The organism is Pseudoxanthomonas sp. z9, from assembly GCF_006542425.1.
Taxonomy (GTDB): Bacteria; Pseudomonadota; Gammaproteobacteria; order Xanthomonadales; family Xanthomonadaceae; genus Pseudoxanthomonas_A.
Window position 1 is genome coordinate 288,358 of record NZ_VFID01000003.1, and the last position, 57,671, is coordinate 346,028.

Here is a 57,671-nt window from a genome sequence, read left to right on the forward strand (position 1 = left end):
GCTTCCAGTTCGTCCAGCTCACGCAGCAGGCGGTCGTACTCGGCGTCCGGAATATTGGGTTCGTCGAGGACGTGGTAGCGGTAGTTGGCATCGTCGAGCAGGCGACGCAGCTCGATGGCGCGGTCGGCGGGTGTGGGTGCGGTCATGGCGGGATTGTAGGACGGAGGGCCGCAAAGCCGGCGTGTTCTTATCGGGCGTGTTCTTATCCGGCGTGTTCTTATCCGGCGTGTTCTTATCGGGCCTGCTCTGATCCGAGGTGTTCTGATCCGACGTGTTCTGATCCGGGCGATTCGGGAGATATGACCGCCGCGTTGGGGGCGGCGCGGCGGAAGCAGCCTGGCGGGCGGATGCAGGACCCGGCCAGGGCGGCCCCGTCACAGGTCCCGGGCGGCCCGGCTTACCAGCGCGGCGGCTTGGTCAGCGGCGGCGCTTCGTGCTGGCGGTCGTAGGCGCGCAGCTCTTCGCGGATGTGCTGGATGCGCTGGCGGCCCAGGGTGTTGCGGCTGTCGTCCAGGACCACGCCGTTGAGCAGTTCGGCCATGCGCTCGACGTTGGGCAGCAGCTTCTCCCAGGCTTCCAGTGCGCTCACCGGCGCCGGCAGGGTCAGGAAGAAGGCGATGGCCGGGGTTTCCATCTCGCGGATGTTGGCCATGTCGAAACTGCCCGGCTGCATGATGTTGGCCATGCTGAAAATCGGACCGCGCTCGGGGTGGCCTTCGATCAGCCGGTGGAACACGTTCATGTGGCCGAAGATCAGGCCGGTCTTCTCCGCCGCCACCACGATGTCCTCGCCGCGCAGCACCTGGCCGGCGCGGGCCGCCACGTACAGCGAGACGATCTTGTCGAAGTCCTGGGTGGCGCGCTTGCCCAGGTGGCTGTCGGCGGCGGTCGGGGTGCCGCCGGCCAGGCCGAGTTCGGGCTGGCTGACGTCGTCACCGGAGTAATCGCGATCGGTCTCGTAGGCCGTCTCGTCGGTGGCCAGGCTGGGTTCGACGCGCGCGTTGTCGCGTTCCGTCGGTTCCAGCCGCCGGCCCTGGCTGGGCTTCTTGGGACGGCCGAAGAAGATGATCGCCGCAATCAGGATTGCGCCGGCGATCAGGATGCCGATTCGAAGCATTGCCATGTCGGACACGTCGGATTCTCCGCCAGGGTTTGATCAGGGGTTCAGGCCGCGCCGGCCAGGCGCGCGGCTTCTTCCAGGTCCACCGACACCAGTCGGCTCACACCGGGCTCGCGCATGGTAACGCCACTGAGCTGGTGCGCGGCTTCCATCGTCGCCTTGTTGTGGCTGACGAACAGGAACTGCACTTTCTCGCTCATCTCCTTCACCATGTTGGTGAACCGGCCGACATTGGCTTCGTCCAGCGGCGCGTCCACCTCGTCCAGCAGACAGAATGGCGCCGGATTGAGCTGGAAAATCGCGAACACCAGCGCTACCGCGGTCATCGCCTTCTCGCCGCCGGAAAGCAGCGAGATGTTGGAAACGCGCTTGCCGGGCGGACGCGCCATGATCGCCACGCCGGTGTCCAGCAGATCCTCGCCGGTCAGTTCCAGGTAGGCGTGGCCGCCGCCGAACAGGCGCGGATACAGCGCCTGCACGCCGGCATTGACCCGATCGAAGGTGTCCTTGAAGCGGCCACGGGTCTCGCGGTCGATCTTGCGGATGGCCTCCTCCAGCGTTTCCAGCGCGGTGGTCAGGTCGACGTGCTGCGCTTCCAGGTACTCGGCGCGCTGGGAGGCCTCGCCGTACTCGTGGATCGCGGCCAGGTTGACCGGTTCCAGCCGGCGCATGCGCGAGTCGATCTGGGTGACGGCCTGCTCCCATTCGCGCGCGTCGGCCACTTCCGGCAGGGTGTTGATGACGTCCTCGACGACGAAGCCGGCGGCAACAATCCCCTGCGACAACTGTTCGGACTTCAGCGCCAGCGCCTGCTGGTCCAGCTTGCGCTGGGAGATCCGCTCGCGCTGGGCCAGTGCCGCCTCGTCGCGCTGGTGGCGGGTCTGCTCGTACTGGCGCAGTTCGTTGTCGATGCCTTCCAGCACCGAGCGCGCCTCGGCCAGCCGGCGATCGGCGTTGACCCGTTCTTCCAGCGCCGCCTGGCGCTGGGCGTCCAGTTCCTGCACCGGCGAGTCGCCCTCGCTCAGCTGCAGGGTCAGTTCCTCCAGCCGCGAATCGAGCTGGCCGCGCTGGCCGCCCATCCGATCCAGCGCCTGGCTCAGGGAGATGATCTGGGTGCGCTGCGATTCCAGGGTCAGCGCCAGCGCATGGGTGGCGTCGCGCGATGCGCGCGCCGCCTCGCGGGCCAGATCGCGCGCTTCCACCAGTTGCCGGCGCTCGGATTCCAGGCCCTGCCGGGCCGATTCCAGATCGCCCATCGCGGTGACCGCTTCCTCCAGCCGCAGGCGCGCCTCGCGGGCCTGCTCGCGGCTGCCGTCCAGGGTTTCCACCAGTTGGGCGATTTCCTGGTCAATCTTGTCGATGCGGTGGCGGGTGGATTCCACCCGTCCCTGCTGGCTCTGCAACTGGCCGGCCAGTTCGGACACGCCGCGATGCGCCAGGTACAGGGCGCGTTGCGCGTCCTCGCGCTGCTGCTCGGCGGCCAGCAACTGGTCGCGCAGGTTGGCCAGGCGTTCTTCGAGTTCGGCCTCGCGGGTCTGCAGCGCTTCGATTTCGGCGCGCAGGCCCTGGATTTCACGCTCGCGCAGCAATGCACCCTGCTTGGCCGCGCCGGAACGCAGCACCCGCACCCAGCCGGCGCCGAGGCGCTCGCCGCTGCGGGTGATCACCGAATCGCCGTCGCCCAGCTGCGACTGCAGGCGGCGCGCTTCGGCCAGATCCTCGGCCACGTGCAGGCGCGCCAGCAGACGGCGCACCGCCGCCGGTCCCTGCACCCGCGCCGCCAGCGAGGTCGGCGCGACGTTGAAGTCGGCCTGTGCGTCGGACACCAGCGCGATGCGGCCTTCGCCGAGTTCGCCCAGGGCGTCCACCAGCGATTCCGGCGCATCCACCAGCACGCCTTCGATGAGTTGTCCGAGCGCGCCCTCGACGGCGTTTTCCCAGCCCGGCTCGACGGTCAGGCGCTCGCCCACGCGCGCCGCCGAATCCAGCCCGCGCGCCTTGAGCCAGCTCATCGCCGCGCCCTGCTCCTGGCCCAGTGCGGCGTGCTGCAATGTCTCCAGCGAGGACAGCCGGCCACGGGCTTCCTGCGCGCGCTTGCGCACTTCCGACAGTTCGGTCTGCGAAGCACGCTGCTGCTCCTGCACGCCCGCCGCCGACTGCTTGCGCGACTCGACCTGCTCGGTCAGCGACTCCAGCGATTCCTTCTGGGTGTCGTGCTGGATCTGCAATTGCTCGAAGGCTTCGGCCAGCGCGTCCAGATCCAGTCCGGCGCGCTCGGCGGCCAGATTCTCCCGGCGGCGTTCGGTTTCCAGCGCCTGGCGATCCAGGTAATCGACGCGGGTGCGCTCGACCTCGCCGGCGCGCGCGGCCTCGGCCGATTCGCGCGAATGGGTTTCCCAACGCTGCTGCCAGTCCGACAACCGCGTCTCGGCGTCGCGCAGGGCGTCCTGCTTGAACAGGTCCTCTTCCTGCAACTGCGCCAGCCGGGGTTCGGCCTCGTCCACGCTCTCGCGCAGCACGTTGAGCTTGGTCTCGTCACCACTGATGTGCTGGCCCAGTTCCTGCAACGCGTTGTGGGCCTCGTCGCGCGCCTTCTTCAGGCGTTCGGCCAGATCACGCTGGTGCTGCATCTGCTGTTCCAGCCGGGCCAGCGTGCTGCCGACCTGGTAGACCTCGCCCTGGGCCTTGTTGAGGCCCTCGGCGGCTTCCTCGCGGCGCAGGCGATCGGTTTCGATGTTGCGCTCGGCTTCACGCTGCTCGGCGATCAACTGCTGCAGGCGGGTCTCTTCCTGCGACAGCTTCTCGCGCAGCCCCTGCAACTGCACGTCCAGCCCGCGGAACTCCAGCGCCTTCCATTCGGCATCCTTGACCCGGCGCTCTTCCTGCAGGGCCTGGTACTGCTCGGCCTGCTTGGCCTGGCGCTTGAGGTGTTCCAGCTGCTTGCCGATTTCCTCGCGCAGATCATTGAGGCGATCCAGGTTTTCGCGGGTATGGCGGATGCGGGTCTCGGTTTCCTTGCGGCGTTCCTTGTACTTGGAGATGCCGGCGGCTTCCTCCAGGTAGACGCGCAGATCCTCGGGCCGGGCCTCGATGATCTGGCTGATCATGCCCTGCTCGATGATCGAGTAGCTGCGCGGTCCCAGGCCGGTACCGAGGAACAGGTCGGTGATGTCGCGGCGGCGGCACTTGGTGCCGTTGAGGTAGTAGTTGCTCTGGCCGTCGCGGCTGACCTGGCGCTTGACCGAGATTTCGTTGAACGCGGCGAATTCGCCGGCGATGGTGTGATCGCTGTTGTCGAAGATCAGTTCGACGGTCGCCTGCGACACCGGCTTGCGCGCCGAGCTGCCGGAAAAGATCACGTCGGTCAGCGAATCGCCGCGCAGGCGGCTGGCGGAGCTTTCGCCCATCACCCAGCGGACCGCATCGATGATGTTGGATTTGCCGCAACCATTGGGACCGACCACGCCGGTCATGTTGGTGGGCAGGTGCAACGTGGTCGGATCGACGAAGGACTTGAAACCGGACAGCTTGATGGTCGAAAGGCGCATGCGGCGATGGTTTTCCGGGCATCGCGACCGGCCGGCCGGTGCGCTGCCAAATTGTTGGACTGGATGAGGTTGAGTCGCCAAATAATTGATTTATATGGCAATCCAATACTGCTCTTGCGGCATTGACCGATGAGTATAACGGGCGCCGGCCCGGCGCGGGACCGCCCGCCCCCGGCTACTCCAGGCCCAGCTCCAGCCGCGCGCCGCTCTCGTGCGCCGCCGGTCCCTTGGCGGCGTCGATGAATACCCGGGTGGGATCCACCTCGCCGCCCGCCAGCAGCGCCTCCTGCACGGCGTTGGCGCGTGAACGCCCCAGCGCGGCCAGTTCGTCCGCGCCGGGCCGGTATCGGGGCAGCAGCGCCTGGCGCAGCCAGGCCACCTCGGCCGACTGGCGAGCGGCCTTGCGTGCCTTGCGATCGGGGTCCTCCTGCCCGGCCTCCTCGGCCGCCTCCGGGATCTCCGGCTTGTGTCCCAGTTGCTGTCGATAGAGGGACTCCAGCAGATCCCGCTGTTCCCCGGGCTCCAGCGACGCAATCGCGACCGGCTCGCCCTTGCGCCCGCCCAGCATGGCCGCGTCCAGCCGCTGCCCGGCCATCGTCTCGGCCTCGCCTTCCAGGGCGGTGCCGGCCGGAATGTCCAGCCGCAGGGCCGGACGCTCCGCCAGCGCCTTGGCCAGCGCGCCCAGGCTGTTGCGCGCGGGTTCGCCCAGTTCGCTGGAGCCGGCGGCGAAATCGACGTAGCGCGCCTGCTCGGCGCCCTTGAACAGCGAACCGATGAAATCGAACGGCGCGGTCACCGCCTTGACCAGGATGTTCTTCAGGATCTGCCAGACGATCGGCCACATCCGGAAAGTCGGATCGTCCAGCGACCCGTTCACCGGCAAATCCAGATCAATCACGCCCCGGCGGTTCTTCAACAGCGAGGTCGCCAGCCGGATCGGCAGCGAGACCTTTTCCTGGCTGTCGGTCGCCTCGCCCCATTCCAGCTGATCCAGCACGACATGGTGGGCCGCCTGCAGTTTGCGATGGTCGATCTGGTAATGCAGTTCGGTGCTGAGCTTGCCCTTGGCGATGGCATAGCCGGCGAAGCGGCCGGAGTACGGATTGAAGATGGGCAGGTCGATGTTGCGGAAACTCATTTTCAGATCGGTGCGCTCGTCGTAGGCGAACGGATTGAGGGTTCCCGAGATTTCCACCGGCGAGAAACGGTTGACCACTTGCCCGTGCAGATCCACGCGGGCCTGCGCCGAGGGCGCGGTGGACAGCCCGCGGATATGGCCACGTAGGGCGGCGATGTCGGCGCGGAAACCGGGATCCATGGAGGTGTCGGCGAACGCCATGGTGCCGTTTTCCAGTTGCAGATCGTCCAGCCTGATCGCCATCGCCGGTCCCGACGAGGACGGCGCCGCCGATGCGGCGGCCGGCGCCGGGCTGGCGAACAGCCGGCTGAGATTGACGCTGCGATCCGGCTCCACCGCCACGATGGCGAACGGCTTGCGCAAGACCACTCGCGCAATCCGCAGGCGATCCGGTGCCTGCGCATAGCGCAGGCCGCCGATGTCCATCCGCTCCCAGGCCACCACCTGCCGCTTGCCCGCCCGCTCCAGCAACGAGAAGCCGTCGATGCGCCCCTCGCCATTGAAGGCAAGGGCCGCGCCGCCCTTTCCATCCCCCGGCAAGGTCAATTCGCCGTTCGCGCCGAGGGTGCCCGAGCGCAGTTCCAGGGCGGGGAAATCCGGCAGGTAGGCCAGCACGTCGCGCAACGGCAGGCCCGCCAGGTCCAGTCGCAGGCGCCCGGCCACGGTGGCGGGCACCACTTCGCCCCGCACGGACAGCCGGGTCTTGCCGTTGATGGTGGCCGACGCCTCGACAGGCAGTGGCTTGTCCAGATCCAGACTGACCCCGCGGGTGCTGGCGGTTAGCGCCTGCAGGCGGAAACGGCTTGCCGGCCGGACGGCGCGGTCCTGCACGTCGACCTCGGCGCCCTCCACCGCCACTTCGCCCAGGCTGAACCGCCAGGCGGGCCCCGGCGCGGGGTCGGCGGGCGCGGAAGCGGCGTCCGGCGTTGGCGGGAACAATCGCATCAGGCTGATCGCGCCGTCGGCCTCGCGGGTCAGCGCGGTCCGCAAGCCGCCCACCCGCAGGCGATCGGCGGCGACCTCGCGCTTGCCGAGCGAGAAACGAGCGCCGGCCAGCGCGATCTCGCCCAGGGTGGCGGCGTTCCCGGTTTCGCCGCGCACGCGCACGCCCACGCCGCTGGCCTGCGCGCGGGACAGCGTCGCCTCGAGCAGCGTGCCCGCCGAGGTGCCGGCGGCGAAGCGATAGCGGCCGGCCACATCGAAGCGGCCGCCATGCAGTTCGAACGGCAGCGCCTCGCTGAGGAAGGCATAGGCGGTGTCGACCTGGATATTGGCCGCGCTGAGGTCGCCGTCGGAGGCGAACGGCCGCAACGACAGCCGCCCGCGCCAGTCGAAGCGTTCGCCCTGATCGCCACTGGCGGCCAGATGGAATCCACCGCCCTTGCCGTTGCCCTGCGCGGTGCGGAAATCGCGCAGTTCGAACCGGATCGGCGCCAATCGCTTGCTCGGTTGCAGGCGCCGGCTGCGGTCGGCGAAATCGATCGCGCCATCGGCCACGACGAGATGCGTAATCAGCACGTCCGGTGGCGGGCTGTCGTCCTTGGAAGGGGGAACCAGGTCGGCCAGGTTGAGCGAGCCGTCGGCGCGCACCAGTGCCTGCGCGTAGGGCCCGTCCAGGGTCACCTCGCGGAAGGTCCAGGCCCCCTTCCACAGGGACGAGATCTGGAAATCGATGACCGCGCGGCGCAGTGCCACCAGCGGCTTCTGCCCCGCCGTCGCCGCAGGTTCACGTATCGCCAGCGCGGTGGCCTCGGCGCGGAAGGTGAAGGGGTTGAACCGCAGCTCGCCCAGGCTCAACGCTTTGCCCAGTTCCTCGCGGACGTAGTCGGTGGCCTCGGCGCGGGCGAAGCGCGGCAGCCACCAGAAGCCCGCCAGCGCGTAAAGCCCCACCGCCAGCAACGGCAGGACGATGAGCCAAAGCAGTCGACGACGGATCCAGCCCAGCATGACCTGCTCCTTGGTGGCGTCGGCTCCTTCGCGGCGAACACCGGGCGGAGCGGGACGATGGGGCCGACCGCCGGCCAATCGTCGGGGCACTCACCTTAGCGCGCCCGATGACCGGCATGCCAGCACTGCGCGGACCCATGCCCGGCACGGGCCTGTTAGGATCCGGGAGTTTGTTCGCTGCACCCCTTCCCTCATCACTGGTCACACCGCCGTGTCTCTCTTTGCATCCGTCGAACTGGTTCCAGGTGATCCGATCCTGGGCATGACCGAGGCCTACAACGCCGATCCCCGCCCCGGCAAGGTCAATCTGGGCGTTGGTATCTACTACGACGAACAGGGCCGCATTCCCCTGCTCGATTCGGTCCGCGAGATCGAACAGGCCCTGGCCGCGGAAGCCAAACCGCGCGGCTACCTGCCCATCGACGGCCTGCCGGGCTACAACCTGGCGACCCAGAAACTGCTGTTCGGCGCCGGTTCCGCCGCGCTGGAGGCCGGCCGCGTGGTCACCGCGCAGACCATCGGCGGCAGTGGCGCCCTGCGCATCGGCGCCGACTTCCTGAAGCGCGCGCTGCCGCAGGCGAAGATCGCCATCAGCAGCCCGAGCTGGGAAAACCACCGCGTGGTGTTCGGCACCGCCGGTTTCGAGGTCAGCGATTACCGCTACTACGACCCGGCCACCCATGGCCTGGATTTCGCCGGCATGCTGGCCGACCTGGGCGCGCTGGAGCCGGGCACGGTGGTCCTGCTGCACGCCTGCTGCCACAACCCGACCGGCGTCGACCTGACCGCCGCGCAGTGGGCGCAGGTGGTGGAACTGGTGAAGGAACGCGGCCTGCTGCCCTTCATCGACATCGCCTACCAGGGATTCGACCAGGGCACCGACGCCGACGCCACCGCCATCCGCCTGTTCGCCGATTCCGGCATCCCGGCGTTCGTGGTGGCCAGTTCGTATTCCAAATCGTTCTCGCTGTACGGCGAGCGCGTGGGTGCGCTGTCGATCGTCTCGGCCGACCGCGACGAGGCCAAGCGCGTGCAGTCGCACATCAAGCGCACCATCCGTTCCAACTACTCCAGTCCGGCCACCCACGGCGGCGCGCTGGTGTCCGGCGTGCTCGGCAGCGACGAACTGCGCGCGCGCTGGGAGAAGGAACTGGGCGGCATGCGCGAGCGCATCCACACCCTGCGCGCCGGGCTGGTGTCGCGGCTGGCGGCGCTGGGCGCGCCGGAATTCGGCTTCATCCAGCAGCAGGCCGGCATGTTCTCGTACTCCGGCCTGAGCAAGGCCCAGGTCGACCGCCTGCGCGAGGAGTACGCGATCTACGCCATCGGCACCGGCCGCATCTGCGTGGCCGCGCTCAACAGCCAGAACATCGACAAGGTGGCCGAGGCGGTCTACGCGGTGAGCCGCGGCTGAGTCCGCCGCGTTCCACTGCGGTCCATCTGGAACCCCCGGCATTGCCGGGGGTTTTCTTTTGGGCTCCATGCAAAAAGCAAATCCCCCGCCACCCGCTCACGCGGGTGGCCGCCCCCTTTGATCAGCCATTCGGCTGTTGGGAAGCGCTGCAAAGGGGGCATCCCACGCTCCGCCACACCCATCGCATCGGTATCGTCCGCACTGAGTCCCGCCGCCTGCGACGTCGCCTTTCCTCCCCCTTTGCAAAAAGGGGGACCGAGGGGGATTTGCCTTTTGCTTTATCCGGAAGCCCTCAACCCCCGTCCAGATACCCCGCGATCGCATCGATATCGTTCGCGCTGAGCCCCGCCGCCTGCGACGTCGCCGTTCCTCCCCCTTTGCAAAAAGGGGGACCGAGGGGGATTTGCCTTTTGCTTTATCCGGAAGCCCTCAACCCCCGTCCAGATACCCCGCACTCGCATCGATATCGTTCGCGCTGAGTCCCGCCGCTTGCAACGTCGCCATTCCTCCCCCTTTGCAAAGGGGGACCGAGGGGGATTTGCCTCTTGCTTTGTCCGGAAGCCCTCAATCCCCGTCCAGATACCCCGCGATCGCATCGATATCGTTCGCACTGAGTCCCGCCGCCGGCGACCTCGCCGTTCCTCCCCCTTTGCAAAAGGGGGACCGAGGGGGATTTGCCTTTTGCTTTGTCCGGAAGCCCTCAATCCCCGTCCAGATACCCCGCGATCGCATCGATATCGTTCGCACTGAGTCCCGCCGCTTGCGACCTCGCCGTTCCTCCCCCTTTGCAAAAGGGGGACCGAGGGGGATTTGCCTTTTGCTTTGTCCGGAAGCCCTCAATCCCCGTCCAGATACCCCGCGATCGCATCGATATCGTTCGCACTGAGTCCCGCCGCTTGCGCGCGCATCGCGCCGTGGGTGAGCGTGTCGACGATGTAGGCGCGGCTGCGGCTTTCCAGCATCGCGCGCGGGGGAATGTTGCCCTGCGGATGGTCGTGGCAAACCGCGCAGCGCTGCTTGAACAGGGCTTCTCCATCCAGTCCCGAGTCGGCCGCCACCGGGGCTTGCGGAACACTTGCCGCCGTATCGTCGACCATTCTTGGCTGCGCGCGTACGGGTGCGCCTGGACCAAACGCCTGGATCCGATCCGTCCCGACCACCACCACACCCTGGGCGAACACCGGTTCGTTGTACTTGCCAGAGGTACGCAACTGGCCCGGCGCACTCTTCCACAGCAACTCCAGCGTATGGCCCTCCAGCGCGTACAGGACCGGCGCGGGTGCGTCGGTACCGGCCAATGGCGCGGAACGGCGGGCGTTTTCGTCGAGGACCCAGACGATCGGATCCCGTGCGCCGTCGCTGCTGATCACCGGAGAGCCTGGATTGATGAAGACAAGTTCCATCTGCCGGCGCGCGATCGCCAGGTGCGCGGGCTGTCCGGGCGCGGTGACCACGCGCAGCTTGACCAGTGACGGCGGGACGGCGTCCGGCGCACCTTCCGCACGCCGCGTGTTACCGGTCATGTAGACGTGGACCGCGCCATGTTCATCCTGGTGATACGCGGGCACGGAACGCCCGCGTGCCTGATCCATCGCCGCGTCCTGCTCCGAGTACGGACCGAACACGTTGAGTGGCCCGCGGCCACCGAACTGCGGTTGTAGCGACGGCGCCAGCAGCGAGCCATCGCTGGCCGCATCCGTGCCGCAGACCGGACGCCGATCCAGTTTCCCGGGCAGATGATCGCGATCCAGCAGGTACGCATTGCCCTGCTTGCCGCCGACCACCATCAGGCGCGTCGTCGCGGTCTGCGCGGGATCCAGATCGGCCAGCAGGCTGGCGCCGCCCGATCCCAGATCGATATCCATTTTCGCGCTGCCGCAGTGGTTGAACGGCGTGTACGTTCCCCGCAGTCGCAGGCCATCAGCGGCGGAGTCGGACAGCTTCAATACCGATTGGGTCCAGTCGTGCGGCTGGTCTCGATAACCATCGAAACCGCTGCCGGTGACCACGAACACATCGCCTGCCGCGTCGACCGCCGGTCCGCCCGCGCCCCAGATGCCACCGCTGCCACGATGCGGCATCGCCACGGCGGCGAAGGCGCTGGCCACGCGCGGACGCAACGTATCGACCGCGACCAGCCAGCCGGTTTCGGTCTCGCCGAAGGTCACGTACAGGCGCGAACCGTCCGGACTCAGGTTGAGCGCGCCGCGCTGCACGCGGAAATCGAAGCGCCGTTTCGGCGGCACGGGAACCGGGCCGGCATTGGCGTTGACCGCGTTGAAACGCGCCTCGTCCAGGCGTACCGGCCAGCCCTCGATGACCTTGCCGCTGCCGATGTCCAGCGCGTACGCCTGCCAGCGCTCCTTCGGATCGCAACTGGTGACGTAAATCCGTCCCCGTGCGGTGTCGATCACCGGCGTGCTCAATACGCCGGTCGGCACCGCATCCAGCGGTGCGGGTTGCAGATGGCAGGGCGGCGCCAGCCGCGTGCGCCACAGGATGCGCCCGGGGGCCACGTCGCCCGCCTTGCCGGCATTGATCGCGTACACATAACCATGATTGCTGGCGGCGAAGACGACCTTGAACGTCTGGCCGCGGTGCTGGCCGTCGCTCATGCGGACCTGTTCCAGGTACAACGGCGAGGCGTACAGGCGCGGCGGCTGGCCTTCATGGGCGTCCAGCGGCGGCGATTCCCACAGCAGGTCGAACGAGGGGTCTTCCAGTTGTGCCCGTGTGGGACCGGTTCCCTGGCGATGCCAGCCACTGCGCTGACGATCCGCATGGAACGTAGTGACATCCCGCACCGATGCGGTGACCGCGCCGGAGGTAAGGGCCGCCGCAGGCGATGCCGGCGCGACGCGTACAGGCAATTGCGCGCCGTCGTCGGGAACCTCGATATCGGCGGTCCACAGGATCGCGTTCAACAGCACCCGCCGCAGCATCGGCTGCTCCAGCGCCTCCAGGAAATGCGCACCGCTGTAGCCGAAGGAACGGCCGCCGTCCGGGCGTTCGTAGGCCCAGCCCACGGTGACCGTTTCGGCGCGGTCCTCCACCACGGCCGCGCCATCGCGGTACTGCGCGTGCAGGGTGCTGCGCAGTACCGGCCGCACGCCGCTCGCGGCAAAGCGCAGGGTCGGATAGAACTCGTCGCGGTAGGTGAACGCGTTCACGCCTCGGGTGATCGGATGCGCGGCATCGGCGGGCGACACCGTCGCGGTTTCGGTGGTGCGATCGAACATGCCCACGCGTTCGGCGCCCAACCAGGCGCGCAGATCCAGCGACGCGTCGCCGGCCGGCACGGTGGAGGCCTGGTGCAATGCGACCAGCCCGACGCCCTGCCCGACCAGCTCGCGCAACTGTTCGCGATGCGCGGGATCAAGCAGCGGATGCCGGTCCAGTCCATCGAAATACAGCACCACGGTCGAGGCGCCCCGCAATGCGGCGGAGTCCGCCGGCCAGCCCTGTTCGAACACGATGATCTGCGCACCACGCCCCTGCGGCGATTCGCCCAGCATCGCCGCCAGCCGGCGCACGCCATCGGCGTAAGCATGCCGTCCGGGCCCCTCGCTGCCGCTGCCGCCGATCAGCACGATCCTGCGGCCCGCGCCCGGTCCGTCACAGGCGCCGGCCAGCAACACCAGCAGCGCAAGGCCGACGCGCAGCGCGGCGTGGAATCGCGCACGCGCCCCTCTCCCGTTTCTCTTCCGCACTGGCCCCTCTCCCGTGACGGATATCCGCAAACCCTGCGCACGAGGCTAGGACGGGCGATAGCCGAGTGGAATCCGCCACGGCTACGTTCTGAGGCTAGATTTTGTTGCCTGCGGCGGGCGGCGGGCGACGGCAGGACCGGGCCAGGAACCCACCCCGCCCTTCACCACAGGCGGCGGCCGCTTTCCGCGTCGAAGAAATGCAGGTGCGCCGGATCCACCGCCAGGCGCAGGCCGGCGCCCGCGCGCGGCAGTTGCCTTGGCGGTAGCCGCGACACCAGTGCGAGGGGACCGAGGGTCATGTTCACGAACACCTCGCTGCCGACCGGCTCCACCACTTCCACCAGCGCCTCGAAGCCGGCCTCGTCCGGCGTGACCGGTTGCAGGTGTTCCGGGCGCACGCCCATCGCCACCGTCTTGCCCAGCCAGTCCTCGCCCACCCGCGCGTCGCCGAGCGGAATCGACAGGCCCGCATCGACCACCAGCCGCAGTCCTTCCGCGCGCTCCAGCCGTCCCTGCAACACGTTCATCGCCGGGCTGCCGAGGAAGCCGGCCACGAACAGGTTGGCCGGATGCTCGTACAGCGCCATCGGCGTGTCGATCTGCTGGACCTGGCCATCCTTGAGCACCACGATGCGCTGGCCGAGGGTCATCGCCTCGACCTGATCGTGGGTCACGTAGATCATGGTCGCGCCGAGTTGGCGATGCAGCCGCGCGATCTCGGTGCGCATCGAATGGCGCAGCTTGGCATCCAGGTTCGACAGCGGTTCGTCGAGCAGGAACACCGCCGGCTCGCGCACCAGCGCCCGCCCCAGCGCGACCCGCTGGCGCTGCCCGCCGGACATTTCGCGCGGCAGCTTGTCCAGCATCTGGCCCAGGCCCAGGGTGTCGGCGGCGGCATTGACCCGCTGTTCGATCAGCGCGCGCGGATGCCCGCGCAGTTTCAGCCCGAAGGCCAGGTTCTCGGCCACCGTCATGTGCGGATACAGCGCGTAGTTCTGGAACACCATGGCGATGTCGCGATCCTTGGGCGCGACCTCGTTGACCACCCGGTCGCCGATCGACAGCGTGCCGCCGGAGATTTCCTCCAGCCCGGCGATCATCCGCAGCAGGGTCGACTTGCCGCAGCCGGACGGGCCTACCAGCACCATCAGTTCGCCGTCGGCGACCTCGAAACTCGCCCCGTGCACCGCCACCTGGCCGTTGCCGTAGACCTTGCGGACGTTGTCCAGCCGCACACTCGCCATCTGCTCTCCCGGGCGGCTCCCGCCACCGTGTTGTCGGACCTGCCGCCGGGCCCCTCCCGGTGCAGCGGCATGCATACGAATGCACGCCGTCACTCAATGACCACCTTCCCATTTCCCAACCCGGGAAGTTGGGTTATTCTGCCATGTAATCGTTTTCACAACGCAATCACCCCCACTTTTCTCCAATTTGACGACACTGCCGGAGGGGCCATGTCGAAGTCTTACCGTTTCCCCGAGAACTTCATCTGGGGCAGCGCCACCGCCGCCTACCAGATCGAGGGTTCCCCGCTGGCCGACGGCGCCGGCCCCAGCATCTGGCAGCGCTTCGCCCACACCCCGGGCCGCATGCTCAACAACGACACCGGCGACGTGGCCTGCGACCACTACAACCGCTGGCGCGAGGACATCGGCCTGATGAAGGAGCTGGGCATGCAGGCCTACCGCTTCAGCGTGTCCTGGAGCCGGGTGATGCCCGAGGGCCGCGGCCGGATCAACCAGAAGGGCCTGGACTTCTACGAGCGGCTGGTCGACACCCTGCTGGAGAACGGCATCCAGCCGACCGCGACCCTGTTCCACTGGGATCTGCCGGCGGCGCTGGACGATCGCGGCGGCTGGCTGAACCCGGACATCGCCGACTGGTTCGCCGAATACAGCGAAGTGATGTTCAAGCGTCTGGACGGCCGCATCAAGCGCTGGGCCACGCTCAACGAACCCTGGGTGGTCACCGACGGCGGCTACCTGCACGGCGCGCTCGCGCCCGGCCACCGCAACCGCTTCGAGGCGCCAATCGCCTCGCACCACCTGCTGCGCTCGCACGGCAAGTCGGTGCAGGCCTACCGCGCCATCGGCAAGCACGAGATCGGCCTGGTGGTGAACATCGAGCCCAAATATCCGGCCAGCGACAGCCCCGAGGACCTGGCCGCGACCCGCCGCGCCGAGGCCTACATGAACCGGCAGTACCTGGACCCGGTGTTCTTCGGCACCTATCCGGAAGAACTGCGCGAAATCTTCGGCGAGGCCTGGCCGGAATGGCCGCAGGCGGACATGGACCTGATCCGCCAGCCGCTGGACTTCATCGGCGTCAACTACTACACCCGCAACGTGTCCCGCCACGACGAGTCGAACTGGCCGCTCAAGGTCTCGCCGGTCCGGCAGACGCAGCATACGTATACGGAAACCGGCTGGGAGGTCTTCCCGCAGGGCCTGACCGATACACTCACCTGGGTCAAGGACCGCTACGGGAATCCCAAGGTGTTCATCACCGAGAACGGCGCCGCCTTCTTCGATCCGCCCAAGGCCGAGCGCGGCCGCGTGCGCGATCCGCTGCGCCTGAGCTATCTGCGCCAGCACCTGCGCGCGGTGCATGCGGCCATCGAGGCCGGCTGCGACATCGGCGGCTACTACGTCTGGTCGCTGCTGGACAACCTGGAATGGTCACTGGGCTATTCCAAGCGCTTCGGCATCATCCACGTGGACTTCGACAGCCAGACCCGTACACCGAAGGACAGTGCACGCTATTATGCGAAGGTCGTGGCCAGCCATGGCGACGCACTGACCAACGAGGACGACTGAGGCGAATGCGGCGGACTACTTTTTGCGGCCACGACCCCTTCAAGAGTAATCACCCCGCATGAGCACCGATAACCGGGTCCTGCTCGCCGACATCGGCGGCACCAATGCACGCTTCGCGCTGGCCGACGCCAGCGCCGCCGCGCCGCTGCTGGAAGACAGCGTGCGCGGCTTCGCGGTGGCGGATTTCCCGTCGCTGGCCGATGCCGCCCAGCACTATCTGGACGAGGTCGGCGCCGAACAGTCCGGTCTGGACATCCGCAACGGCGTATTCGCCGTGGCCGGCCGCGTCGACGGCGACGAGGCGCGCATCACCAACCATCCGTGGGTCATTTCGCTGTCGCGCACCCGCGACGCGCTGGGCTTCGACGACCTGCGCCTGGTCAACGATTTCGCCGCCCAGGCGATGGCGCTGCCGCTGCTGGGCAGCCAGGACGTGGTCGCGATTGGTATTCCCGACTGGACGCCGGATCCGCAGCCGGTCAACCGCAACTACGCGGTGATCGGCCCCGGTACCGGACTGGGCGTGGGCGGCCTGATCATCCGCGACGGCCGCAATTTTCCGCTCGAAACCGAAGGCGGCCACGTCAGCTTCGCGCCGGGCACGCCGCAGGAAATCGAAGTCCTGCAACGCCTGTCGGCGCAGTTCGGCCGCGTCTCGATCGAGCGCCTGATCTGCGGCCCCGGCCTGGTCAACCTGCATCGCGCGCTCAGCGAGATCGCGGGCGAGGATCCGGGCAACCTGCAGCCGGCCGACGTGACCGCGCGCGCGGCCACCGGCGACGCGCGCAGCAACAACACCATCGACGTGTTCTGCGCCGTGTTCGGCGCGGTCGCCGGCGATCTGGTGCTGACCCTCGGCGCGTGGGACGGCGTGTTCCTGACCGGCGGGCTGGTGCCGAAACTGCTGACCTCGCTGCAGCACTCCGGCTTCCGCCAGCGCTTCGAACACAAGGGGCGTTTCTCCGCCAACATGGCGCGCGTACCGACCCTGGCCATCGTCCATCCACGCCCGGGCCTGCTCGGCGCCGCGGCAATCGCGATGGAAGCCTACGGCACCTCTCGCTGATCGCGCCGACCACCCGCATGGCGGGCTGGTCTGGCTTTGGTCACTTTCATTGCCGGCGCAAAAGGTAGAAAGTTGAGGGGTTCTCCGTTGTCCGCCACGCATCGGCGGCGACGTCGGCCTGGAACCCGCGTGCAGGCCGGACACATGCTTGCCCTGCCCCGGCAAGGCGCAGTCCGGCACGCGCCGCTGCGTGGACACCGACGACGCCCTGCCCACGGCCAGCGGCGCACACTCGTCCTTTCGCAGTCCAGCCGACGCCAATGAGCCTGCATCCGCGCATCCAAGAAGTCACCGAACGTATCCGCCAACGCAGCCTGCCCTTGCGGCGCGCGTACCTGGCCGGCATCGACGCGGCCAACGCCGCCGGACCGCAACGCAGCCGCTTGAGCTGCGGCAACCTGGCGCATGCCTTCGCCGCCTGCGGGCCGACCGACAAGGATCGCCTGCGCGCCGACGTCACCCCGAACCTCGGCATCGTCAATGCCTACAACGACATGCTGTCGGCGCACCAGCCGTTCGAAACCTATCCGGAACTGATCCGCGACGTCGCGCGTTCGCTTGGTGCCACCGCGCAGGTCGCCGGCGGCGTGCCGGCGATGTGCGACGGCGTTACCCAGGGTCGTCCCGGCATGGAGCTGTCGCTGTTCTCGCGCGACGTGATCGCACAGGCCACCGCGATATCGCTGAGCCACGACATGTTCGACGCCGCGCTGTACCTGGGCGTGTGCGACAAGATCGTGCCAGGCCTGCTGATCGGCGCGCTCGCGTTCGGCCACCTGCCGGCGGTGTTCGTGCCCGCCGGGCCGATGACGCCGGGCATTCCCAACAAGAAGAAAGCCGAGGTGCGCGAACGCTACGCCGCCGGCGAGGCCAGCCGCGAGGAACTGCTGGAAGCCGAGTCGGCCAGCTACCACGCGCCGGGCACCTGCACTTTCTACGGCACCGCCAATTCCAACCAGGTATTGCTGGAAGCGATGGGCATGCAGCTGCCGGGTACCTCGTTCGTCAATCCGGACCAGCCGCTGCGCGATGTGCTGACCCGCGCCGCCGCCGAACACGCCCTGCGCATCACCGCGCTCGGCGACGACTATCGGCCCATCGGCCACCTGATCGACGAACGCGCCATCGTCAACGCGATGGCCGCGCTGATGGCCACCGGCGGCTCCACCAACCACACCATCCACTGGGTGGCGGTGGCGCGCGCGGCGGGCATCGTCCTCACCTGGGACGACATCGATCTGATCTCGCGCACCGTGCCGTTGCTTGCCCGCGTGTATCCCAACGGCGAGGCCGACGTGAACCGCTTCGCCGCTGCCGGCGGCACCCAGTTCGTGTTCCGCGAACTGCTCGACGCCGGAATGATGCACGACCTGCCCACCATCGTTCCCGGCGGCATGCGCGCGTTCTGCGAGGAACCGCGCCTGCAGGACGGCCGGTTGGCCTACGCGCCCGGCATCGCCGAAAGTGCCGACCCCGAGGTGGTACGGCCAGTCGCCAGCGCCTTCGAATCGCAGGGCGGCCTGCGCCTGCTGCGCGGCAACCTCGGCCGTTCGCTGATCAAGACCTCGGCGGTCAAGCCCGAGTACCGCTTCATCGAGGCGCCGGCGGTGGTGGTCGATGATCCGCGCGCGCTCAACAAGCTGCACGCCGCCGGCGTGCTGCCGCACGACTTCGTCGCGGTGGTGCGCTACCAGGGACCGCGCGCCAACGGCATGCCGGAACTGCACTCGCTGGCGCCGCTGCTGGGCCTGCTGCAGAACCAGGGCCGGCGCGTGGCGCTGGTCACCGACGGCCGCCTGTCCGGCGCCTCTGGCAAGATTCCCGCCGCCATCCACCTGACCCCGGAAGCCGCCCGCGGCGGCCCGCTGGCGAAACTGCGCGAAGGCGATCTCGTCCGCCTGGACGCGGAGGCCGGCGTGCTGGAAGCGCTGGTGCCGGCGGAGGAATGGAACGCGCGCGAACTGGCGCCGAACACCTCGCCCGCCGCGCTGGACATCGGCCGCAACCTGTTCGCGGTCAGCCGCGACGTGGTGACGCCGGCCGACCAGGGCGCGCTGTCGATTTCCTGCGGGCCGCCCTACCACAACGGCACCTGGGAATACGATTCGGAATACGAACTCGGCGATGCCGAGCACGCCGCCGAAGCCCCGCACGAAGCCAAGGACGCCTGAGCGTCACTCCGCACTCCCGCGGCAACGCCTCCACCCGAATACGCCATGACCATCGAAGCCCGCCAACAGAAAGCCGAACAACTCCTCCGCGCCGCCGGCATCCTGCCGGTCGTCACCGTGCACACGCTGGACGAGGCACGCCGGGTTTCCGAGGCACTGCTGGCCGGCGGTCTGCCGGCCATCGAACTGACCCTGCGCACGCCGGTGGCGATGGAAGCGCTGGTGATGCTAAAGCGCGAACTGCCGGACATCGTGATCGGCGCCGGCACCGTGCTGACCGTCGAACAGATGCAGCGCTCCATCGATGCGGGCGCGGACTTCCTGGTGACCCCGGGCACCACCGCCGAGATGGCCGACGCGCTGGCTGATGCGGCGGTACCGGTGGTACCGGGTGCGGCCACGCCGACCGAACTGCTGTCGCTGATGGCCCGCGGCTTCCGGGTGTGCAAGCTGTTCCCCGCCTCCGCTGTTGGCGGCCTAGCGATGCTCAAGGGCCTGGCCGGCCCGCTGTCGGAACTGAAGCTGTGCCCCACCGGCGGCATCGGCGAGGACACCGCCGCCGACTACCTGTCGCAACCGAACGTGGTCTGTATCGGCGGCTCCTGGATGGTGCCCAAGAACTGGCTGGAAGCCGGCGAGTGGGACAAGGTCCGCGAAAGCTCGGCCAAGGCCGCCGCCATCGTCCGCCGCGTGCGCGGCTGATTCCCCGCTTCCCTCTCCGTGTGGGAGCGACGTAAGTCGCGAGACCGCGCAGCTCGCGTGCCCGGTGCATACGCCTGCCATGAAACGACACGGTCGCGACTCACGTCGCTCCCACAGTCCTACAACGGCTCCCCTTCCCGATACAGCCGCAGGCCAAATCGCGCGCGCCACCAGCCACGCGCGAGCAGCAGGTGCCAGCCGACCAGCAGCAGGCCCAGTTGCCATTCCAGCGCGTTCTCGACGCGGTCGCGCAATGAATCGTCAGCAACCAGTGCACTCGCCACGACATTGCCCACGCCGAGCCCGAGCATGGCCACGCACAGCACGGCCATCGCCTTCAACAACGCCGGCGACATACGTCGCAGCGCCCTCGCCCACCGCATCAGCAGCAACTGGGCGAGAAATCCGAAACCGAAATACACGGTCACGCCATAGCGCCGCAGGAATCCATAGACCTCGCCTTCGGTGCCGAGGAAGGTCGCATAGATCGCCAGCGCGGACGCGGAAAACAATCCCAGTACCAGCATCCACCACCTGGATGCCCTGCCTTCATCATCCCGCAACCAACGTCCGGCCACCCACCAGCTCGCGCCATGCAGGACCGCGCAGGGAATCACCAGCAGCCGGAACAGATGGTTGCCCAATCCGTGCCGCGCCGCCCGGCTGATCGACGTGCAACCCTCCCAGTAAGGCACGCAGGCCGGCACATATCCGGCCTGGATCGACAGCCACAACGCCAGATGCGTGGCGACCAACAACAGCAATGCCGCCGCCAGCGGCAGCGGCCAGAGCGGGATGAAACCGCGTTCGCGCATCGACATGCCGACACTCTACCGCCTCGTCCCCCATTTGCAGGAGCGACGTCAGTCGCGACCGCCCTCCTTAAGAACCTGCCCGGACCAGCCATCCCGAATCGCGACTGACGTCGCTCCCACAAGGGCAAGGGGGCGATCCTCCGATTGTGGGAGCGACGTAAGTCGCGATGCCTTCCGAGCCAGGGCGGTATCCCACAACTGGACATCCAGGTCGCGACTGACGTCGCTCCTACACCGGATCGTGGGCAATGAATCCGTCAGCCCTTCACGCTACCCAGCAACAGTCCCTGGATGTAGTAGCGCTGCAGCAGCAGGAACAGCAGCAACACCGGCAGCACGGTGATCACCGCGCCGGCCATCATCATTTCCACGTCCATGATGTGTTCGCGCGAGAGCGAGGCCAGCGCCACCGGGAGCGTGTAATGCGCCTGGTCAGTCAGCACGATCAGCGGCCACATGAAATCGTTCCAGGCCGCCATGAAGGTGAAGATGGCCAGCGTCACCAGTACCGGCTTGAGCATCGGCAGCACGACCTGGAAGAAGATCCGCAGTTCGCTGGCGCCATCGATGCGCGCGGCTTCCAGCAGTTCGTCCGGGATGCTGCGCGCATACTGGCGCACCAGGAAGATGCCGAATACCGTCGCCAGCGCCGGCACGATCACGCCACCGAAGCTGTTGACGAGCCCCAGTTGCTTCATCAGCAGGAACAGTGGCAGCATCGCCACCTGCGCGGGGATCACCAGCGCGGCCAGCAGCAGTTGGAAGATCCGGTCGCGACCGGTGAAGCGCAGCTTGGCGAAGGCGTAACCGGCCATGGTGTTGACCAGCAGCGAACCCACGGTGATCGCGCCCGACACCAGCAGGCTGTTGGCGAAGTTGTGCGCCATGCCGGTGCGCGCGAACAGCTCGCGGTAGTTCGCCAGGGTCGCGCCCGAGGGCAGCAGCGGCGGCGGGAACCGGCTAGCCTCGCCGGCCGGCATGAACGAGACCGATACCATCCACAGCAGCGGCGCCAGGCTGATCAGCGCCAGCACCAGCAGCGCGCCATTGACCAGCCAGCCCTGCCAGCGGGAGGCACCGACTTCACGCGCGACCGCATGACGACTCATACCAGATCCTTCCTGTGCCCCACGCGCAGCATCACGGTGGTCACCGCCAGGATGATCAGGAACAGCAGGAACGCCACCGCCGAGGCGCGGCCCAGCCGCCACCACTTGAAGCCTTCCTCGAACATGAAATACAGGACGCTCACCGTGCTCTGCAGCGGATCGCCGCGGGTCATCACGTAGGGTTCGGCGAACAGTTGGAAGTAGCCGGACACCGTGATCACGCCGACCACCAGCAACACCGGTCCCAGCATCGGCAGGGTGATGTGCAGGAACTGCCGCCACTTGGAGGCGCCATCGATGCGCGCGGCCTCGTAGAGATCCTGCGGGATCGCCTGCAGGCCGGCCAGGAAGATGACCATGTTGTAGCCGAAGTTCTTCCACACCGCGAACAGCATGATGGTCGGCATCGCCCAGCGCGGATCGCCCAGCCAGTCGATCGGCGCGATACCCAAGTGGCCCAGCGCCCAGTTCACCAGCCCGTAGCTGGTGTGGAACAGGTAACGCCAGATCACCGCGACCGCCACCAGCGTGGTCACCACCGGCGCGAACAGCGCGGTGCGGAACAACGCCTTGAAGCGCGCGACCGGCGCGTTGAGCAGTATCGCGGCGCCCAGCGAAACCGCGATCGACAACGGCACGCCGACGACCACGAAGTACGTCGTGTTCCACAGCGACTTCCAGAACATCGGCGAACGCAGCAGTTCCCCGTAGTTGCCCAGGCCGACAAAACGCAGGTTGTCGGCATCGGCCAGCGCGTACAGATCGAAATCGGTCAGGCTCAGCAGCAGCGCCGAGAACACCGGCAGGCCGAAGAACACCGCCAACACGATGAGCGCCGGCCCGGCGAACACCCAGCCGGCCACCGAAGTCCGCCGCATCATGGTTGTGCCCCCTGCGTGGCGGGATGCTCGCGCTCGTACATCCAGCGACGCTTCTCCAGGATGGCATCCACGCGCGCGTCCAGATCCTGCACCGCCCGCTCCTGGCTCTGCCCGCCCCGCACCACCTGTTCGGTCACCACCCGCATTTCCTGGGCGATGCGTTCCCATTCCAGCACCTTGGGCGTGGGTTCGACCCGCTCCAGCTGATCCCGGAAGGCACGCGCGTACTCGTCATTGGCCAGCGCCGGGTGTTGCCAGGTGCTGCGGCGCGGCGGCAGATCGCCGATCAGCGCATGGAAGCGCTGCTGGATTTCAGGCCGCGACAGGAATTCGATCAGCTTCCACGCCGCCGCCTTGCGCTCGGAGCTGCGGAAGATCACCAGGCTGGTGCCACCGGCGATGCCTGCACCCAGGCCATCCGGCCCCGGCAACGGCATCGTGCCCCACTGATCGCGAAGATGGGCGGGCTGGCGCTTCTTGAACTCGCGGATGTTCCAGGGACCGGACAGATAAAAGGCATAGAAGCCGTTGAAAAACTCGTCCCAGACGTTGGAGATCTGGGTCTCGGACATCTTCGGCGCCCAGCCCTGCTCGAACATGTTGGCGTAGAAACCCAGCGCACGACGGAAGCCAGGACTGCGGAAATTGCCGCGGTTGTCGTGATCGCGCAACAACGGGTCCGGCATCTGCAAGGCCAGTGAAACCTGCTGCTCGAATTCGTTGACCGGCATCAGGATGGCGTAACGATCCGGACCGGCGTTGCGCTTGATGGCCGCCATCGCCCGTTCCCATTCGGCCCAGGTGACCGGCGGCTTGTCGAAGCCGGCCTGCCGCAACAAATCCTTGCGGTAGTACAGCAGGCGGGTGTCCACGTACCACGGCACGCCCAGCAATTGCCGCTCGACCACGGCGGTGTCCCAGATGCCGGGAAAATAGTCGGCCTGCTCCACCACTCCCGAGCCGTCGACATAGGCTTGCAGCGGCTCCAGCGTGCCCAACGCGGCGAATTCCGGCAGCCAGGTATTGCCCAGCTGGCACAGGTCCGGCAGGCCGTCGGCGGCAAATGCGGTCAGCAGCTTCTCGTGCGCGGCGGTCCAGGGAATGTTCTGCACATCGACGTCGATGCCCGGGTTCTCGCGTTCGAACTCGGTCACCAGTTCGGCGACCACTTCGGCCTCGCGGCCCATCGCCCAGAAGGTCACCTTTTCGCGACCGTCCTCGCGCGCGCAGCCCGCAGACAGCAGCACACCCGTCAGCGCGAGCAGGAACAGACAGCAGCGCACCAGGCAGCCCCCACCACCCGAGGGATGCCTGATGCGTGCCGGAGAGAACCTTGCCATGCGGACAGCTTACTTATTGCGGGGTCTGGTTGCGCGCCGGCGCCTCGGATTGCTGCTCGGCGGCCTGCGCCGCCCGCGATTCGGCCGTGCCCAGGGCACGCGCGGCGGCGGCTTCCGGGTCGGCGTTGGCCGGCACCTGGATGGGCGCGCCCTCGGGCGTCATCCAGCCCCCTTCGAATCCGGCGCGCGCCAGTCCCTTGCGTATGTACGGATTCTTCTTCATCACTTCCCAGACGAACCCGTTCCGGTAGTTGGCGATCATGGTCAGGATCGGCCCCTGGTCGATGCCGATGTAGTCGCTGGCCACCCAGCCCTGTCCCGGCACGATGCGCCCGGCCTTCAGCGGGATGTCGAAGTCGAAGCTGGGATTGAACGCATCCAGGAAGCCATAGCTGGAATACAGGTGCTCGCCGTAGCGCTTGTGCATCTGCTCGGTCGCCGGGATCACGATCTCCGGGGCGAACGGCAGCGAGGCGATCGCCGCGGTCGGCGCGATGGTGCCGTCGTCGAAGTTCTCGCGGAAGCCGACGCCACGCGCCGAGTAGTGGCGGAACTGGCGCTGTTCGCCACGGTATTCCTGCAGGGTCTGCTGCGGACCGTCGCTGGCGGTCAGACCCCACACGTTCTCGCCGTAGTCGCGCCACTTCATCGGGTTTTCCATGGCGTAGCTGCGCTGGGCGTAGGTGGCGCGGCGGCTGTTCTCGAAATAGTCGATGCCGCGCTCGCGCATGTAGGCGTCCTGGATGCCGCGGAAATCGATCCAGACGTGGCTGTACTGGTGGCCGAAATGCGGACCGAAAGTCAGGTATTCCTGTCCCTGGTAGACGCCCCACGACTCGCCGTAGGTACGCGTCCACACTTCCCAGGCTTCCGGACCAACCGGATGGGTCGGCGACCCCAGCGCCAGCACGTACAGCATCATGGCCTCGTTGTAGCCCTTCCAGTCGTGCGGGATCGTCCCGCTCTCGGGGAACCAGCCCATCGACACCAGCGGCTTGTTCTTCTGCAACCAGGTCCAGTCCACCCGCTTGTACAGCGCGTCGGCCAAATCGCGGATTTCCTTCTCGCGCGGATCATCGCGGTCGTAATACGACTGCGCGAACAGCACGCCCATCATCAGCAGTGTGGTGTCCACGCTCGACAGCTCCACCCAGCTGGCGTAGCGGTGGCCGGTCTGCATGTCCAGGAAATGGTAATAGAAGCCCTTGTAGCCGCCCTTGCCTTCCGGCTGCGGCCCCTGCGGCAACTCGCGGAAGAACTTCAGCGTGGTCAGGGTGCGGTCCACCGCCTGGGTGCGGCTGACCCAGCCGTTCTCGATGCCGATCGGGTAGGCGGTCAGGGCGAAGCCGACCGAGGCGATGCTCGCGAACGGGCGCGACGGAAAGCGATCCGGCGTCAGCCCGTTGAGTTCATTGGTGGTGTCCCAGAAGAACTGGAACGTGCGCCGTTCGATGTCGCGGAACAGCGGCGGCAGTTCCGGTTTCTCAGGTTTCTTCACCGTTGCCGGCGCCGGCTTCGCGGCCGGCGCCTTGGGCGCTTCGGCCGGCGCAGGTGCGCGGTTGCAGGCCGCCAGCAGCACCACCAGCAGGCCCGCCAGCCATGTCCCATTCCGGTATCCCCTGGCCCCGGTACGGCCCTTCTCGCCTGTAAACGTTTTCATCTCGAGTCGTTTCTTTTCCTTCAAGGGTGTCCGCAAAACCGCGGATCAACGCGTGGAGAAAGGAAACCGGCGCATCAGAACGATACCGGTTCGGCTTTGCAATGGCGGTCGATGAACCGCTCGTGCTCGGGCATGGCGTCGACGCAGGCACTGATCGTCCCGGCCACGCTGTCCATCAACCGCTTCAGATCCGCATCGGGTACCCGGTCCACCAGCGGATGCCAGCCGCGCGGCGCGATGCCCTGCCCGATCATCACCTGCACCCAGCTGATCTCGGCGAACATCTCGCTGGCGTTGCGGAAGAACCGCCCGCTGTCGCGGAACAGGTCCAGGTTGGCGGTCAGGCTTTCCGGTATCGACATGTCGCGGCACTGGCGCCAGAACGGCGAATCGTCGCGCTCGGTGGCGTTGTAGTGCAGCACCAGGAAGTCGCGGATGCGCTCGAACTCGAACGCCAGCTGGTCGTTGTAGCGTTGCGCCAGCACCTCGTTGAAACCCTCGCGCGGGAACAGCTCCAGCAATTTGGAGATGCCGGACTGGATCAGGTGGATGCTGGTGGACTCCAGCGGTTCCATGAAGCCGCTGGCCAGACCGAGCGCGACCACGTTGCGGTTCCAGCATTTCTTGCGGCGGCCGGTGGTGAAACGCAGCGGGCGCGGGTCCGCCAGTGCCCGTCCGTCCAGATTGGCCAGCAGCGTGGCGGCCGCCTCGTCGTCGCTGATGTGCGCGCTGGAATAGACGTAGCCGTTGCCGGTGCGATGCTGCAACGGAATCCGCCACTGCCAGCCGGCGCTGCGCGCGGTCGAACGGGTGAACGGCGTCGGCGGTCCCACCTTCTCGCACGGCACCGCGAGCGCGCGATCGCAGGGCAGCCAATGGGTGTAATCGATGTAGCCGGTGTGCAGCGCTTCCTCGATCAGCAGGCCACGGAAGCCGGAGCAGTCGATGAACAGTTCACCAGCCACCTCTTCGCCCGAACGCAGGCGCAGGGAACCAACGTATCCATTGTCGGGATCCAGGATGACCTGATCGACGATGCCTTCGACCCGCTTCACGCCGAGGCGCTCGGAATAGGCGCGCAGGTACTTTGCGTAGAGACCGGCGTCGAAGTGATAGGCGTACGCGATGTTGGCCAGCGGTGAATCCGCCGGTACGTCGCTGGCGCCGGTCATGAACCGGCCACGTCGCGCGGCCAGGCTGTTGAGCGTATAGGCATCCAGCGACTGGGCCATGCCGGCCTTGTGTGCCTTGAACCAGTACTGCTGGAACGGCAGCAGACCGTAGGGATGGCCGATTTCCTGGCCAAAGCCATGGATATAGGTGTGGCCGTTCCGGTACCAGTCGACGAATTCGATGCCGAGCTTGAACGTTCCCTGGGTACTGCGGACGAAGTCGGCCTCGTCGATGCGCAGCAACTGGTTGAATGCCTTGATGTGCGGGACGGTCGCCTCGCCCACCCCGACGATGCCGATCTGGTCGGATTCCACCAGGGTGATGGCGTAATCCGGTCCCAGCACGCGGCCGAACGCGGAGGCGGCCATCCAGCCGGCGGTACCGCCGCCGACGATCACGATGTTGCGCAGGGACTGTGGATTCATGTTGCGGGTTCGTTGAAACAGGAGGGCCTGCGTGTCCCGCCGCTTCCGTTTTCCGGAAGCGGCGGGCATGACGCGGGAGACGATTGCAAGGCGTTGCCGCGGCACCCGGAGAGAGGATGCCGCGGCGCGGCCATCAGAACTTGTATCCGATTTCGACGTTCACCGTGCGCGGGAAGTAGTAGATGTTGCCGCGCGTGTTGATCGAGATATCCGGATCGTAGTTTCCGCCGCTGCCGAAGCTGTTGTACGAGTAATCCATGTAGTTCTTGAAGTTGAACGCGTTCAACAAGTTCGCCCGGATGGTCAGCTTGGTGTCGCCCGGCATCGCGAACTCCTTGGTCGCCTGGAAGTCCACCGTGCGGTAGCTGAAGATCTTGCCGCCGATCAGGAACTTGCCGTTGGCCGGCGGAGTAAAGCCCACCAACTGGCAGTTCGAGCCGTCCCACGCCGTGTAGCCGAAGCAGGCGATGGTGTTGCGCGGGGTCGGTGTCTCCAGGACGATCTTGGCGCCGAAGGTAATGCCCCACGGACCATCGATCGAACCCGAAGCGGTGAAGCGATGCTTGGGCGCGTTGCCCGACTTCACGAACGGCACGTAGCCCAGGCGCGACTTGTCGAAATAGGCGAACGGATCTTCCGCGTTGGTGCTGTTCTGGCGACCCTGGGTGTGGGTGTAGCCGAAGTTCACGCCCCAGCCCGAGGCCTTGGTGTACGGCTTCTCCAGCGACAACAGGATCTGGGTGTTGTTGCTCTCCACGCCGTTGTCGCCGACGATCGTGCCGCCATAGCCCGGCACGGTGCCGCCCCATGGCGCGCCGCCATTGCTGAAGAACGAACCGTCCGGATGGCGGTTGGCCAGGGTGAAGCCGAACGCATCGCGCGACATGATCCGCTGGATGGTCACGTCCGACAGCCATTCGCCGATCTGGTTGGTGATGCCCAGGCTGAACTGGTCGGAATACGGGGTCTTCAGCTTGTTGTTGAGCATGAAGACTTCCGCGCCGCCACGGCCGGCGATCGCCTCGCCGAGCACGTCGATGCCACCCAGATAAGCGGGATCCCACGGCAGGCAGCGTCCCGTGCTGGCGGGCTCGCGCACGCACTGGCCGGTAAGCGGATCCTGGAACTCGAAGCGCACCAGTGACACCGCCGACTTGGTCTTCTCCAGTGCCAGGTCCTTGAACAGGTTGCGGTCGTAGGAACGTCCGGCGCCGCCGTGAATCACGTGGCGCTCGTCGCCGAAGATGTCATAGGAGAAGCCGAAGCGCGGCGCCCAGGCATCCTTGAAACCCTTGCGGTTGTGGCCATTGCTGATGTAGTCGGCCGGATTCAGCGCATCCTTGCCGCCCTTCAGCCAGCGATTGATCCACGGTTCCCCCGGGTTGTCCGGATCGGGGCCGTAGAGCGCCGCCAGGTACGTCGGCGAAGTCACGTGGTCGGTATAGGCCGGCACGTCCTCGTAATCCCAGCGGATGCCCAGGTTCAGCATCAGGTGATCGTTCACCTGCCAGTCGTCCTGGATGTAGAAGCCATACTGCTTGGCATCGGTCTTGACCAGCGCCGACTGCCCCGGTTCGTCGAACGGCGCCAGGAATTCCACCCGGTACGGGATGTCCGACACCACGCCGGTGACGGGATCGAAGGCGTAGGTGAATTGCGGGTTGTATGGCTGGCCGTCGCTGGACGTCAGATCGATGGACTTGAAGCTGACGCCCATCTTGATGGTGTGATCACCGTGCCACTGGAAGCTGTTGAAAGTCAGGTCATCCTGGATAGACCAGCCCTTCTGGATGGCACTCTTGACACTGAAGCCGTCGGCGGGCCCCAGATTGATCAACGCACGCTCTGCCGGCTCCGGTTGGCCGGTGTCTTGCAGCCAGGCGATCTTGCGGCCATTGCCGAAGCCGAACGGATTCGGGTTGTTCTCGGTCCGCTCGGTGGTGACGATCAACTCGTTGAAGAAGCGATCACCGCTGTGCTGCCAGCGCAGGTTGGAACGCTCGTCCTTGTTGATGCGTTGCTGACCGTGCTCCGGTGTATCCTGGCCACCGATATTGCCCGCCTGGGTTTCGTCACGATACTGGGCGCTCAGTTCCAGCCGATCACGCTCGTTGAGATCCCAGCTCAGCTTCGCGAAGTACAGGTCCTCGTCCAGCGGCACATAGGCGGCACCGAACTGGGATCGCAGATCCGCGGGCAGGAGATCGCCGACATTGCCGGACTCGGCCGACGGCTGGACCGTCTGCGCGTAGATGTTCTCCTTGTTCTCGTAGGCGAAGAAGAAGTGCATCCGGTCCTTCAGGATCGGGCCGCCCACCGCCAGGCCCCATTCCTTGATCTGCGACGAGCCCTTTTTCTTGTTCCACTCGTTGGGCAGCTTCTCGCGCATGCCTTCGTCGGTGTAGTGATAGAACAGCTCGCCTTCGAATTCGTTGGTGCCCGAACGGGTCGCCGCCGTGATCGCCGCGCCGCTGATCTGACCGTACTCGGCCTTGTAGTTGGAGGTGATGACCTTGTACTCGCCGATCGCCAGCTGCGGGAACGGGTTGCCCGCGCTCTGCTGCTGGCCGGCGATGCCGCCGCGCTCGACATAGCTCTTCTGGCTGACGCCGTCGATGTACAGGTTGGTCGAGCTGGTGTTGGTCACGCCGCTGCGCAGCTCGGCCACACCCTGGTTGTTGATCTTGAACTGCATGCCCGGGATGGTGTCGGCGAACTCGAGGAAGTTTCGCGTCGCCTGCGGCAGCGTTTCGATCTGGCGCTGGGAAATGGTGTTGCCCACTTCCGAGGTGCGCACGTCGCGCAGCAGCGGCGCGGAGACCGTCACCGTATCCAGGTTGGTGGCCTCGCCGGACGGCGCCGCCACCGGCGCGCCCGTATCCAGGTTCAGGGTCGAGCTGGCCGCCACCGCCAGGGTCACGGTCTGGGACGCACCGCCGGCCTGCACGGTATAGGTGCCCGGCGGCAGGCCGACCAGCGTATAGGTGCCACTGGCCGTGGTCTGGGTGCGGCGGACCGCGCCCGTGGCGACATTGGTGGCGATGACTTCGGTGTTCGCCGCCGCGCCGGCCACCTGGCCGCGTAGCGTGGCGCCGGTCGACTGGGCGAATACGGGCGTGCTCATCACCAGGCAGCTCGCCAGCGCGCACGCCAGGAGCGTGCGATTGGGTCGGGAAGCGCTTCGATTGCGATGTGTCATGTCATGTTTCCAGATGTGTGGACGTGTTTCACGCGTGTTGTTTTGGAGCAGTCTCAGGCGTTGCGTATGCGTACTTGTCTTGCTTTCAACCATCGTCCCGGACGCGAAGCCGGAACCACGGCTTGCCTCCGTCACCGTGCGATGGTGTGCACGGCATGACGGACAGCGCTGTCATTCAGGAGTCTCGAATTTGCGGGCATTGGTGTGGGTGGGCCTCGTTTGAAATCGTTTACATGTCAGGGCAAATTTTTTTGGGTCGGCATCCGTAGATGCCGACCTCTGTTCGGACTACCAATCGAGTCCGAAGGAAAGCTTGAAGGTGCGTGTCGGCCACAGGATTTCGTCGCCGTTGCGTTTTCCGAACTTCGGATTGCGTGCCTCGTTGGGGCCGCCGCGCCAACCTTCGAACTGGTTCCAGTTGCGCCAGTTGAAGACATTCAGCAGATCCGCGCGAATCTTGAAACGCAGATCCGTCCCGGTGTCCCAGCGCTTTTCCAGCGCCATATCGAACTGCTTGTAGCCGATCGTGCCTTCCGGCTCGAAGGGATCGTAGAAGCAGAAACTGTCCGAGGACACGTCATTGCAGTTGGTGGCGTTGCGCGGTGTAGGCGTCGCCAATACCAGCTTGCCGCTGAGCATGGTGTCCCAGCCCAGGTCGTAGATGCCGGACAGGACCAGACGATGCTTGGGTACGCCGGTGGACATGTAGTAGCGGCTGGTCAGGCGTGGCCCATCGCCATAGAAGGTCTCGCCCGTTGAAGCATCGGTGCGATTCTCCTTGGCGTCGCTGTAGGTGTAGGCGAGATTGAAGCCCCAACCCGACTCTGTCGTATAAGGCTTGTCGAGTGAAATCAACAGGGAGTTCAATTTGTACTCGATACCGTTGTCACCCAGGATCAGCGAGCCATATCCCGGAATGAACTGTGTCCAAGGCTGTCCGCCCCAAGTCGCTCCGGGGATCTCATGGAAGGAACCATCTGGCCAGCGATTACCCAATCGGAAGTAGATGCCTTCCTTGCTGACGATATGCGACAAGGTCACCGAGGAATTCCATTCGTGGCCCCACAACTGGAACAGATTACGCATGCCCAGGCTGTACTGGTCAGAGTACGGCGTCTTCAGATCATTGTTCAGCAGGTTGACCTCACCGCCCTGCCTCGGGTTGGCCGCCACGTAACCGGCGATCCCCGCCGGGGTCAACATGGCCGGATCGAAGGGAATGCAGGTTGGTGAGGGCTCGCAGGAATGCAATGGCGTGGGGAAATTGACCACGTAGGACATGAACGCACCCGAGTAGTACTCCCGTGCCATCAGGTCGAACAGATTGCGATCATAGGCTCGTCCTGCACCACCAAAAATCACATGACGCTGATCCCCGGACAGGTCATAGGAGAAGCCCAGGCGCGGCTGCCAAGCGTCCTTGAAGTCCTTGCGCCTGCCATTGGGAATAAAATCCTCAACGTTGAAGTCCGTGTTCTGGATGCTGGTCCAGTTGCGCAGCGCGGCCAGCAGATCGTCGGAAAGCGCGTAATTGGTGTAGCTGGGATTCTTTTCATAGTCCCAGCGCAGGCCGATATTGAGGGTCAGCTTGTCGTTGACCTCCCAATCGTCCTGGATGTAGATACCGAACTGCTTGTTCTTGGACTCAACGAACGGTGCGCGATTCGCGTACGGGGCGGTAAAGTCGACCCGATAGGGCTGGGTCAGGCTTTCATTGACGTCGAAGTAGTACTGCGGATACGGCGGGTTCTGCTGGAACGCGTTGAGCTCGACGTCCTTGTACTTCACGCCCATTTTCAGGGTGTGGCCTTCGAAGCCGAAGTAGGTCAGGTCGTCCTGGAATCCGAAGCCCTTCTGGCCCTTGTCCTGGAACGTCGCGCCGCCACCGATGTTGAGCACGCCCAAGCCAAGATTGCCCGGGTTTCCAGGATCCACGATCGTGTAACGGTATCCCGGCCCGGCAGTGACCGGACTGGGGTTGTACGCGGCTTCCTCGAAGGTGATGTGGGCGTCGTTGAGCCAGTTGGTCGAGCTGAACTGGTAACGCAGATCGCCACGCTTCTCGTCGTTGACGAAATTGGTCGAGAACGAGGGCGCGCTGATCTCGCTGCCCGGGCTGATGGAGTCTTCCTTGCGGTAGCGCAGGGTCAATTCGAACAGGTGCGCATCGCTGGGCTGGAAGCTCAGCTTGCCGAAGTACAGATCCTGGTTGAACGGGACACTGTAGCCGCCATACATCGAAGCAAGCTCCGGCGGCAGCACGCTGGGATCGAACACCGCCGGCGGCGTCACGTTGCGTGGGACGATGAACTCCTTAGCCTCGTAGGACAGGAAGAAGTGCAGCATGTCCTTGATGATCGGCCCACCAAAGGTCACGCCGTACTGCTCGGTGACCTCCGGCGATTTGTAGCCGCGCTTTTCTTCCACCACGTTCGGCTTGCGCCAACTGTCCGAAGTGCGATCCCAGAAGAAGCTCCCGGAGAACTCGTTGGTACCCGACTTGGTCACCGCGGTGACCGCCGCGCTGCTGATCTGGTCGTACTCGGCCTTGTAGTTGGACGTGATGACCTTGTACTCGCCAATCGCCGATTGCGGAAACGGGTTGCCGCGGCTGTCGTCCTGGCTGGTGATGCCACCCGGGGTGACGTAGTTCTTCTGGCCGACGCCATCGATGAAGACGTTGATGTTGCTCGAGCCCTGCGCGCCACTGCGCAACTGGCTTTCCGAACCGTTCGGGCTGCTGATGAACTGCATGCCGGGAACCGTATCGGCGAAGGCGAGGAAATTGCGCGAGTTCTGCGGCAGCGCCTCGATCTGCTTGCTACTCACGTAGGTCGCGATTTCCGAGGTCTTGGTTTCGACGATCACCGGCGGCGCGGTCACGCTCACCGTATCCAGTGTCGTCGCCTCGCCCGCGATCGGCGGGGTCGCGGCGGCGGCGGCCAGGTTGAGGGTGGCGGTCTGGCCCACCGCAAGGGTCAGGTTGCGGCTGGTGCTCTGCCCGCCGGACACCACGTCGATGCGATAGCTGCCCGGCGGCAGGCCGGCAATGTTGTAGTTGCCGTTGGATGCCTTCACCGAGCGGGTAAGGCCGGTGCCCAGGTTGGTCACGGTGACCGTGGACTCGGCTTGGACCGACCCGCGCAAGGTGGCGCTGGTCGATTGCGCATACACCACCGACGCACTCATCGCCAGGCCACTGGCGAGCGCGCAGGACAGGATCCTGCGGGCGAAACGGTGGTTGCGAGTTTCCGGGTGCCTCATGACTCTCCCTCCCAAGGCAGTGGACTTGCAGTCAGTTGACTCGATTGCTTCTGAAATCGATTACAAAGTCGGCTTAAAAAAAACCGGGCTATGGCTGCGCCTGCGGCCTCCCGTCCTGGGTACGTCCTCCACTCGATTCCCGCACGATCAGGTCCGGCACCAGGGTCTGCGCTTCATTCGACATGTTCTCCTCCGCATCGATGCCATCCAGCAGGCGGGTCATCGCGTGACCGCCCAGTTCGGCAATGCTGACCCGCATCGTCGTCAAGGGGGGGTGAACGAAGCGCGCGAGCGGAATGTCGTCGAAGCCGGCCAATGCGATTTCAGCGGGCACGTTCACGCCCGCTTCGTTCAATGCGTACAGGCATCCCAGCGCCATCATGTCGTTGGCGGCGAACACCGCATCCGGGCGCTGTTTCGAAGAAACGATCTGCTTGCCGGCTTCGTAGCCGGTCGCTTCGCTGAAGTCGCCAGGCAGTTCCCACGCCTCGCCCTTGCCTGCGATCGCGTCGCGATAGCCACGCAGGCGCTCGCGCGCGTCGAAGTTGTCGTCGGGCCCGCCGATGAAGGCGATGCGGCGATGTCCGGCCTGCAGCAGGTGCTCGGTCATCGCGCGGGCGCCGCCGTAGTTGTCGATGCTCAGCACCGGATACGGCGCGCCATCGAGTTGGGTGTTGATCAGCACCACCGGCAGCGCCGAGGGCAGATTGTCGGTTAGGAAGCCGGGGCGATCCGCGTACGGCGACAGCACCAGCAGGCCATCGACGCGGCCACGCATCGCGCGCAGCGCCTCGCCCTGCTCTTCCGGATGGCCGTGATAGCTGGACACCAGCAGATGCTGGCGACGCGCGCGGGCGACCTGGTCGATGCCGCGAATCAATTCCGAGAAGAATTCGCCGTACAGGTCCGGCAGCACCACGCCGATGGTCTGGGTGCGGCGGCTGCTGAGGCTGCGGGCAGCGGCGTGCGGCTGGTAACGCAGGCGGTCGGCGGTTTCCACGACATGGCGACGCACGGTCTCGGCCACGTTGTCGTGTCCGTTGAGCGCGCGCGACACCGTGGCGACGGATACCTTCGCCTCGCGTGCCACGTCTTTGATGGTGACGGCCGTTCGCGCCATTGCACCGCCCCTCCGCGGTCATGACTGCAATTGCAGTCGACTGTAAACGTTTTCAAAACGAGATGTAAAGCCCAGGTTAGATACTCATGACAGCGCAGTCATTTCAACCACTTAACGGCTTCTTTCCATTCTTTTTTTGCTGCATCGCAATAGAAATGCGCTGAAGTGACGCTTTCCTGACCACTCCGGGACAGTGCCTGGACAAATCGGGACTTGGATGGCCGGGATGCCTTTCCCAGCCTGCACATCATCATCCCGGCAAACGCCGGGGTCCCTGCCGCTGGTCGCGCTGGCCGGCCAGTCCCTGCCCCAGGACTGGATGGACTCCAGTGTCCGCCGGAATCACGGCAAACCTCCCCGAGGCCTTGCCAGAAAGGCGGCACGGCGCGACATGACGGGGCGGGCCAAGGCCCATCCTTGCCATAAAAAAACGCGCGCAGCCGATGGGCAGCGCGCGTCTCTGGTAACGCGGAAATGGCGGCGAACCTTAGCTCACTTCGCGGTCACCTCGAACTTCGCTTCCAGCGTATCCACCGAATTGCCACCGGCGAACACCGTGAAGCTGCCCGGCTCCACCACCCGCTTCATCGCCGCGTCGTACATCGCCAGATCCTCGAAGCCGAGCTTGAAGGTGATCGTCTTCGACTGCCCCGGCGCCAGTTCGACGCGCTCGAAACCGCGCAGCAGCTTGACCGGACGGGTCACCGAGGCGACATCGTCGCGCACGTACAGCTGCACCACTTCGGCACCGGCGCGCTTGCCGGTGTTGGTCACGGTCACGCTGACTTCCTGGCTGCCGTCGGCGGCGATGCGTGGATGCTTCACCGCCAGGCCGCCGTACTGGAAGGTCGTGTAGCTCAAGCCATGGCCGAAGGCGTACAGCGGCGTCCACGGCACGTCGATGTACTTGGAGGTGTAGCGCTCGGTCTCGCTCGGCGGGCGTCCGGTGTTCTTGTGCGCGTAGTAGATCGGCACCTGGCCGACCGTGCGCGGGAAGGTCACCGGCAGCTTGCCGGCCGGATTGAAGTCGCCGAACACCACGTCGGCGACGGCGTTGCCGCCCTCCACGCCCGGGAACCAGGCTTCCAGGATCGCCGGCACGCGCTCGCGCAACGGACCGATCGACAGCGGACGGCCGTTGAGCAGCACCGCCGCGGTCGGCTTGCCGACCTTGGCCACCGCATCGGCCAGCGCCTGCTGGGCACCCGGCAGATCCAGCGAGGTGCGGTTGCGCGCCTCCGCGCTCATGTCCGGATGCTCGCCCAGGAACAGCAGCACCGCATCGGCCTGTTGGGCCGCCTTCACCGCCTCGGCGATGCCGGTGGTCTCACCGCCTTCCAGCGTGGTGCCTTCGACGTACACGACTTGGGTGCCCGACCCCACCGCCGCGCGGATGCCCGCCAGCGGTGTGATCGCGTCCTCGTCGCGGCCGGCGCCGGCCCAGTTGCCCAGCATCGCCCGGCGCAGATCCGCCAGCGGGCCGATGACCGCCAGCGTCTTCACCTTCTGCTTGTCCAGCGGCAACACGCCGCCGGTGTTGTCCAGCAGTACCATCGACTTGCGCGCCATCTCGCGCGCGGCCTTGCGGCTGTCGGCGGTCAGGGTGCGCGCCTTCTCGCGCTCGACATCGCAGTAGCGATACGGATCCGCGAACAGGCCCATCCGGTACTTGGCGCGCAGCACTCGGCGCACCGACTCGTCCACGGTGGCGATCGGCAGCTTGCCGGCCTTCACCGCCGCCGGCAGATCCTTCACGTAGATGCGGCTGACCATGTCGATGTCCACGCCCGCGCGCAGGCCCAGCACGCCTGCGTCGGTGCGATTCCCGGCCACGCCGTGCTTGATCAGTTCCTCGACGCCGGTGTAATCGCTGACCAGCAGACCGTCCCAGCCCCATTCCTTGCGCAGGACGTCGTTGATCAGATCGCCGTTGGCATGCATCGGCACGCCGCCGACTTCGTTGAACGAGGCCATCACCGATTCCGCGCCCGCGTCCACCGCCGCCTTGAACGGCGGCAGGTACACCTCGCGCAGGGTGCGTTCGGAGATGTCGGCGATGTTGTAGTCGCGACCGCCCTCGGCGGCGCCGTAGGCGACGAAATGCTTGGCGGTCGCCAGCAGGGTGTCGCCATTGCCCAGTTGCTTGCCCTGGAAGCCGCGCACGCGCGCCGCCGCCAGCACCGAGCCCAGGTAGGGATCTTCGCCCGCGCCCTCGACGATGCGGCCCCAGCGCGGATCCCGCGCCACGTCCACCATCGGCGCGTAGGTCCAGTGGATGCCGTAACCGGCGGCCTCCCAGGCGGCCACGCGCGCGGCATTCTCGACTTCGACCGGATCGAAGCTGGCCGATTCGCCCAGCGGCACCGGGAAGACGGTGCGGTAACCGTGGATGACGTCGTAGCCGAACATCAGCGGAATGCCCAGGCGCGATTCCTCGACCGCGATGCGCTGCAGGCGGCAGGTCAGCTCGGCCCCCTGGGTGCCCAGGAAGGTGCCGATCTCGCCGTTGCGGATCTGGTCCTCGCCACCGGCCATCGCCTGCGGGCCGGTGTCGTTGCCCAGTCCGGGCGGCTGGTTGAGCTGACCCAGCTTCTCCTCCACGGTCATCTTCGCCAGCAGGGCCTCGACGAAGGCCGCCTCGCCGGCGGGGGCCTGCGGAGTGCGGGCACCGACGGCCGGGGCGATCAGCACCGTGGCGATCGCCGCCGCCAGCCACCCGTGGCGGCGCGCGCGCGGTCGGGCGCCGGCGGACTGGCCGGCGCGGGTACGACTGTTCATGTATTTCCACCTCCCATGGACAAGGGGCGGAATGTAAACGTTTTCAGCCCACCCTGCAAAACCGCCCGCCGGCCCCGGATCGGGGAACCGGCGGTGGACGCTTCGCGAGGCTCAGCGGGCTTCGCCGGGGGCCGAGGCGTGGATGGACAGGGCGTGGATGTCGGTGGTCATCATCTCCCCCAGCGCGGCGTAGATCGCCCGGTGGCGGGCCAGCGGCGCGCGGCCGGCGAAGGCCGCGCTGACGATGGTGACGTCGAAGTGCCCCCGCCCGTCGCGGGCGCCGGCATGACCGACGTGGCGATGGCTGTCATCCGCCACCTCCAGCCGCTCGGGCTGGAACGCCAGCTCCAGCGCCTGGCGGATGCGCTCGACCCGCTCGGCGGTCACGGCAGCACCTTGCGGAACGGGCGCACGTCGACCCGCGCGTACACCCCGGCCTCCATATAAGGATCGGCCTGGGCCCAGGCCTGGGCCGCGGCCAGCGACTCGAACTCGGCAATGACGATGCTGCCGCTGAAACCGGCCTCGCCCGGATCCTCGGCGTCGATGGCCGGGCACGGGCCGGCCAGCAGCAGCCGGCCTTCGTCGCGCAGCGCGGTCAGCCGGGCCAGGTGGGCGGGACGGGCGGCCATGCGCCGGGGCAGCGCGCCTTCGGTGTCATGGCCTTCGATGGCATACCACATGGGTTCACTCGCTCGGGTCGGGAATGAACGGATTGTACGGGCCGCCCGCCCGGTGGTGCTGGACAGGGCCGGGCGCAGCGCTTACTCTTGCCTCACTGCACGGCCGGAAGCAGCGGCCCGTCAGGGGATTTCCCAGGCACTGCGCCGGACCGGCCGGCCAGCCGCCCAACGACGATCGATTCGCTGCCCCCACCCGCCCGCGCCGACGACCTCCTCGCTGTCGGCCGCCGCCTCTTTCGCGGCGAGCTCCTCTACGGCGTGATGACATGTTTGCTGTACGGAAGCGTTCGCCCGCAAGCCCCTGGTCGGCAATGAAGACCATGGCGTCCCTGCGGCGGCGCGTGCAATCGAAGGCATTGTGACCCGCACTACGGCTGTTTCTTGATGAGCTCCGAACTCGCGCAAGACGCGACCCCGACAAGCCAGTCCACGCACCCGCAGCAGCAGGAAATGCCGCTGGCCGTCGTGCATGGGCAGCCCGTGCTGCAGATTCCCCAGGATCTGTACATCCCGCCGGACGCGCTGGAAGTCATCCTGGATGCCTTCGAAGGCCCGCTGGATCTGCTGCTTTACCTGATCCGCCGGCAGAACCTGGACATCCTGGACATCCCGGTGGCGGAAATCACCCGCCAGTACGTGGACTACATCAATGTCATGCAGGAGCTGCGCTTCGAGCTGGCGGCGGAATATCTGGTGATGGCCGCCATCCTGGCCGAGATCAAGTCGCGCATGCTGCTGCCGCGGCCGGTCAACGAGGACGGCGACGAAACCGACCCGCGCGCCGAGCTGGTGCGCCGGCTGCAGGAGTACGAACGCTTCAAGCAGGCCGCCGAGGATCTGGACACCCTGCCCCGCCAGGATCGCGACACCACCCCGGTGCAGGCGCACGTGCCGGACCGGGCCGCGGTCAAGCTGCCGCCGCCGGTGGAGCTGAAGGAAATGCTGCTGGCGCTGCACGACGTGCTCAAGCGCGCCGAGCTGTTCACCGGCCACGCCATCAAACGCGAAGCCCTGAGCGTGCGCCAGCGCATGGGCGACGTGCTGGCGCGGCTGGACGACGGCAGGTTCCATCGCTTCGAGTCCATGTTCACCGCCGAGGAAGGCAAGCTGGGCGTGCTGGTGACCTTCCTGGCCATGCTGGAGCTGGCCAAGGAGCAGTTGCTGGACATCGTGCAGGAAGCCCCGCTGGCGCCGATTTACGTCAAGTCGCTGGCGCTGAACAACACCAACGAACCGCTGCAGTTCTCCAGCGAGTTCGACGACAGCGACGCCGCCGCCAACGACGCCTGACCGGCGCGTCCCCTTTCCATCCGCCCGAACCCACGCAAGCGCTCGAATGGATCAATCGCTCATCAACCGCATCGTCGAGGCCGCCCTGCTGGCGGCCAACCAGCCGCTGGCGCTGGCCCAGTTGCATGGCCTGTTCCCGGAAGAGGAACCGGCGCCGGCCGGCAGCGTCGAACGCGCGCTGGAGGAACTGCGCGAGGGCTGCGCCGATCGCGGCGTGGAACTGGTCGAGGTGGCCTCCGGCTTCCGCTTCCAGGTCAAGGCCGACGTACATGCCTGGGTCGCCCGCCTGTGGACCGAGCGCAAGACCAAGTACACCCGCGCCACCCTGGAAACCCTGGCGCTGATCGCCTACCGCCAACCGATTACCCGCGGCGAGATCGAACAGGTCCGCGGGGTGGCGGTCAGCAGCAACATCATCCAGGCGCTGGAAGAGCGCGAGTGGATCCGCGTGGTCGGCCACCGTGACGTGCCCGGCCGGCCGGCGCTGTTCGGCACCACCAAGGGCTTCCTGGATTACTTCGGCCTCAAGCGGCTGGACGAACTGCCGCCGCTGTCGGAGCTGAAGGACATCGGCGAACTGGAACCGCAGCTGCCGCTGGATGGCGCGCCGGTTCCGGCCGGCGTCACCCTTGATGCGGAAGACGGCGACGACGACGCGGATGCCGCTCCGCTCGACACCAAGACCGGTGACGAGAACCAAGACAACCCGACAACAGCGGATGCCCCGGGCGAAGACGCCCCGGCGCAGCCGCAGGAAGACGCCACGGAAGGCGCACGCACAGACATCGAAACCGCGCAGGACGACGACGCGGAGACACACGAACCGGCCGCCGCAAACGAAAACGAAGGCGACGCCGACATTTCCCCGGAAACCCAGGATGACGACGCGGAAGCCTCGTCGGAGCAGAAATCATGAGCAATACCCCCCGCAACAAACTGTCGCTCAAGCGCGACGCCGCCGCCGAAGCTCCCGCCAACAAGCTGGAAGAGCGCCTGCACAAGGTGCTGGCGCAGGCCGGACTGGGCTCGCGCCGCGCGCTGGAACAGCGCATCGCCGACGGCCTGGTCAAGGTCAACGGCGAGACCGCCCAGATCGGCATGAGCGTCAAGAGCGGCGACAAGATCGAACTCGACGGTCGCCAGTTCGTCGCCAGCGCGCTGACCGAACCGGCGCGCGTGCTGATGTACAACAAGCCCGAAGGCGAAGTGACCACCCGCGAGGATCCCGAAGGCCGCCCGACCGTGTTCGAGGCGCTGCCGGTCCTCAAGGGCGCGCGCTGGATCGCCATCGGCCGCCTGGACATCAACACCACCGGCCTGCTGCTGCTGACCACCGACGGCGAACTCGCCAACGCGATGATGCATCCGTCCTACGAGGTCGAGCGCGAATACGTGGTGCGCGTGCGCGCCCCGGAAGGCCAGGAAACCGTGCCGGACAACATCGTCGATCGCCTGCATCGCGGCGTCGCGCTGGAAGACGGCCCGGCCAAGTTCGATGAAATCGAACGCATCGGCGGCACCGACTCGCACGACTGGTTCCGCGTGGTGGTCAAGGAAGGCCGCAACCGCGAAGTGCGCCGCCTGTGGGAATCGCAGGGCTGCCAGGTCAGCCGGCTCAAGCGCACCCGCTACGGCCGCATCTCGCTGCCGCAGCCGCTGCTGCGCGGCCAGTCGCAGGAACTGTCCGACGCCCAGGTCGAAGCACTGCGCAAGGAACTGGGCCTGGAAGACGGCGCGCCCGCCGCGCTGACGCTGCAACCGGTGATCGGCCAGCGCCGCGCCGCCAAGTCCACCGTGCACGTCTCGCGCGAAGGCCGCAGCCAGGGCTACGTCAACGGCCACAACACCGCCGACGAAGGCCGCGAGCTGCGCCGCTTCGATCACGTGCGCGAGGATCGCGGCCGTGGCCGCGGCAAGAAGCCGCACGGCGGCCTGACCGTGAGCGGCGAAGCCGCCGCCAAGCAGGCGCAGAAGCCGTTCAAGCAGCGCAAGATGAAGGGTCCCAAGCCGTTGCCGGATGGCAATCCGGCCGCGTTCCGCAGCTGGTACGTGCCGGAAGGCGTCGATACCGGTCCGACCGGGCACCGCAACGCCGGTCCCGGCCGCAAGGGTCCGGGCGGCGGTGGCGCCGGCAAGCGTGGCGGCAACCGTCCGCAGGGCGGCGCCGGCTTCGGCAACGAATACGGCGGCTTCGGCGGTGAATCGCGTGGCCCGCGCGGTCCGCGTGGTCCCGGCGGCGGCGGTGCGGGCGGTGGTGCCGGCAAGCCGCAGCGTGCGGCACGTCCGTACGGCCACCCCGGCAACGCACCGAGCTTCCCCTCCGATCACGCCACGCCCGGTGGCTTCAGCCCGTACGGCCAGCCACGTGGTCCGCGCCCGCAGGGTGGTCGTCCCGGCGGCGGCGGCAACCGTCCGCAGAACGCCGGCCCGCGTCCGGGCGGACGTCCCGGCGGTGGTCGTCCAGCCGGTGGCCGCGGTCCGGGCGGTCGTCCCAGCGGCGGTGGCCATCGCCCGCGCGGCGGCGGCGGCGGCGGTCATCACGGCTGATGCGAATCGAAAAGGCGCCTTGGGCGCCTTTTCTTTTTCCCGTTCGTATAACCGGTTTCGCACGCGACACTCGATGATGGCGCGGGCCGTCGCAAGCGACGACGGCTCGCTTCACCGCCACTTCATCGTCCTCCCGCGCGCCTCGCGGATGCTCGCCGTCCCCCTCACGCGGACGGCCATACGTGCACAACGGAAACCATGACGTCATCGTGGTCGGCGCCGGCTTTGCCGGCCTGGCCTGCGCGCGCGAAATCGCCGCGGCCGGATTCCGCGTCTGCGTGATCGATCGCAAGCGCGATCTGGGCGAACGCCTGCACACCACCGGCATCCTGGTGCCGGAAGCGCTGGAGTGCGAACTGTTCGCCGGCATTCCCGCCGGACTGCTGCACGCGGTACCGAAAGTCCGCCTGTATGCGCCATCCCTGGAGAGCGTGGATCTGTCCGCCCCGGGCTATCGCTTCTTCACCACCGATACGCCCGCGTTGATGCGCTGGTTGGGACAGCGCAGCGTGGCTGCCGGCGTGGAACTGCGGCTGGCCTGCAGCTTCCGCGATGCCACCCCCACGCCGGACGGCTGGCATCTGCCCGGCATCGGCGACTGCCGCTATCTGGTCGGCGCCGATGGCGCGCGCTCACGCGTGGCCGAGCACCTCGGCCTGGGCCGGGTCCGCGATTTCCTGTACGGCATCGAATACGAGTTCGACGGCGCCGCGTTGCGCACGCCCGATGCGCTGCATTGCTTCATCAGCCGGCGCTGGGCGCCCGGCTACATCGGCTGGATCGCGCAGACCCCGACCGGCGTGCAGGCCGGCCTGGCGCATCGCCAGCGCCGCGGCAGAACCGCGCCACCGGATCTGCGCGGCTTCCTGGGCCAGGTCGCATCGCTCAGCGGGCTGGCCGCCGATCGCCGGCCGGACAGCATCCGCGCGGGACTGATTCCCTGCGGCGGCCCGGTCCGCGCCCGCCTGCGCGGCAACCTGCTGCTTGCCGGCGATGCCGCCGGCGTGGTCTCGCCGGTCACCGCCGGCGGCATTCATGCCGGGCTGCGCCACGGCGCCGAGGTCGGCCGCGCGCTGGTGCGGTCCCTTCGCTCCGGAGTGCCTCCACAAACCTCGGCCATCCGGGCGATTCCCGCCTGGCGGCGCAAGCGCGCCCTGCGCTGGGCCTTCGACCATGCGCAATGCGACTGGCCGTTCGACCTGCTGCTGAAGTCGCCGCCGCTGCGCCGCGTCGCCGAGCAGATCTACTTCCACCGGCGCGGACGGCGCGCCCCCACCGACTGACCGGCCTGCCGTCACCGCCTCTTCCCGCGTCTTGATTGCGCTGGATCAAGGTCGCGCCGGGGCGGTCGGCTACAATGGGCCGGTTCGAATCAAGCGCCCCACACCCCATGTCCTCCGCTTTTGGCACCGAGACGGTGCTGGACGTCCGTCACTGGACCGACGACTACTTCAGCTTCACCACCACCCGCGACGACGGTTTCCGCTTCGACAACGGCCAGTTCGTGATGATTGGCCTGCAGACCGAAGGCAAGCCGCTGCTGCGCGCCTATTCCATCGCCAGCGCCAACTGGGAAGAACAGCTCGAATTCTTCAGCATCAAGGTGCCCAATGGCCCACTGACCTCGCGGCTGAAGGACATCCAGCCCGGCGATACCGTGGTGATCGGCCGCAAGCCCACCGGCACCCTGCTGATCAGCGACCTGCACCCGGGCCGCAACCTGTACCTGCTGGGCACCGGCACCGGCCTGGCGCCGTGGCTGTCGATCATCAAGGATCCGGAAACCTACGAGCGCTTCGACCGCGTCGTGCTGACCCACGGCGTCCGCCACGTGCAGGATCTGGCCTATCGCGATTACTTCGAGAAGGAACTGCCGCAGCACGAATTCCTCGGCGAGATCATCCGCGAGAAGCTGCTGTACTACCCGGCGGTCAGCCGCGAGGCATTCCCCAACCATGGCCGCCTGACCGATCTGATGGCCAGTGGCGAAATGATGGCAACGCTGGGACTGGAACCGCTGGATCCGGAAAAGGATCGCGCGATGATCTGCGGCAGCCCGCAGATGCTGGCCGACTTCCGCGCCCTGCTCGACGGTCGCGGCTTCACCGCCGCCCCGCGTATCGGCACTCCCGGCCAGTACGTGTTCGAGCGCGCCTTCGTCGAGAAGTGATGCCGGGTGGGCCGATGGCCCAGCCTAGCGTTCCCCGTAGCGCAGCCAGATGACCGCGCTGCGTTCGTTGTCGAACACGTGCCCCTGGAAACCGTGCTCGTTGGCCAGGATGCTGGCCAGTTCCACCTGCGGAATCTGCTCCAGGTGCTTCTCCACGTAGGCCACCCGCACCGCTTCCAGGCCCTCGCCCAGCATGGCCTGCACGAACTGCACCAGCTGTTCCGGCGGCGGCGGTTCGCCTTCCATGTCGTCGACGACCAGCAGGCCGGCCGGCCGCACGCGCCGCACTTCCATCGCAATCCGGCGCCAATACGCCAGCGTGGTTTCCAGCGTGCCGTTGACGCCTTTCACGTGCGCCTTCAGTCCGTAATCGGCGGGACTGAACTCGATGCGGAACGGCGGTGAAGCCTCGTGCGCGTCCATCTATCCGGCCAACGCGGCCTCGATGTCGCCGGCCAGCGATTCCGGCGTGTCGGTCGGCGCATAGCGCTTGATCACCCTGCCATCGCGGCCGACCAGGAACTTGCTGAAGTTCCACTTGATCGCCGCAATGCCCAGCAGGCCACTCTTCTCCTGCTTCAGCCACTTCCACAGCGGATGCGCGTCGTCGCCGTTGACGTCGATCTTGGCGAACATCGGGAAGCTCACGTCGTAGTTGAGCGAACAGAAATTGCGGATTTCGGCTTCGTCGCCCGGCTCCTGGTGGCCGAACTGATCACACGGGAAGCCCAGCACCACCAATCCCTGATCCCGGTAGTCGCGCCACAGCTTTTCCAGGCCCGTGTACTGGGGGGTGAAGCCGCACTTCGACGCCACGTTGACGATCAGCAGCGGCTTGCCGCGGTAATCGGCCAGCAAGCGGGCCTGGCCATCGATGTCGGTGGCGGAAAAATCGTAGGCGGTGGTCATGGCGGGTCTCCGGAAACACGGCTATGAGACACCCGGGACCCGCCGGGGGCAAGCGTTTTCGCCGATGGCGGCGCCTTGTGCAGGGCCGGCGCAGATGCGCTAGCCTTGGCCGTCGCTTCCGCCGGGGAACACGGAATGCAGCTTTCGCCCCATGCACCCGACGCCGCCTCGATGGCCACCGTCTACCTGCACGTGCGCGTGCTGCTGGGCATGGTGGTCGGCCTGGGCCTGACCCACCTGCTGCGCCACTTCGCCCGCATCATCGAGCGCCCGCGCCATTGCCAGATCTACTGGGTGCACCTGTGCTGGGCCACGTTCGTGTTCTCCTACCTGCTGCTCTTCTGGTGGTGGGAGTTCCGCCTCTCGCATCTGGTGCACTGGAACTTCAACCTCTATTTCTTCGTGGCCCTGTACGCGCTGATGCAATACCTGCTGTGCGCGCTGATCTTCCCGGAGAACCTGGACGGCTATGCCAGCTATCGCGATTACTTCTACGACCGGCGGAAATGGTTCTTTGGCCTGCTGGCGCTGGTGTTCGCGGTCGACTTCCTCGACACCTGGATCAAGGGCGAGGCGTACTTCCGCAGCTTCGGGCCCGAATACGTATTCCGCAACCTCGCCTACATCACCGGCAGCCTGATCGCCATGTGGACCCGCAATCCGCGCTATCACGCCGCCTTCGCGGTGCTGGGCCTGCTCTACCACGTGAGCTGGATCGCACGCGAGTTCGAGACGCTGTAGCCAGCACAGAACCGCCCCGCCCGGCACATGCCTTTCGTCACGAGCCCCCGCCCAGGGGCTTGGGTTACCCTGCCAAAAGCCCTATCTGTCAGGAAGCTGCACCCCAATGACCACCCGCCTCGCCCTCGCGCTTGCCGCGACCCTTGGACTCGCCATGCCCGCCTACAGCCAGACCGCGGCCCCCACCGCCGAAGCCGCCAAGGCCGCCAATCCCTTCTTCGCCGACAGCCCGCTGCCGCTGCACTACCCTCAGTTCGACAAGATCAAGGACGCCGACTTCGCCCCCGCCTTCGACGCCGGCATGGCCGAGCAGTTGAAGGAAATCGACGCCATCGCCAACAACGGCGCCGCGCCGAGCTTCGACAACACCATCCTGGCGATGGAAAAGAGCGGCCGCGTGCTCGACCGCGCCCAGACCGTGTTCTACAACCTGGTCGGCGCCGACACCAACGACGCCCGCGAGAAGCTGCAGGCCGACTATTCCGGCAAGTTCGCCGCGCACCGCGATGCCATCTACCTCAACGGCAAGCTGTTCGCGCGCATCCAGAAGCTGTACGACCAGCGCGCCGACCTGGGCCTGGACGCCGAGGGCGTGCGCCTGGTCGAGAAGTACCACACCGATTTCGTCCGCGCCGGCGCCAAGCTGTCCGACGCCGACAAGGCCACCCTGAAGGGCATGAACGGCCAGCTGGCCAAGCTGGGCACCCAGTTCAGCCAGAACGTGCTGGCCGAGGTCAACGATTCGGCCGTGGTGGTCGATGACGTCAAGCAGCTGGACGGCCTGACCGATCAGCAGATCGCCACCGCCGCCGATGTCGCCAAGGCGCGCGGCCTGGCCGGCAAGTACGTGCTGACCCTGCTCAACACCACCGGCCAACCCGCCGAGTCGCAGCTGACCGACCGCGCCCTGCGCCAGCGCCTGCACGAGGCCTCGGTTTCGCGCGGCAGCCGCGGCGGCAAGTACGACAACCGCGAACTCATCGCCACCATCATGAAGCTGCGCGCCGATCGCGCCAAGCTGCTGGGCTATCCGGACCACGCCACCTACGTGCTGGAAGACGAGACCGCCAAGACCCCGCAGGCGGTCAACGCCATGCTCGGCAAGCTGGCGCCGGCCGCGGTCGCCAACGCCCAGCGCGAGGCCGCCGATCTGCAGGCGATGATCGATCAGGAGCAGAAGGCCAAGGGCCAGCCGACGTTCCAACTGGCGCCGTGGGACTGGTCGTTCTATACCGAGAAGGTCCGCACCGCCAAGTACAACTTCGACGAGTCCCAGCTCAAGCCGTATTTCGAACTGACCAACGTGCTGGAAAACGGCGTGTTCTACGCCGCCAACCAGCTCTACGGCCTGACCTTCAAGAAGCGCACCGACCTGCCGCTGTACCACCCGGACACCACCGTGTACGACGTGTACAACGCCGACGGCACCCAGTTGGCGATCTTCATCGCCGACATGTACGCGCGCGATTCCAAGCGCGGCGGTGCATGGATGAACTCCTACGTCTCGCAGTCCGGCATGACCGGCTTCAAGCCGGTGGTCGCCAACCACCTCAACATCCCCAAGCCGCCGGCCGGCCAGCCGACCCTGTTGACCTGGGATGAAGTGACCACCGCGTTCCACGAGTTCGGCCATGCGCTGCACGGCATGTTCTCCAACGTGCAGTATCCCTACTTCAGCGGCACCAGCGTGCCGCGCGACTTCGTCGAGTACCCCTCGCAGGTCAACGAAATGTGGGCGGACTGGCCGTCGGTGCTGAAGAACTACGCCAAGCACTACCAGACCGGCGAAGCGATGCCGCAGGCACTGCTGGACAAGGTCATCGCCGCGTCCAAGTTCAACCAGGGCTTCGCCACCACCGAATACCTCGGCGCGGCCATGCTGGACCAGCGCTGGCACCAGATCGGCACCGACAAGGTGCCCACCGCCGACGGCGTGATGAAGTTCGAGGCCGACGCGCTGGCCGCCGACAAGATCGACTACAAGCCGGTCCCGCCGCGTTACCGCACGCCCTACTTCAGCCACATCATGGGCGGCTACTCGGCCGGCTACTACGCCTACATCTGGTCCGAAGTGCTGGACGCCAACAGCGTGGAATGGTTCAAGCAGCACGGCGGCCTGACCCGCGAGAACGGCGACCATTTCCGCAAGACCCTGCTCTCGCGCGGCGGCAGCGTGGACGCGATGAAGCTGTTCCACGACTTCGCCGGCCACGATCCAAAGATTGAACCCCTGCTGGAAAAGCGCGGCCTCACCGCCCCTTCCAAGTAAGCGCAACCGGCCTCGTCGCAACAGCCATCACGCCACCTTCGGGTGGCGTGATGGTTTGTGGGGTGCTCGCGAGTTGCTGCATTTACCTCCCCCTTGACCAGCCATTCGGCTGCTGAAAGCGCGAAAGGGGGATGACCCGCCATTCGTCGGTTGAGAAGCACTTGAGGGGATTTGCTTTTCCGCGCCAAGAGCAAGCGCTTCTCAACAGCCGAATGGCTGATCAATCCCCCGTCACCTGCTTCGCAGGTGCCCGCCCCTTTTTCAAAGGGGGCTAACACCGCACCCCGCGCGTAAATGCTTTTTGCCTCCCCCTTTGAAAAAGGGGGACTGAGGGGGATTTGCTTTTTCGCGCCAAGAGCAAGCGCTTCTCAACAGCCGAATGGCTGATCAATCCCCCGTCACCCGCTTCGCAGGTGCCCGCCCCCTTTTTTTAAACGGGGCTAACATCGCACCCCACGCGTAAATGCTTTTTGCCTCCCCCTTTGAAAAAGGGGGACTGAGGGGGATTTGCTTTTCCGCGCCAAGAGCAAGCGCTTCTCAACAGCCGAATGGCTGATCAATCCCCCATCACCTGCTTCGCAGGTGCCCGCCCCCTTTTTCAAAGGGGGCTAACACCGCACCCCGCGCGTAAATGCTTTTTGCCTCCCCCTTTGAAAAAGGGGGACTGAGGGGGATTTGCTCTTGCCCTACCGCACAAGCCGCAGACCAACAAGCGACACCAACCCACAGGCAATGACATACAACGCAGGCGCGTTCGCGCTGCCGGTCAACCGAATCAACTCGGTCGAGAAAAACTGTGCAAAGCCACCAAAGATGGCAATGGCCACGCAGTAGGCAATCGACAGGCCGGTCGCGCGCAGGCGCTGCGGCAGCCATTCGCTGACCAGCACCATCGTCGCCGGCGCGGTCATCGACATCGGGACCGACAACAGGCCCACCGCCACCAGCAACCGCGCCAGGCTCGGCGCCGCGTTGATCCACGCGAACGCCGGATACGCCATTGCCAGCAGCGCCAGCCGTGACCACAGCACCACCGGACGGCGACCCAGCCGATCACACAGCCAACCCGCGAACGGCGAGAGCAGCACCTGCACCGCCGCGGCCACGCAGCCGGCCCAGATGCCCAGCGACAGCGGCATGCCCAACTGGCTGACCGCGTAATTGCTCAGGTAATAGACAATGATGTACGTCGATGAGGCCAGGCCAACCATCAGCAGGATGCTCGCCGACAATTCACGTCGATGCGACCACAGCAGGACCCGCTGCGGCGCTTCGGCCTCCACCGGTTCGGACGGGATGGTCTCTTCCAGCCGCCGCCGGATCAGCAGCCCCACCGGGATGACCAGAATGCCAATGACAAAGGCCACCCGCCATCCCCACGCATCCAGCGCCGCCGGCGTCAGCAGGTTGCTCAGCAGCAAGCCCACCAGCGCGCCGAACAACGCGGCCAATCCCTGGCTGAAAGGCTGCCAGCTGGTATAGAAGCCGCGCGAACGCGCATCCGCGTACTCCAGCAGCAGCGCCGTGGATGCACCCATCTCCCCGCCGATGGCAAAGCCCTGGATCAACCGCGCCAGCAGGATCAACAGCGGCGCCGCCATGCCGATCTGCGCGTAGGTCGGCGTCACCACGAAGATCAGCGAACTCAGGCCCATCAGCCACAGCGTCAGCGCCACCGCCGGCTTGCGGCCGACGCGATCGGCATACATGCCGATCAGCAACCCGCCCAATGGCCGGGTCAGGAAGCCCACTCCGAAGGTCGCGAAGGACAGCAGCAACTGTCCCGTCGGATCGCTCACCGGAAAGTACAGCCGCCCAATCAGCGTGGCGAAGAAGCTGTAGACAACAAAGTCGTAGAACTCCAATCCATTGCCCACCGTGATGGCCGTGATGGCATGGACCCGGGACAACGGACGTCCGGAAGCCTCACTTCCGGACGTGATCTTGGCAGCTGACATGGTTCTCCCCTCTGGAGCGGAGCAGATCGCACGGCCATTCCATCCCGGTCAACTAACATTGACGAAAGCTGCGACCCGCGTTGCAAGTCGAACGTTTCATCACTTTCTTCTTTGCCACTCGAATTCAAGCCCTCTTGACCTGCCACTGGTTGAAAGACGTTGAACACCTATCACCGCGCCTTCGAGCCCCCTTTTTAGAAAAAGGGGACTGGCGTCTGCGAAACAGGCGACGGGGGATTTGCTCTTCGCATGGAACATCCACCTTTCGCAGCTTCCTGGGCACTTCCCCATAACAGTGAGCCCATAAACACTGAAGCCAAAATGCTCAAAGTTAGTCGACACCGCGCAACCACATCGGCAGACTCCGGCATCAGGAGTTCAGAAGCTCCCATACAGCAACACCACCTCAGTCATTCCGGTGGTTTTATTTTGTCCCATCATCGGAGGACAACCGGCAAACACCTTTGCCGGGAGGGCGGCGAATACAACACCCGAAAGGGGAATAAGCCCGCCGACTGTATGCGGTTTCTGACCTCCCGGCACCCGGCCGCACTCACGCGCGCCGGGATTCTTCAACGAAGAAATGGAGGTCCCCATGACCAATGTAAGCATGGTCTATCTGTTGGAAGAACAAACCCAGCTGAATCTCATCCAGCTGCGTGATCACCTCAAACTGCTGTCCCTGCTCATCAGTCCTCGCTTCCGCCAGGACGAGCACCACAGCCTGCCCATCCCGCTGCAACCCCTGAGCGATTGCTTCGCCGGCCTCGCCCACGACGCCAGCCACATCCTCGACCAGCTCCGCTGGCACGCCGGCAAACCCAACGTCGAACCGGCCAACGACGCGTAACAAAAACGCGGGCTGCTAGCGCCCGCGTTCTATGGATTGCACAGTGTGTCGTGCCTGTAACTCCGGCCGGGGCCCCTCGGCACGCCCTCCTCTCCATCTCGTAATAAGGGGAAGTCTAAGCTCTGCATAACCCGGGCATATCCGCAATCCCAGGCAATGGTTGTAGGTCTCGATCCGTCATTGAGTACTATTTTTACATTTTCATAATTCGCATTCTTCCGCCCTGAAATTTTATTTCCACAACGAGACCAGAATCGTCATCATTTATAACCACTGACAGAATTTTAGAATCTAAAATCGCTCCCTCAAAAATTCCAGCGCAGCGGCACCTTTTTCAATGCGCACGTTTAGCCCTATGAATTTCCAAGAAAATTTCGGACACATGATTGATCTACTACAAATGCCCATCTACCAACCATCGTGGCGCCGCGAGAATAACTAACAATGAATACGGGCCTCTCCCTAGAAGAGATAAGCCCAGGGTCAGATCCCAATGCCACGGTAAGAATCTGATCGAAATTTAGTTCTGGACTAATCATGCACTCAAAACTGAGCTGATCATCTAGCCAGATGACTAGATGATTTCGAAGCGTTTCCATTCCATCTTCAGAGAGGAGCACTTGAGGCAACCTAACTTGGAAATCCAACGACAGACTTGCAGTTTCTAGGGGTTCGGCTCTACTCCAGAAATCACCGCTTATTACTATTTCATAGATGCCGCTGTGAGCATTTTCTATAGAGGAAACTCGTGCGCACGAGAATCGCTCCCTCCCGCTAGCAGAAGTCATAATCCGTGGTTTAATTTCATCGTTCCCTGCCACTTGGATTCCCCTTCGGTCTTCTCGAATGTTCTTCGTTACTGTTTACGTTACGTTCGCCGGTCGAATGTGGTGTACGCCCACGCGCTGCATGGCCACCCTGATCGCTTCCAGGATTCCGATCGATGTCCGCGTCAACCGCACACGCGTCCATTCCCGATGCTATAGCCAGATCGTTCCGGTTTTCATTGGGGGCAACCATGGATGCAGGCCAACCCTGCGTCATCGCACTGATACATACCCACCCGGCACGCCCTTCGGCGACAGCACCACCTGCCACAGCTGCGAGCGCCGGCTGCGGAATGTCGCCATCGAGGCAGCCAGATAGAAACGCCACATGCGGCGGAAGCGTTCGTCGTAGCGGGCATCCAGATTCGGCCAGGCGCGTTCGACGTTGGCGCGCCATGCCTGCAGGGTGCGATCGTAGTCGGTGCCGAAGCTGTGCCAGTCCTCCAGCACGAACAGGCCTTCGCTGGCCTGCGCGATCTGCGCGGCGGACGGCAGCATCGAGTTGGCGAAGATGTACTTTCCAATCCACGGGTCGGTGTGGTTGACCGAGCGATTGGTGCCGATGGTGTGCAGCAGGAACAGGCCGTGTTCCGGCAGGACGCGGCGGGCGGTTTCAAAATAGGTGCGGTAGTTCTTGACGCCGACGTGTTCGAACATGCCCAGCGAGAACGCGGCGTCGAAGGATTCGCGCAGGTCGCGGTAATCCTGCAGGCGGATCTCGATGGGCAGGCCCTTGCACAACTCGCGGGCGTATTCGGCCTGCTCCTTCGAGATGGTCACGCCGACGCCGGAAATGCCGTAGCGTTCGGCGGCGAACTTCAAGGCCTCACCCCAGCCGCAGCCAATGTCCAGCACGCGCATGCCGGGTTTCAGTTGCAGCTTGCGGCAGACCAGATCCAGCTTGGCCGCCTGTGCGTCGTCGAGATTGTCGGCCTGGCGCCAGTAGCCGCAGCTGTAGACCAGACGCGCGCCGAGCATCGCGTGGTAGAGATCGTTGCCCAGATCGTAATGGCGCTCGCCGACTTCGCGGCTGCGGCGGCGGGTCTGCGGGTTGAACAGCCGCGCGAACAAGGCGTCGCGGATTTCGCCGGTGCCGTGCACGCGCTCGTCCAGACGTGCGTTCAATACGTGGAACAGGAAACCATCCAGCGATTCGGCATCCCAGTCGCCATCCATGTAGCCTTCGCCCAGGCCCAGCGAGCCCTGCGCCAGCATCCGCGCGTAGGTGCGCGGATCGTGTACCTGGATATCCCAGGGCCGGTCGCCGCCAATCCGCACATCCGCTTCCGCCAGCAGTCGTTCGACCCGTTGCGCGAAGCGTGACGTGCTCATGGCAGGCCCTGTTGTGCGAAGCCTATTGGGCGAACAGCCCGCTGTAGGCGGGCGCCAGGTGCGGACGCAGCACCGAGGCCGGGACGTCCACGGTCTGGGTGCCGTCGGCGTACGGCCCCACCTGGTATGGCGGGAATACGAAGCGCAGCGCGCTGATGTGGCCGGTGGTGTCGAGGACCGGCACGAACTGGGCGAAGTTCTCCGCCTTGGGCTCCGTGCCGTCGTCGATCATGCGCGAGGCGTTTTTCAGTACTTCACTGCGTTCGGCCGGCTCCAGTTCGTCGGCATCCGCGCGCAGGGTGACGCCGGTGAGCAGTTGTTCGCGCACGTAATCGCTGACCGCCTGCCAGCCGGCGGCGTTGGCAATCAGGTCATTGGCCGACAGCAGGTGGTTCTGTTGCGGCAGCCAGACGAAGCGCGCGATCAGCGGCTGGCCGTGGGCGCCGCCGGTATAACGGCTGCCGTCGGCGGCGACCGCGACGACCTGCGGGGTTTCCAGCAGCTTTTCGAAGCTGAGCGAGAGTTCGTAGGGCGCGGTCGGCTTGTCGTTGCCGAAGCCGTCCACCGCTTCCATCAGTTCGCCGCGGGCGGCGTGCGCGTAATCCGACAGCGCCTTGGCCAGGCCGGGGTAACGATCGATGCCCGGCGGATAGGTGATGCCGACGACGTAGCGCTCGTTGGTCTCGATGACGTCCTTGAGCTCGACCGGCGCTTCCGGCGCGACGGGGCTGGTGGCGGGTGCGCCGGCTTCGGGCGCGGCGGCGGTCGGCGGCTGGGCCGCGTCGGGTTCGCGCTTGCACGCGGCCAATGCCAGCACCAGGGTCGCGGCCAGCAGGGAAATGCGATGGACCTGTTTCACGTCAGGGGCTCCTTCCACTCAACGAGGCGACAGTTTATGCCGCGTCGCAGCAGCGCTCCAGCCCCGGCCGCGGGAATACAGTGTTCACGCCAGCAGGGCCACGCCCGGAAAATCACGCCAGCAGGTCGGCGTACTCGGGGTGGCGCTGGACATAGACCGCCGAGTACGAGCAGGCCGGCACCACCTTCCAGCCGGCGGCCCGCGCGTGGTCGAGCGCGGCCTTGACCAGTTGCGCGGCGATGCCGCGTCCGCCGATGGCCTCGGGCACGCCGGTGTGCTCGATGACCATGCGGCCGTCGCGCAGGCGGTAGATCAGTTCCGCGTCGTGCCCGTCCACCGAGGTGGAAAAGCGCTGGCCATCGGGGTCGTGCTGAATCGTGATGTCCATCACTATCTCATTGAATATTCGGGGGTTCCATTCTGCCCGCGTGGCCGGGAATGCGACAGAAGCCGACGCGGCGCGTCACTCTTGGTCACGTCAAAAAGCTGACGGACAGCGCTATTTCACAGTGTTTTCACTCCGGGCACCGGGTTGGCACGGTCTGTGCGTAATCCCCGGCAAGCCATCCGGTAGGGAACACCCATGAGCGCCAACGATCATCCGTCCGAGACCGCATCCGTCGCCAGCGATTTCACCCTGCTGGAAGGCCTGTTCCAGTTGACCGTCACCGGGCATACCGAGGACTGGGAATTCGAGCGCCTCAACAATGCCGTGTACGAGCGCCTGCTGTCCAACTACGCGCAAGAAGAAATCGGCAGCGTCCCGCTCTCCAAGACCCTGATGGCGGGTTGAGGCAAAGCCTCCCCGCCTTTCCACGACACCACCCGGTCCCGCGCACGTGACCGGGTGGATACCATCGGTCCATCGGTGCGGGCATCCCGCCCCGCTTTCCGGACCCTCATTCTTCGCCGCGATGATCGCGTTTGCCCTGATTGCGGCGATCGCGGGCGCTCATGCTGCCCTGGATGGCCTTCATCCGGCTCTCGGCGGCGTGCAGATCCACCTGCCTGGCCGCGGCGCCGGATGACTGGAACCCATCGGCCTGCGGCGGAATGCCCGTATGAGCCTGATCCAACTGCTGCCAGGGTGCGGGTTCGCGATCCTGCTGCTGTTTCTCGGCAAGCAGTTCGCGGGTGCGCGCCAAGGCCTGTTCAGGGCTGATACGGCGCTTGCGGGCGGCGGGGGTCCCGCGCGCGGCCGCGCGCTTGCGGGGCGCGGAAGCCGCGGTTCGCCTGTTCGTCGCCTTGCCGGCTGGCGCTTTCTTCGCGGTGGATTTTCTTGCCGCGGTCTTCTTCGCTGCCACCTTCTTGATCGCGGCTTTCTTCACGACGGCCTTCTTGGCCGCGACTTTCTTCCGCGCGACCTTCTTCGCCACCATCTTTTTCGCGGGTGCCTTGGCGCGCTTGCTCGTGGTTGACTTGCGCGTGGTGGCCTTCTTCGCGGCTTTCGTGGTCTTCCGCGCGGTCTTGCTGGCCGTTCCAGCGCCGGTCTTGCGGACGCGGGCGCCCGCCTTTTTCGCCGTGGCCTTGCTGGCGGTCTTTGCCACGGTCTTCCGGGTGGCCTTCTTCGCGGTCTTCTTCGCCGCTTTCTTCGCGGCCTTGCGGGGCGTGCTGCGTGTACGTGTACGTGTCGCCATGTTGCCTCCACGGGTGTGGTTCACCCGTGGGATAACACAGCGGATCTTCAGATCAGGTGATTGGCGCCGCCGCGTTCAGCTGCCGAAACGGCTCAGCTGGGCAAGGAAGTGGCTCAGCACCTTCGGTTCCATGGCGATCATGAAGAGCACGCCGTAGGCGGCGCCGGCCAAGTGCGCGCCATGGTTGACGTTGTCGCCGCCACGCTTGTCCATCCAGATGCTGTAGGCGACGTAGAGGACGGCGAACACGATCGCCGGCATCGGGATGAAGAACACGCCGATCATCGCCCACGGATTGATCAGGATGAACGCGAACAGCACCGCCGACACCGCGCCCGACGCGCCCAGGCTGCGGTAGTTGGGATCCTTCTGGTGCTTGAGGTAGGTCGGCAGGATCGAGACCACCAGCGCCGACAGGTAGAAGCCGATGTAGACCAGCACGCTGCCCGTCAGCTCGGTGACCACGCCTTCCATGATCCGGCCGAAGAAGAACAGCGTGACCATGTTGAACAGCAGGTGCCAGATGTCGGCGTGGATGAAGCCGTAGGTCACCAGCCGGTCGTACTGCTTGTTGCGGTCGATGGCTGGCGGCCAGAGGATCAGGCGGCCGGCCAGCGCGGGCGTGCGGAACGCCAGCAGCGAAACCACCGAGGTGACCAGGATCAGGATCAGGGTAATGGGGGCTTGCATGGGGGATTCTCAGACCGCGCGGTAGTTGTCCTGCATCGGATAGCTCCGCGCGTAAAGGGCGAACACGAGCGCCGCCAGGAAGGCGAAGCCGGCGAAGAAGAACATCAGGAACGCATTCTCGCTCAATCCGGTGCTGGCGATGTGGGCGGTGACGGTGTCGTTGCGGACGCCGGCGTTGGTCAGCAGGACCCACAGGCTGCCGAAGGTGCTGGTCAGGTACCAGAACGCCATGATCACGCCCTTCATGGCCTGGGTCGCCTGGCTGTAGGCGAATTCCAGCGCGGTCGCCGAGACCAGGATCTCGCCGAAGGTCAGCAGCGCGTACGGCAGGATCTGCCAGGCCAGCGAGACGGGGTCGCCGCCGTCCATCCACAGCTGCAGGGTACCGGCGACCACCCAGGCCAGGCCGGAGAACGCGATGCCCCAGCCCATCCGGCGCAGCGGCGTGGGCTCGAAGCCGAGCTTGCGCAGGGCCGGGTACAGCACCAGGTTGTTGAACGGAATGAGCAGCATGACCATCGCCGGGTTCAGCGCCTGCAACTGGCCGGCGTCCTTGATCAGCCAGCCCGGCCACCACCAGACACCTTCGGGCATCACCATTTCCTTGCCCTGCAGCACCCAGGTGGAGGCCTTCTGGTCGAACAGCGACCAGAACGGGGTGACCAGCGCGAATACGATCAGGATGCGCAGCACGGCGCGCACGCTGTCCACCGCCGCATCCGGATGACGACCGCGCGCGCGTTCCAGTTGCATCGAAGCGCCCCAGCCGCCGAAGGCGATCAGCACGCCCAGCGCCAGGCACGCGGAAATGACGAATCCGAAGTCGTCCGGCCACCAGCCCGGCGCCAGGCCGAGCATTGACAGCGCCCACAGCACCAGCAGCGCCACCGCGATGACCACGCCCGCCATCGCCACCAGATATCCCCAGCGCCCCTCGCCTTCGCGGCGCGCGGCCAGCGCGGTGCGCACCACCCGCAGGAACGAATCCGGATCCTCGCCCGAGGGCGGCACGTTGACGTACTGCTTGCGCCCCAGCCAGAAGATGAAGGTGGCGATGAACATCAGGATGCCGGGGATGCCGAACGCCACCGCCGGTCCGTAACTGCGCAGGAACAGCGGCATCAGCAGCGAGGCGAAGAACGAACCGAAGTTGATGGTCCAGTAGAACGCATCAAAGACGATCTTGGCCTTGTTCTTGTTGCTCTGATCGAACTGGTCGCCGACGAAGGACACCACCAGCGGCTTGATGCCGCCCGAACCCAGCGCGATCAGGAACAGGCCGGTGTAAAAACCGGTGCGATGGCTCTCGAACAACGCCAGGCACGCATGGCCGGCACAGTAGATGAGCGAGAACCACAGCACGGTGTTGTACTTGCCGAAGTAGCGATCCGACAGCCAGCCGCCCAGCAGCGGAAAGAAGTACACGCCGATGACGAAGCTGTGGAAGACATCCTTGGCCACGCCCTGGCGCTCGGCCTCGGGCAGATACGCCAGCAGGATGCTGCTGGCCAGG

The 57,671-nt window shown here is 66.0% G+C and carries 40 protein-coding genes and 1 pseudogene (2 of these 41 only partly in view); 14 read left to right on the top strand and 27 right to left on the bottom strand.

Annotated features, from left to right (window positions below; translation table 11 throughout):
• The 4 genes from ligA to FG323_RS03785 all read right to left on the bottom strand — a co-directional run.
• Window positions 1-146 carry the 5' end (the start) of an NAD-dependent DNA ligase LigA gene (gene ligA, locus FG323_RS03770; RefSeq protein ID WP_141453100.1) on the bottom strand. 2,200 nt of this gene lie to the left of the window's left edge, so 146 of the gene's 2,346 nt are visible here — the first part of the coding sequence; its start codon is at window positions 144-146; its stop codon lies beyond the left edge, outside the window.
• Window positions 147-397: 251 nt separating this feature from the next.
• Window positions 398-1,132, bottom strand: coding sequence for a cell division protein ZipA (gene zipA / locus FG323_RS03775; RefSeq protein ID WP_141453101.1), 735 nt, complete (start codon window positions 1,130-1,132; stop codon window positions 398-400).
• 32 nt (window positions 1,133-1,164) lie between these two features.
• A complete protein-coding gene (gene smc, locus FG323_RS03780) occupies window positions 1,165-4,668 on the bottom strand; it encodes a chromosome segregation protein SMC (RefSeq protein WP_141453102.1) in 3,504 nt (1,167 codons plus the stop codon).
• Between the two features lie 175 nt (window positions 4,669-4,843).
• The gene (locus tag FG323_RS03785; RefSeq protein ID WP_141453103.1) at window positions 4,844-7,753 is read right to left on the bottom strand and encodes a DUF748 domain-containing protein; all 2,910 of its coding nucleotides are present in this window, start codon (window positions 7,751-7,753) and stop codon (window positions 4,844-4,846) included.
• 211 nt (window positions 7,754-7,964) lie between these two features.
• Between FG323_RS03785 and FG323_RS03790 the strand changes: the two genes are divergently transcribed.
• The gene (locus tag FG323_RS03790) at window positions 7,965-9,167 is read left to right on the top strand and encodes an amino acid aminotransferase (protein ID WP_141453104.1); all 1,203 of its coding nucleotides are present in this window, start codon (window positions 7,965-7,967) and stop codon (window positions 9,165-9,167) included.
• Between the two features lie 836 nt (window positions 9,168-10,003).
• On the opposite strand, the gene FG323_RS03795 is transcribed toward FG323_RS03790, so the two are convergent.
• Both FG323_RS03795 and ugpC read right to left on the bottom strand, forming a co-directional pair.
• Entirely contained in the window at window positions 10,004-12,877 is a 2,874-nt protein-coding gene (locus FG323_RS03795) for a ThuA domain-containing protein (protein WP_141453105.1), read from the bottom strand.
• A 161-nt stretch (window positions 12,878-13,038) separates the two neighbouring features.
• Window positions 13,039-14,121 (bottom strand): sn-glycerol-3-phosphate ABC transporter ATP-binding protein UgpC, encoded by a 1,083-nt coding sequence (gene ugpC, locus FG323_RS03800; RefSeq protein ID WP_141453106.1) that lies wholly within the window; start codon window positions 14,119-14,121, stop codon window positions 13,039-13,041.
• Window positions 14,122-14,331: 210 nt separating this feature from the next.
• On the opposite strand from ugpC, the gene FG323_RS03805 reads away from it, so the two are divergent.
• The 4 genes from FG323_RS03805 (at window position 14,332) to FG323_RS03820 (ending at window position 19,632) form a co-directional block, all read left to right on the top strand.
• Complete coding sequence (locus tag FG323_RS03805) at window positions 14,332-15,693, top strand: GH1 family beta-glucosidase (protein ID WP_141453107.1); 1,362 nt, start codon at window positions 14,332-14,334, stop codon at window positions 15,691-15,693.
• 58 nt (window positions 15,694-15,751) lie between these two features.
• Window positions 15,752-16,759 (top strand): glucokinase, encoded by a 1,008-nt coding sequence (gene glk, locus FG323_RS03810; protein ID WP_141453108.1) that lies wholly within the window; start codon window positions 15,752-15,754, stop codon window positions 16,757-16,759.
• 260 nt (window positions 16,760-17,019) lie between these two features.
• Entirely contained in the window at window positions 17,020-18,930 is a 1,911-nt protein-coding gene (gene edd, locus FG323_RS03815; RefSeq protein ID WP_141453109.1) for a phosphogluconate dehydratase, read from the top strand.
• 45 nt (window positions 18,931-18,975) lie between these two features.
• Window positions 18,976-19,632: a bifunctional 4-hydroxy-2-oxoglutarate aldolase/2-dehydro-3-deoxy-phosphogluconate aldolase gene (locus FG323_RS03820; RefSeq protein ID WP_141453110.1), complete on the top strand. Its 657-nt coding sequence runs from the start codon at window positions 18,976-18,978 to the stop codon at window positions 19,630-19,632.
• 119 nt (window positions 19,633-19,751) lie between these two features.
• Here FG323_RS03820 and FG323_RS03825 read toward each other — a convergent pair whose 3' ends face one another.
• The 12 genes from FG323_RS03825 to FG323_RS03880 all read right to left on the bottom strand — a co-directional run bounded on the left by FG323_RS03825 (window position 19,752) and on the right by FG323_RS03880 (window position 38,079).
• Window positions 19,752-20,453: a hypothetical protein gene (locus FG323_RS03825; protein ID WP_141453111.1), complete on the bottom strand. Its 702-nt coding sequence runs from the start codon at window positions 20,451-20,453 to the stop codon at window positions 19,752-19,754.
• Between the two features lie 251 nt (window positions 20,454-20,704).
• Window positions 20,705-21,556 (bottom strand): carbohydrate ABC transporter permease, encoded by an 852-nt coding sequence (locus FG323_RS03830; RefSeq protein WP_141453112.1) that lies wholly within the window; start codon window positions 21,554-21,556, stop codon window positions 20,705-20,707.
• The gene (locus tag FG323_RS03835; protein WP_141453113.1) at window positions 21,553-22,437 is read right to left on the bottom strand and encodes a sugar ABC transporter permease; all 885 of its coding nucleotides are present in this window, start codon (window positions 22,435-22,437) and stop codon (window positions 21,553-21,555) included. Before FG323_RS03835 ends, FG323_RS03830 begins: the two co-directional genes overlap by 4 nt.
• The gene (locus tag FG323_RS03840; RefSeq protein ID WP_141453114.1) at window positions 22,434-23,777 is read right to left on the bottom strand and encodes a sugar ABC transporter substrate-binding protein; all 1,344 of its coding nucleotides are present in this window, start codon (window positions 23,775-23,777) and stop codon (window positions 22,434-22,436) included. The genes FG323_RS03835 and FG323_RS03840 overlap by 4 nt, the downstream gene beginning before the upstream one ends.
• A 13-nt stretch (window positions 23,778-23,790) precedes the next feature.
• A complete protein-coding gene (locus tag FG323_RS03845) occupies window positions 23,791-25,437 on the bottom strand; it encodes a glucoamylase family protein (RefSeq protein WP_141453115.1) in 1,647 nt (548 codons plus the stop codon).
• A gap of 74 nt (window positions 25,438-25,511) precedes the next feature.
• Window positions 25,512-27,035 carry a tryptophan halogenase family protein gene (locus tag FG323_RS03850; RefSeq protein WP_141453116.1) on the bottom strand — a complete coding sequence of 508 codons (1,524 nt, stop codon included), beginning with the start codon at window positions 27,033-27,035 and terminating at the stop codon, window positions 25,512-25,514.
• Window positions 27,036-27,168: 133 nt separating this feature from the next.
• Window positions 27,169-30,234 carry a TonB-dependent receptor gene (locus FG323_RS03855; protein WP_141453117.1) on the bottom strand — a complete coding sequence of 1,022 codons (3,066 nt, stop codon included), beginning with the start codon at window positions 30,232-30,234 and terminating at the stop codon, window positions 27,169-27,171.
• A gap of 288 nt (window positions 30,235-30,522) precedes the next feature.
• The gene (locus FG323_RS03860) at window positions 30,523-33,498 is read right to left on the bottom strand and encodes a TonB-dependent receptor (RefSeq protein WP_141453118.1); all 2,976 of its coding nucleotides are present in this window, start codon (window positions 33,496-33,498) and stop codon (window positions 30,523-30,525) included.
• 88 nt (window positions 33,499-33,586) lie between these two features.
• Window positions 33,587-34,618, bottom strand: a complete 1,032-nt coding sequence (locus FG323_RS03865) for a LacI family DNA-binding transcriptional regulator (protein ID WP_141453119.1) — start codon at window positions 34,616-34,618, stop codon at window positions 33,587-33,589.
• A gap of 492 nt (window positions 34,619-35,110) precedes the next feature.
• A complete protein-coding gene (locus tag FG323_RS03870) occupies window positions 35,111-37,396 on the bottom strand; it encodes a glycoside hydrolase family 3 N-terminal domain-containing protein (protein WP_141453120.1) in 2,286 nt (761 codons plus the stop codon).
• A 111-nt stretch (window positions 37,397-37,507) separates the two neighbouring features.
• Window positions 37,508-37,783 (bottom strand): BolA family protein, encoded by a 276-nt coding sequence (locus FG323_RS03875; RefSeq protein ID WP_141453121.1) that lies wholly within the window; start codon window positions 37,781-37,783, stop codon window positions 37,508-37,510.
• Complete coding sequence (locus FG323_RS03880; RefSeq protein WP_141453122.1) at window positions 37,780-38,079, bottom strand: YciI family protein; 300 nt, start codon at window positions 38,077-38,079, stop codon at window positions 37,780-37,782. The genes FG323_RS03875 and FG323_RS03880 overlap by 4 nt, the downstream gene beginning before the upstream one ends.
• Before the next feature lie 384 nt (window positions 38,080-38,463).
• Here FG323_RS03880 and FG323_RS03885 point away from each other — a divergent pair, with 384 nt between their 5' ends.
• The 5 genes and pseudogenes from FG323_RS03885 to FG323_RS03905 all read left to right on the top strand — a co-directional run bounded on the left by FG323_RS03885 (window position 38,464) and on the right by FG323_RS03905 (window position 44,086).
• Window positions 38,464-39,369, top strand: a complete 906-nt coding sequence (locus FG323_RS03885) for a ScpA family protein (RefSeq protein WP_141453123.1) — start codon at window positions 38,464-38,466, stop codon at window positions 39,367-39,369.
• 46 nt (window positions 39,370-39,415) lie between these two features.
• A pseudogene (scpB, locus tag FG323_RS03890) lies at window positions 39,416-40,105 on the top strand (SMC-Scp complex subunit ScpB); the annotation flags it as partial.
• 176 nt (window positions 40,106-40,281) lie between these two features.
• Window positions 40,282-41,916, top strand: a complete 1,635-nt coding sequence (locus FG323_RS03895) for a pseudouridine synthase (protein WP_141453125.1) — start codon at window positions 40,282-40,284, stop codon at window positions 41,914-41,916.
• Between the two features lie 182 nt (window positions 41,917-42,098).
• A complete protein-coding gene (locus FG323_RS03900) occupies window positions 42,099-43,199 on the top strand; it encodes an NAD(P)/FAD-dependent oxidoreductase (protein ID WP_141453126.1) in 1,101 nt (366 codons plus the stop codon).
• 107 nt (window positions 43,200-43,306) lie between these two features.
• Window positions 43,307-44,086 (top strand): ferredoxin--NADP reductase, encoded by a 780-nt coding sequence (locus FG323_RS03905; RefSeq protein WP_141453127.1) that lies wholly within the window; start codon window positions 43,307-43,309, stop codon window positions 44,084-44,086.
• Between the two features lie 24 nt (window positions 44,087-44,110).
• On the opposite strand, the gene FG323_RS03910 is transcribed toward FG323_RS03905, so the two are convergent.
• Window positions 44,111-44,509, bottom strand: coding sequence for a hypothetical protein (locus FG323_RS03910; RefSeq protein ID WP_141453128.1), 399 nt, complete (start codon window positions 44,507-44,509; stop codon window positions 44,111-44,113).
• Window positions 44,510-44,995 carry a glutathione peroxidase gene (locus tag FG323_RS03915; protein ID WP_141453129.1) on the bottom strand — a complete coding sequence of 162 codons (486 nt, stop codon included), beginning with the start codon at window positions 44,993-44,995 and terminating at the stop codon, window positions 44,510-44,512. It abuts the gene before it with no gap.
• 135 nt (window positions 44,996-45,130) lie between these two features.
• Here FG323_RS03915 and FG323_RS03920 point away from each other — a divergent pair, with 135 nt between their 5' ends.
• Window positions 45,131-45,736, top strand: a complete 606-nt coding sequence (locus tag FG323_RS03920; RefSeq protein ID WP_141453130.1) for a hypothetical protein — start codon at window positions 45,131-45,133, stop codon at window positions 45,734-45,736.
• 106 nt (window positions 45,737-45,842) lie between these two features.
• On the top strand, window positions 45,843-48,005 hold the full coding sequence (locus FG323_RS03925; protein WP_141453131.1) for a M3 family metallopeptidase: 2,163 nt from the start codon (window positions 45,843-45,845) through the stop codon (window positions 48,003-48,005).
• Window positions 48,006-48,691: 686 nt separating this feature from the next.
• Here the strand turns inward: FG323_RS03925 and FG323_RS03930 are convergent.
• Window positions 48,692-49,915 (bottom strand): MFS transporter, encoded by a 1,224-nt coding sequence (locus FG323_RS03930; protein WP_220094122.1) that lies wholly within the window; start codon window positions 49,913-49,915, stop codon window positions 48,692-48,694.
• A 643-nt stretch (window positions 49,916-50,558) separates the two neighbouring features.
• On the opposite strand from FG323_RS03930, the gene FG323_RS03935 reads away from it, so the two are divergent.
• Window positions 50,559-50,813, top strand: a complete 255-nt coding sequence (locus FG323_RS03935; protein WP_141453133.1) for a hypothetical protein — start codon at window positions 50,559-50,561, stop codon at window positions 50,811-50,813.
• 1,040 nt (window positions 50,814-51,853) lie between these two features.
• Here FG323_RS03935 and cfa read toward each other — a convergent pair.
• The 3 genes from cfa to FG323_RS03950 form a co-directional block, all read right to left on the bottom strand.
• Window positions 51,854-52,972 (bottom strand): cyclopropane fatty acyl phospholipid synthase, encoded by a 1,119-nt coding sequence (gene cfa / locus FG323_RS03940; RefSeq protein WP_141453134.1) that lies wholly within the window; start codon window positions 52,970-52,972, stop codon window positions 51,854-51,856.
• Window positions 52,973-52,994: 22 nt separating this feature from the next.
• Complete coding sequence (locus tag FG323_RS03945) at window positions 52,995-53,831, bottom strand: DUF3298 and DUF4163 domain-containing protein (RefSeq protein ID WP_141453135.1); 837 nt, start codon at window positions 53,829-53,831, stop codon at window positions 52,995-52,997.
• A 112-nt stretch (window positions 53,832-53,943) separates the two neighbouring features.
• On the bottom strand, window positions 53,944-54,219 hold the full coding sequence (locus tag FG323_RS03950; RefSeq protein WP_141453136.1) for a GNAT family N-acetyltransferase: 276 nt from the start codon (window positions 54,217-54,219) through the stop codon (window positions 53,944-53,946).
• 195 nt (window positions 54,220-54,414) lie between these two features.
• Here FG323_RS03950 and FG323_RS03955 point away from each other — a divergent pair, with 195 nt between their 5' ends.
• On the top strand, window positions 54,415-54,624 hold the full coding sequence (locus tag FG323_RS03955) for a hypothetical protein (RefSeq protein WP_141453137.1): 210 nt from the start codon (window positions 54,415-54,417) through the stop codon (window positions 54,622-54,624).
• Window positions 54,625-54,730: 106 nt separating this feature from the next.
• On the opposite strand, the gene FG323_RS03960 is transcribed toward FG323_RS03955, so the two are convergent.
• The 3 genes from FG323_RS03960 to FG323_RS03970 form a co-directional block, all read right to left on the bottom strand.
• The gene (locus tag FG323_RS03960; RefSeq protein WP_181444078.1) at window positions 54,731-55,468 is read right to left on the bottom strand and encodes a histone; all 738 of its coding nucleotides are present in this window, start codon (window positions 55,466-55,468) and stop codon (window positions 54,731-54,733) included.
• Window positions 55,469-55,543: 75 nt separating this feature from the next.
• Complete coding sequence (locus FG323_RS03965) at window positions 55,544-56,158, bottom strand: rhomboid family intramembrane serine protease (RefSeq protein ID WP_141453138.1); 615 nt, start codon at window positions 56,156-56,158, stop codon at window positions 55,544-55,546.
• A 9-nt stretch (window positions 56,159-56,167) separates the two neighbouring features.
• Window positions 56,168-57,671, bottom strand: the 3' portion of a protein-coding gene (locus tag FG323_RS03970) for an oligopeptide:H+ symporter (protein ID WP_141453139.1). 119 nt of this gene lie beyond the right edge of the window; only the last 1,504 of its 1,623 coding nucleotides appear in the window; its start codon lies beyond the right edge, outside the window; the stop codon is at window positions 56,168-56,170.

Bases quoted from the DNA above. Each gene is read 5' to 3' on its own strand.
- smc (WP_141453102.1), bottom strand. From the start codon at position 4,668: ATGCGCCTTTCGACCATCAAGCTGTCCGGTTTCAAGTCCTTCGTCGAT.
- FG323_RS03785 (WP_141453103.1), bottom strand. From the start codon at position 7,753: ATGCTGGGCTGGATCCGTCGTCGACTGCTTTGGCTCATCGTCCTGCCG.
- ugpC (WP_141453106.1), bottom strand. From the start codon at position 14,121: ATGGCGAGTGTGCGGCTGGACAACGTCCGCAAGGTCTACGGCAACGGC.
- FG323_RS03805 (WP_141453107.1), top strand. From the start codon at position 14,332: ATGTCGAAGTCTTACCGTTTCCCCGAGAACTTCATCTGGGGCAGCGCC.
- glk (WP_141453108.1), top strand. From the start codon at position 15,752: ATGAGCACCGATAACCGGGTCCTGCTCGCCGACATCGGCGGCACCAAT.
- edd (WP_141453109.1), top strand. From the start codon at position 17,020: ATGAGCCTGCATCCGCGCATCCAAGAAGTCACCGAACGTATCCGCCAA.
- FG323_RS03820 (WP_141453110.1), top strand. From the start codon at position 18,976: ATGACCATCGAAGCCCGCCAACAGAAAGCCGAACAACTCCTCCGCGCC.
- FG323_RS03825 (WP_141453111.1), bottom strand. From the start codon at position 20,453: ATGTCGATGCGCGAACGCGGTTTCATCCCGCTCTGGCCGCTGCCGCTG.
- FG323_RS03830 (WP_141453112.1), bottom strand. From the start codon at position 21,556: ATGAGTCGTCATGCGGTCGCGCGTGAAGTCGGTGCCTCCCGCTGGCAG.
- FG323_RS03835 (WP_141453113.1), bottom strand. From the start codon at position 22,437: ATGATGCGGCGGACTTCGGTGGCCGGCTGGGTGTTCGCCGGGCCGGCG.
- FG323_RS03840 (WP_141453114.1), bottom strand. From the start codon at position 23,777: ATGGCAAGGTTCTCTCCGGCACGCATCAGGCATCCCTCGGGTGGTGGG.
- FG323_RS03845 (WP_141453115.1), bottom strand. From the start codon at position 25,437: ATGAAAACGTTTACAGGCGAGAAGGGCCGTACCGGGGCCAGGGGATAC.
- FG323_RS03850 (WP_141453116.1), bottom strand. From the start codon at position 27,035: ATGAATCCACAGTCCCTGCGCAACATCGTGATCGTCGGCGGCGGTACC.
- FG323_RS03855 (WP_141453117.1), bottom strand. From the start codon at position 30,234: ATGACACATCGCAATCGAAGCGCTTCCCGACCCAATCGCACGCTCCTG.
- FG323_RS03860 (WP_141453118.1), bottom strand. From the start codon at position 33,498: ATGAGGCACCCGGAAACTCGCAACCACCGTTTCGCCCGCAGGATCCTG.
- FG323_RS03865 (WP_141453119.1), bottom strand. From the start codon at position 34,618: ATGGCGCGAACGGCCGTCACCATCAAAGACGTGGCACGCGAGGCGAAG.
- FG323_RS03870 (WP_141453120.1), bottom strand. From the start codon at position 37,396: ATGAACAGTCGTACCCGCGCCGGCCAGTCCGCCGGCGCCCGACCGCGC.
- FG323_RS03880 (WP_141453122.1), bottom strand. From the start codon at position 38,079: ATGTGGTATGCCATCGAAGGCCATGACACCGAAGGCGCGCTGCCCCGG.
- FG323_RS03885 (WP_141453123.1), top strand. From the start codon at position 38,464: ATGAGCTCCGAACTCGCGCAAGACGCGACCCCGACAAGCCAGTCCACG.
- FG323_RS03895 (WP_141453125.1), top strand. From the start codon at position 40,282: ATGAGCAATACCCCCCGCAACAAACTGTCGCTCAAGCGCGACGCCGCC.
- FG323_RS03905 (WP_141453127.1), top strand. From the start codon at position 43,307: ATGTCCTCCGCTTTTGGCACCGAGACGGTGCTGGACGTCCGTCACTGG.
- FG323_RS03910 (WP_141453128.1), bottom strand. From the start codon at position 44,509: ATGGACGCGCACGAGGCTTCACCGCCGTTCCGCATCGAGTTCAGTCCC.
- FG323_RS03915 (WP_141453129.1), bottom strand. From the start codon at position 44,995: ATGACCACCGCCTACGATTTTTCCGCCACCGACATCGATGGCCAGGCC.
- FG323_RS03920 (WP_141453130.1), top strand. From the start codon at position 45,131: ATGCAGCTTTCGCCCCATGCACCCGACGCCGCCTCGATGGCCACCGTC.
- FG323_RS03925 (WP_141453131.1), top strand. From the start codon at position 45,843: ATGACCACCCGCCTCGCCCTCGCGCTTGCCGCGACCCTTGGACTCGCC.
- FG323_RS03935 (WP_141453133.1), top strand. From the start codon at position 50,559: ATGACCAATGTAAGCATGGTCTATCTGTTGGAAGAACAAACCCAGCTG.
- cfa (WP_141453134.1), bottom strand. From the start codon at position 52,972: ATGAGCACGTCACGCTTCGCGCAACGGGTCGAACGACTGCTGGCGGAA.
- FG323_RS03950 (WP_141453136.1), bottom strand. From the start codon at position 54,219: ATGGACATCACGATTCAGCACGACCCCGATGGCCAGCGCTTTTCCACC.
- FG323_RS03955 (WP_141453137.1), top strand. From the start codon at position 54,415: ATGAGCGCCAACGATCATCCGTCCGAGACCGCATCCGTCGCCAGCGAT.
- FG323_RS03960 (WP_181444078.1), bottom strand. From the start codon at position 55,468: ATGGCGACACGTACACGTACACGCAGCACGCCCCGCAAGGCCGCGAAG.
- FG323_RS03965 (WP_141453138.1), bottom strand. From the start codon at position 56,158: ATGCAAGCCCCCATTACCCTGATCCTGATCCTGGTCACCTCGGTGGTT.